Source organism: Flavobacterium sp., assembly GCF_043780635.1.
Classification (GTDB): Bacteria; Bacteroidota; Bacteroidia; order Flavobacteriales; family Flavobacteriaceae; genus Flavobacterium.
This window is the reverse complement of record NZ_JAYWCK010000122.1, coordinates 1-43,348: the sequence shown is the minus strand read 5'-3', so window position 1 is coordinate 43,348 and position 43,348 is coordinate 1. Positions and strand designations below refer to the sequence as shown.

Here is a 43,348-nt window from a genome sequence, read left to right as displayed (position 1 = left end):
TGGTGGAGCTGCTATTTCGATTAAATCGGTTGTAAACAAACCAATAAAATTTGTTGGAACAGGCGAGAAAATGGATGCTATTGATGTTTTCTATCCAACACGTATGGCGGAACGTATTCTTGGTATGGGTGACGTTGTGTCTTTGGTAGAAAGAGCTCAAGAACAATTCGATGAAGAAGAAGCCCGAAAAATTCAAAAGAAAATCGCTAAAAACGAATTTGGTTTTGATGATTTCCTTTCCCAAATTCAGCAAGTTAAGAAAATGGGAAATATGAAAGATTTAGTTGGAATGATTCCCGGTGCCACAAAAGCAATGAAAGATGTCGAAATTGAAGACGATGCTTTCAAATCTATTGAAGCCATTATTTATTCGATGACTCCGAAAGAAAGATCAAAACCTGCCTTAATTGACGTAAAAAGAAAAACTAGAATTGCAAAAGGTTCCGGGACAAAAATTGAGCAAGTCAACCAGTTGATGAAACAGTTTGAACAAATGAGCAAAATGATGAAGATGATGCAAGGACCTGGCGGAAAAAACATGATGAAAATGATGGGGAATATGAAAGGAATGCCAGGAGGAGCCCCTGGAATGAGATAAAAATATTTGTTTAAAGTTTGAGTTTTCAAGTTGTTGAAATCTGAAACTTTAAACCTGAAACTTTAAACAAAAAAAATGCAACTACTAGACGGAAAAAAAACATCGGAAGATATTAAAAACGAAATTGCTGCCGAAGTGCAAAAAATGAAAGCTGATGGGCAGAAAGTTCCTCATTTAGCAGCTGTTATTGTTGGTAGTAATGGAGCAAGTTTAACTTATGTAGGCAGCAAAGTTAGATCGTGTCAACAAATAGGATTCGAATCTACTTTAGTTTCTTTGCCAGAAGATATTTCAGAAGTTGAATTACTCGCGAAAATTAAGGAACTAAATGAAGATGATGATTTAGATGGTTTTATCGTTCAATTGCCTTTACCAAAACATATCGACGAACAAAAAATCCTGATGGCAATTGATCCGGATAAAGATGTAGATGGATTTCATCCTACCAATTTTGGAAAAATGGCTTTGGAAATGGAAACGTTTTTGCCAGCAACTCCGTATGGAATTATGGAATTATTGGAGCGTTATAAAGTAGAAACAGCGGGTAAACATACCGTCGTTATTGGTCGTAGCCATATTGTGGGTCGCCCAATGAGTATTTTGATGAGTCGCAAAGGATATCCCGGAGATTCGACAGTAACGCTTACTCACAGCAGAACCAAAAATATAGAAGAATATACTAAAAATGCCGATATTATTATCACTGCTCTTGGTGTTCCAAATTATCTTAAAGCAGATATGGTAAAAGATGGAGTTGTGGTTATCGATGTTGGTATTACCAGAGTAGAAGACGCTTCGCACCCAAAAGGATATGTAATTACTGGCGATGTAGATTTTGATGAAGTCAGTAAAAAATCCTCTTTTATTACTCCAGTTCCAGGTGGAGTAGGACCAATGACTATTGCCATGCTGTTAAAAAACACGCTTTTGGCAAGAAAAATTAGAAGTAGAAAATAATATTTTTTTTAATAAATTCAATAAACAAAGCCTATTCATTGAATAGGCTTTGTTAGTTTTAGAAAATGTATAAAATATTTTAATAATTTGTTTGTCAATTCAAAATATAATTTAACTTTGCGATACAAAGTACTTTATATTATGAATCAGAAACAACAAGAAGATTTATCGCACATTCGTTCCATGATGGAACGCTCTTCAAGATTTATTTCATTAAGCGGACTATCAGGAGTGTTTGCAGGCTTATCTGCTTTGATTGGTGGATTGTATGCGTATCTATTACTTGAGAAAAATAAACTCAGTTATAATCAGGATTACTCCATTCATCAAAATAATGATTTTGTGAAAGAATTATTTATTACTGCAATTATTGTTTTAGTTGCTGCATTAACTTTTGGAATATTTTTTACAATTCGAAAAAGCAAGAAATACAATTTACCCATTTGGACTTCAGCCACAAAAAATATGCTTTTCAATTTAGCTATTCCATTGTTTGTTGGAGGCGTTTTTTGTTTAGCTCTTTTGCACCAGCAACAATATATATTGATTGCACCAGCGACTTTATTGTTTTATGGCTTAGCGCTAATAAATGCTGAAAAATATACGTTTTCAGATATAAAATATTTAGGGTTTTGTGAAATAATCCTAGGTTGTATTTCCCTTCTTTATGTTGGATATGGTTTGATTTTTTGGATCATTGGATTTGGAATTTTACATATCTTATATGGTTTGCTACTATTCAAAAAATATAAATAAACCATCAAATGGGAATTATTGATAAACTAAATAAAGACTTCGAAAGTCGAGTCAGATTGGGTATTATGTCCATTCTGATGGTCAATGATTGGATTGATTTTACTGAGATGAAAACTCTTTTGAATATCACAGACGGTAATTTAGCGAGTCATTCTTCAGCACTTGAAAGAGGGGAGTATATCGAAATTAAAAAAGAATTTGTGGGCAAGAAACCAAAAACATCTTATAGAGTTACCAATTTAGGAAGAGCTTCTTTTGTGTCACATTTAAACAGTCTTGAAAAATTATTCAAATCAAAATAACCTTTTTTTTAACCATTTACTTTGAAATACAAAGTACTTTTAAATTTTTAATTATGAAAAAACATCATGTAATTTTAGGCTGTACAGCCATTTTCGTTTTCCTTTTTTACAAGGAATCTGTTGGAGTTAATCTAGCTTTATTCGGAATTATATTGGCTATTTTGGTCTTTATTAAATTCAAAAAAAAGAGCATTTTGATTAAGACATTGTTTGTAAGTTCGCTGCTTTCTTGTTTTGCATTTGCTTGGTATGCCGATTTCTTTTCTTTTTTAGCATTATTCTTTTCTTTGATTTTCCTGCAATTTCAAAATGAAAACAGCAAACTAAAAATCCTTCAATCCATTCCTGCAGTTTTCATTACAGGAATCACTTCACTAGGAAGGCCTTTTATCTTCAATCAATGGTTGCCTCAAGCAAAAATTGGTAATAACGGTGCCAAGAAATTAATTGCCTATTTCTTAATTCCATTACTGTTTTTAATTGTATTTTTTATAGCCTATTCTTATGGTAGTGACACCTTTTCAGGAATATTTGACTATGAGTTAGATATTGATTTTTGGCCTTTAGTATTCATTACAATTTTAGGATTTTATTTTTCTTTTAGTTATTGGAATTACTGGGTTCCAGAATATTTTTATGTCAATAGCCATAAATTAAATAATGATTTTTCTACTGAAAGTAAAGAAGATTTTACGCCTAGTTTTTCTTTTTTAGATATTGATTTTGAGCGTAAAAGTGGTGAGATTTCGTTAGTGCTTTTAAACCTAATGCTTTTGGTTTTTATAGGAACCTATAATTATGAGCAATTTTTTAAGGTAGAATCAACAAATGTACTAAGTGCTGCAACTCACGACAGAGTAAATGCAGTGATTATTTCAATTATTATGGCAGTAGGTGTCATATTGTTTTACTTTAAAAAAGGATTTAATTTTGATACTAATGCTAACTTTTTAAAAAGATTGGCGAAGATTTGGGTTGGCCTTAATGCAGTATTGATCATAAGTTCAGCCGTAAAAAATTCCGAATACATCCTTCATTTTGGAATGACATATAAAAGGTTAGGAGTATATGCTTTTTTGGTTTTAACTCTAATTGGATTGGGATTTACCTATTATAAAATTAAAAATCAAAAGACGAATGCTTTTCTTTTTAATCAAATGCTTTGGTGTGTTTATGGTTTGATATTGTTATGTAGTTTTGTTAATTGGGGAAATCTAATTACAAATTATAATGTTTCTATGAATAAAGGGGTAGAGCCCAAATTCTTGAAAAGTTTAAATTATAATGAAGAGTATCGTCAGCAATATTTTCCTAATTCCTCTATCCCTTCAGTAGATTATTTTGACAAAAATAGAGATATTGAATATGAACAAAGTAAAAGCTTTCTTTCCAAAGCTTTATATTATGAGTTTGTGTCTGTGAAGTAGAATAGTTATATAATCAAAAAACCAAGATGAAAATCTTGGTTTTTTTTATCTAATAATCCCCTCTTTTCTTAAATCTCGGATCGTCTCTTTTGATAAATTCTGTTCTGCGTTTTGGGGCTTCTTGTTTTGGTAAACTAGCTTCTTCTGTTTTGCTTGAAGGCTCGATGAGTTGATTGAGTTCCTTGATTTCAGCATCAGTTAAATCGCGATATCTTCCCACGGGAACATCAAGCGAAATATTAATAATTCTGATGCGTTTCAAAGCCGTAACTTCATAACCCAAATACTCGCACATTCTACGAATTTGGCGGTTTAAACCTTGAGTCAAGACGATTTTAAAAGTGGTAGAGCTGATTTTTTCTACTTTGCATTTTCGGGTAATAGTATCCAAAATCGGAACACCATTTCCCATTTTTTCAATAAAACGATCGGTTATTAGTTTATTTACTGTAACTGTATATTCTTTTTCGTGATTGTTTCTGGCGCGAAGAATTTTATTGACAATATCGCCATCATTAGTCATAAAAATGAGACCTTCACTTGCTTTGTCCAATCTTCCAATCGGGAAAATACGTTTTGGATAATTGATGTAATCTACGATATTGTAGCGAACGTCTAAGTTTGTGGTACATTCAATACCAACAGGTTTATTGAAAGCCAAATAAACGGGTTTTTCGTTTTTCTCCCGAATTAGTTTGCCGTCAATGCGCACTTCGTCATTTGGCGAAACTTTTGTTCCTAATTCCGGCACGATTCCGTTGACGGTTACACGACCTTCTTCAATGATTTTGTCGGCCTCACGGCGAGAGCAAAAGCCTGTTTCTCCTATGAATTTGTTGAGGCGTTTTAGATTTTCTTCCATTAGACAAAAGTAATCAATTATTTTGTTTGAGATTTCTAAACGAGTTATTCCGTTTCAAATAAAAACCGGAAAACTTTTTTATACAAACTATCATCGTGCAATTTATGTCCCAACCCAGAAGTTTCAATAAATTCTACATTTTTCCAGGCACCGACGATTTTTTTTGCTTCTTTGAATGAGACTACTTTATCGTCAATATCGTGAGCCACCAAACCTTTTATATCAATTTCTGAAGCAAATTGTTGACCTGAAAATTGGTCGAGGTTTCGATTTAAGATTGCAGTGTATTTTTTTTCTAATGCATTTGAAATTTTGGAATTCAAACTCAATAAAGCAATGAAATTATGGAATATAATTTTAAAATCACTTGGAGCTCCTAAAACTACTATTTTTCGAATTGAAGCACTTTGATATTTGTATTGATAATACAAACAAGTTTGACCTCCCATTGAATGACCAATAAGGTATTTTGGTTTAAATTTCTCAACAATTACGTGAATAAATTCGGCATATTTAGGCACAGTAAATTCTTTACCACTCGATAATCCTTGAGCTGGCCCATCAATTGCAATGATGGTATGACCGGATTTTTTCAAATAAGGCAACATTTTTTTCCATCTTGCGGAGTTACTTTCCCATCCGTGAATTAATAAAATAATGGTTTCATCTCCTTTCCAAGTATAGGTTTGAATGGAATCCCCATTATGCTGAATGGTTTCTGAATGAGCTTCTTTAAGGGTTTTAGGAAGATTATCTTTGGTTAATTTTCCTTTTCTTGGCTCACTAAATAAGGCGTGGGCATACTGAGTAGCTTTTTTTGGAAACACAAAACTCAAAAAGTTGATGTATAATCCAATGGACTTGGCGATAAAAAGACTAATGAATTTTTTCATATTAAAAAAAAGTCCCGATGTTTATCGGGACTTAAATAATTTTAGAATTTAGCAAAAAGCTTTTCCATTTTCTCCTTCTCTTCTTCAGCGAGTACGCTGTCGACTAATATTCTTCCTGAATGTTCATCAGTGATGATTTTCTTTCTGGCAGCAATCTCAACTTGTGTCTGTGGTGGAATCGTAAAAAACGATCCTGCAGATGCTCCTCTTTCAATAGAAACAACAGCTAAACCGTTACGAACGCTAGATCTTATTCGGTTGTAAGCAGCTAATAATCTTTCTTCGATTAATTGTTGGTATTCAGCTGATTTCTCAGATAAAAATGCTTCTTCTTTAGCAGTTTCAGACATAATAGCGTCTAATTCTGATTTTTTATGTTTCAAGTGATTAGATTTAGTTTCTAATCTCTCTTTTGATTGTGCGATTATTTCTTTTTTGTGTTCGATAGAAGCTTTCATTTCTTTGATTTGCTTCTCTGCCAATTGAATTTCTAATTCTTGAAACTCAACTTCTTTAGTCAAAGAGTTGAATTCTCTATTGTTACGAACAGTTTCTTGTTGTTTTGTATATCTTTTAATTGACTCTTTATGTTCGTCAATTGCATTTTTCTTTACCTTGATTAGATCTTCGATAGTTTCAAGATCATTTTTCAATTTTTCTGAACGAGTGCTTAATCCAGCAACTTCATCTTCTAAATCTTCAACTTCAAGAGGAAGTTCACCTCTAACGTTTCTAATTTCGTCAATTCTAGAGTCGATTAATTGTAAATCGTAAATTGCTCTTAACTTGTCTTCAACATTCAATTCTTTTGTAGATGCCATATTCTATAAGTACTTAACGGGATTTGTATTTTCTTCTGATAAAACGATTGCAAAATTAAGGATTTTTTTCCTAAGAAAATCAACAATATAATTTTTTGTATAGCGTTCGCTTTCAAAATGACCAATATCAGCCAAAAGTAGTTGATTTTCAGCCTCATAAAATTGATGATACTTTAAATCTGCTGTCAAAAAAACGTCCGCGCCAGCCTGAATTGCGTTTTTTATGGCGAAACTTCCGGAACCACCAAGAACTGCGACCTTTTTTATAGGCTTGCCTAAAAATGCACTATGCCGAATTCCTTCACTTTGCATTTTGTCTTTTACGAAAATGAGAAAATCTTTTTCGTCCATTGGAGCGCTCAATTCTCCAATCATTCCCAACCCAATGTTTTGGTTTTTGTTTTGTAAATCATAAATTTCATAAGCCACTTCTTCATAAACGTGATTTTTGAAAAGTGCTTTTAGGATTTTGTTTTCCAAATGTTTTTCGAAAGTTACTTCAATTTTGATTTCATCACCTTCCACAAATTCAAATCGCTCACCAAACTCAGGATTGCTATGTTCGTTTCCCATGTAAGTTCCAATTCCTTTCGAGTTGAAACTACAATTTTCATAGTTGCCAATGTTTCCTGCACCAGCATCAAACAAGGAATTACGGACCTTCTCAGCATTTTCAGGAATAGTATAAGTGACTAATTTTCGAATGAAATTTGTTTTTGGAATCAGGATTTTAGTTTTGATTAAACCCAATGCATTACAGAATATTTTATTCACTCCGTCTTGATGGTTGTCTAATGCAGTATGAACGGCATAAATCGCAATATCATTTTTTATAGCTTTTATAATGGCTCTTTCTACATAGTTTTTTCCCGTGATTTTTTTCAATCCCGAAAATAATATGGGATGAAAACAAACAACCAAATTGCATTTTTTAGCAATGGCTTCATCAATCACGTTTTCCAAAGCATCGTGGCAAACCAAAACTCCTGTTCCTTCCGAATTTTGATTTCCAACCAAAAGACCTACATTGTCAAAATCTTCGGCATAGGCGAGTGGTGCCATTTCTTCGAGTACGGAAATTATTTCTTTAATTTTCATTGATTTTATTTTAAAGTTTATGTTTAAAGTTCAAGGCTGAGCAACTTTCAACATTAAACAAATGAAACAAAAAATTATATTTCAAAGATAAAATATTATACTTTCGTATTATGAATTTACTCCGAAAAATACTGTTTCCATTTGCCATTTTGTATGGATTCATTACCAGTATTCGGAATTTTATTTTTGACAAAGGCATTCTGAAATCCTATTCTTTTGATATTCCCATTATTGCGGTCGGGAATCTCAGCGTTGGTGGCACCGGAAAAACACCTCAAATTGAATATTTAATTAGGTGGCTTTCGCCAAAATATAAAGTTGCTACTTTAAGTCGTGGCTATAAAAGGCAGTCCAAAGGATTTGTTTTAGCTGATACCACTTCGAATGCAGAAATTCTTGGAGATGAACCTTTTCAGTTTTATAAAAAATTCAATAACATTCAGGTTGCTGTTGACGCTGACAGAAAAAATGGTATTGAACAATTGCTTTCTCTAACGAATAAACCGGAAGTCATCTTGCTGGACGATGCTTTTCAACATCGGAGAGTAAAAGCAGGTTTGTATATTTTGCTAACTTCTTACGGTGATTTATATTCCGATGATTTTATGTTGCCAACAGGTAATTTACGGGAAAGCAAATCAGGAGCAAAGAGAGCAAATGTTGTAATTGTCACTAAGTGTCCTGATACTCTTTCGCTAGAAGAACAAAATAAAATTAAAACCAATTTAAAACTTACTTCTACTCAAGAATTGTATTTCTCCTATATCGATTATGATGAATTTATTTATTCTGATATCAAAACGATGAATGTAGAAGAAGTCATGAATGTTGATAAATTACTTTTGGCAGGAATCGCAAAACCTGAGCCTTTTTTCGGATATTTACAACAAGAAAATGATGTATGTTTGAGGTACCCTGACCATCACCATTTTACGGAAGTCGATATTATAGAAATAGAAAAAAAATCACAAAATAAATTAATCATCACCACCGAAAAAGATTTCGTAAGATTAAAAGGCAGAATTCCAAACGAACAGCTTTTCTATTTACCCATACGGAGTTCATTCCTTTTCAGAAGTGAAAATTTTGATAAAACCATTACAAATTATGTGGGAACAAGTACAAGAAACCGTTAGTTTTATAAAAGAAAAAACAAATTTTACTCCTGAATATGGCGTGATTTTAGGTTCAGGATTAGGAAGTTTTACGGATGATATTAAAATAGAATTCACATTGCCTTATTCTGAAATTCCAAATTTTCCTGTTTCGACAGTTCAAGGTCATAAAGGAGCTTTGGTGTTTGGAACTATTGGCAACAAAAAAGTGGTTGCTATGCAAGGTCGCTTTCATTTCTATGAAGGTTATTCTATGAAGGAAGTTACTTTTCCGGTTCGAGTAATAAAATATTTAGGCGTCAAAAAACTTATTGTTTCCAATGCTTCCGGAGGTGTAAATCCTAATTATGAAGTAGGTTCGATTGTAATTTTGAAAGATCATATCAATATGATGCCCGAACATCCTTTGCGTGGTAAAAATGACGAACGTTTTGGACCAAGATTTGTGAATATGAGCGAACCCTATTCTAGAAAAATGATTGAGAAAGCCAAAGAATTAGCAATAAATCTAAATATTAAAGTTCAGGATGGTATTTATCTAGGGCTTCAAGGACCAACATTTGAAACTCTTGCCGAATATAAAATGGTAAAAAACATTGGTGCTGATTGTGTTGGAATGTCAACTGTTCCCGAAGTAATTGTGGCACGTCATATGGAAATGGAAACTTTTGGATTGTCCGTGATTACTGATATAGGCGATGAAGATAGTATCGAAACTATTTCTCATAATGAAGTACTGGAAGCGGCCAAAAGTGCAGAACCTAAAGTAAGAATTCTAATAAAGGAATTGATTTTGACATATTAGATTGCTATACATATTTGGCAATAACTGAATAAAAATCTTCTGGAACGAATGGTTTTGTTATAACATCATTCATTCCGTAAGACAAAAGCATATCTCTGTTTTCATTTAATGAAATTGCTGTGAGGGCAATAATAGGTGTTTTTTTGTCAAATTTTCTAATTTCTTGAGTAGCAATAGTTCCATTTATTCCAGGCAAATGAACGTCCATTAAGATCATATCAAATTTTTTGTTTCTGGCTATTTCTATTGCGCGCTCTCCATTATCGATTATCTCGCAAAGAATCCCTTTGTTTTTCAGCATTTTTTTAGAAACCATTTGATTGATTTTATTGTCTTCAACAACTAATATTTTTTTATTTATTAGGGTAGAGTCATTATATGTTTTTGCTTTCTTCTCAATTTTTAACTGCTTTTCTCCTTCATTAAAATGTAATTCGAATGAAAAAGAAGAACCTTTTCCAACAGTGCTTTTAAGTTTTATTTCACCTCCTAAAATTTCAGTTAGTTTTTTTACAATAGTTAATCCTAAACCAGTTCCTCCGTATTTACGGTTTATACCAACGGAACCTTGGGAGAAACTATTAAAAACTGACTCTAATTTGTCTTCTGGAATTCCAATCCCATTGTCTTTTACCTCAAAATAAACGGTTGCATTTTTGTCTTCTAACGAAATAAGATTAGCAATTAATTTTACACTTCCATTGTGTGTAAATTTTAAGGCATTATTGATAAGATTTAGTATAATCTGTGACAATTTAGTGGGATCACCAATTAAATTATCGGGAATTTTTGAATCAATCTCAATCGCAAAATTATTGTTGTTTATTGATGCTAATTCTTTTAAAGAGTTTTGTATATTTTCTAATAATTCTTTGAGATTAAAATCGATATTTTCTATTTCAATTTTGTTAGAATCAATTTTTTGAATTTCCAGAATATCATTAATAAATGTTGTGAGGTAATCTCCTGAAAACTTTAAAGAAGTCAGGTATTTCATTTGAGATTTCTTTGGTTTCTCTTCTAATAGCAAATGAGCAATTCCATTAATTGCGTTCAAAGGTGTTCGCAGTTCGTGACTCACCGTCGAAAGGAATTCAGATCTGGCTTTTGAAGCTTTTTCTGCTCTTTCTTTGGCAATAATCAGTTCCTTATTTTTTTCTTCCAATAGAAGATTTGATTGAGTTCTGATGATATTATTTTTGTACAAAGCTAAACTTAACAAAGATAAAATCGAAATTAATGCGATGGCAAGAATGCTGATAAGTTTTGAGAATTTACTCTCTTTTTCCTTTACTTTGATTTCTTCATTTGTTTGTTGAACCTCTTTTAATCGCTCTGATTCCTTAAAATTTTCGTAATCATCGACTCCAAGTTTTTCGTTGTCCGAAATAGAAATACTTTCTTTTAAATTCGTGTGTTGTTTCAAATAGGAATACGCACTGTTCTTATCCAGCATTTTTTCATAAACAGTACTTAAAGCAAGTAAAATAGCGGATTTCTGTTCTAAGTTTTTATTTTTAGCATTTAATTCCAACGCTTTATTGAAATAATTTAAGGCTAAATTATTTCTATTTTGAGCCATTTCAATAGTCCCTATTTGATATAAAGCCTCGGTTTTACTATCCAAAATCACCTGATTATCTGGTTTACCAATTATTGAACTGAAAATTGTGGAAGCCAAATCATATTTTCCTTTTGATTTATAAATAATTCCTCTTTGTAGGTTTATCAAATCAGCAGTATCAGTAATTTCTAAAATGTCATATAATGATTGAGCTTTGTCAAAGCAAATTTCAGCATTATCAAAACTTCTTTTTTGCATATAGCACATTCCCAGATAGTAATATGTAGATGCTTGAACTATAGTGGATTCTAGGGATTTTGATAATAAAATGCTTTTATTGAAAGCTTTTATTGCATCATCATACTTTTTTACATCATAATAAAGTTTTCCCAAATTAGAGGTTTCGCTAGCCTGAGCTTCAGTTTTATTAGTAACTTTTGAATAGAGGATGGCCTTTTGAGTATAAAGAAGAGCGTCTTTATATTTATTTGCTTTAACATTGGCATTACGCAAATGGCTGTAATAGGCAACACTATCAATTTCCTCAATAGTTGATTTCTTTTGGGAATATGAGAATGTAGTAACTAAAACAAAAAATAGTAGTAATGACTTCATTAGATATTTGGAATTTTCTTATGAACAGCCATAAAGATAGAGAATTAATCTTTAATTTGTTAAAATAATTAAATCAATAATTCGAGAAGAATAGCCAATTTCATTGTCATACCAACCCACAACCTTCACCATTTTATCAATAACTGAAGTAAGTTGTGCATCAAATAAACAAGAATTCCTGTTGCCAATAACATCTACAGAAACAATTGGATCTTCGGTATAATCCAAGATTCCTTTTAAATTAGTTTGGGCACCAAGTTTGAAAGCAGCATTGATTTCCTCAATGGTCACGGCACGTTTTACATTAAAAGTAATGTCCGTCAACGAGCCATCAGGAACGGGAACACGAATGCCGCAACCTCCAATTTTACCTTCAAATTCAGGAAAAATCTTCGTCAATGCTTTGGCAGCACCAGTTGTTGTAGGAACAATAGATTGGCTTGCACCTCGTGCGCGACGCAAATCTTTGTGAGGCTGATCGTGTAAACTTTGGTCTGTTGTATAAGAGTGAATGGTGGTAATGTAAGCTTGTTCGATTCCGCAAAGGTCGTTGATGATTTTTATCATCGGAGCGGCATTGTTTGTGGTGCAACTTGCGTTCGAAATAATGCTTTCGGTTCCGTCAAGTATGTGTTCATTAACGCCAAGAACCACCGTTTTTATCGAATCCACTTCAGAAGGAGCAGAAAGAATTACTTTTTTGGCTCCAGCCAATATATGAGCATTGATTTCATCAAAAGTTCTGTACTTTCCTGTCGATTCAACAACAACATCTATGTTTATAGATTTCCAATCCAGGTTTGAAATGCTTTTCTCGTGAAAAAATAAGAAATGTTTCCCGTCAACTACAATTCCTTTTTCATTGTGAGAAACTTCGAAAGGCAAAACGCCGTGAATGCTGTCGTATTTAATCAAATGCGCCATCGTTTTGGTCTCGGCAATATCATTAATGGCAACAACTTCAATGGAGGGATGGTTCAAAAGCAAGCGAAATAAATTTCGTCCAATTCTTCCAAAACCGTTTATGGCAATTCTTGTTTTCAATTTTTTTTGGTTAATTGCTTAACTGGTTAATCGTTTAACCGTTTAAACGATTAACCAGTTAACCTCTTTTATAAAATATGTTTTTGTGCTTTGTATGAAGAACGCACCAATGGTCCACTTTCAACGTGGCGAAAGCCTAATTCCAAACCAAATTTTTCATATTTGGCGAATTGTTCCGGCGTTATGAATTCTTTTACAGGTAAATGTTTTTTACTAGGTTGCAGGTATTGACCTATTGTTATAATATCTACTTTGGCATTGTATAAATCTTGCATCGTTTGGAGAACTTCTTCTTCGGTTTCGCCAAGACCAAGCATTATTCCGGATTTGGTTCTTTTGATTCCTTTTTCTTTTAAGTATTTCAAAACTTCCAGACTTCGGTCGTACTTGGCTTGAATACGTACTTCACGAGTCAATCTTCGAACAGTTTCCACGTTATGTGAAACTACTTCTGGATTGGCTTCCACGATTCGGTCTATGTTTCTTTCGATTCCTTGAAAATCAGGAATCAGCGTTTCCAAAGTCGTGGTTGGGTTCATTCTGCGAATGGCTTTTATCGTTTCAATCCAAATAATAGAACCGCCATCTTTTAAATCATCTCTGTCCACGCTCGTGATTACGGCGTGTTTGATGTTCATTATTTTTATAGAACGTGCTACTTTCTCCGGTTCATCCCAATCCACGGTTTCTGGTCTTCCGGTTTTTACACCGCAAAATCCACAAGAACGCGTGCAGATATTTCCCAAAATCATAAACGTAGCCGTTCCTTCGCCCCAGCATTCGCCCATATTTGGGCAACTTCCTGAGGTACAAATGGTGTTCAGGTTGTATTTGTCCACCAAACCACGAAGTTCTGTATATTTTTGACCGATTGGGAGTTTTACTCTCAACCATTTTGGCTTTCCTATTGGTAATGCATTTTCTAAAACAGATTCCATAAAGTATTTTTTGAAAGGGCAAAGATAAGTAAAGTAGATTTAGGAATTGGAATTTGTGTATTGGGATTTTTGATGCAGGAATTGGGATTTTATATTAAAATTGGGGAAATAAAAAGTACTTATTTTGCAATTGTTTGAGTGTGAACACTTAGGTGATTTCACTCCAAAATTGTGAATATCTATTTTAGAAATGATGTTATTTTTTGCCTCTAAAATCTATCTTTGGCATCCCTAAAAAAATATATTATGAGCGGAATGTGGTACGAATGCAAAGTAAAATACAGAAAAACAGATGATATTGGAGCGCAAAAAGTAACTACCGAACCTTATTTGGTAGATGCTTTGTCTTATACGGAAGCGGAATCCAGAATCAACGAAGAAATGAAAGCTTACATCAGTGAAGAATTTAAAATCACAAATATAAAAGTAGCGAATTATGCCGAAATTCACCCTTTTGAAAATGCCGATCGTTGGTTTAAATCCCGAGTTTCTTTAATGGCTTATGACGAAGAAAGCGGGAAAGAGCGCAAGACGAATATGTATTTATTAGTTCAGGCCAACGATGTAAAAGAAGCTTTTGAAAACACAATAAGTGTGATGAAAGGCACGATGGGTGATTATACCATTCCTGCCATTTCAGAATCTCCTATTATGGATGTTTTTCCTTATTTCTCTGGCGAAGAAGACGAATTGGAACAAATGGAAAAGTTCAACGCGCTCAAAGCTTCGAAACCTGAAAATGATGCTGTAGAAATGGAAGACGCAATGGAATTTGATGCTGAAGTTGTAGCGGAGAGTTATTGATTGTAAACGATATTAAATATGAAAGAGGCTTTTTAGGCCTCTTTTTTTGTTCTATAATTGTTAGGCTAAATTTTATCTCTATTGCTTTAGGGCGAATGTATTAATTTAGGTTTTACAAAATAAAAAATTGCTATTCCTATTGTAATTTGAAAAAATAATACAATCACTATTTGACCAAATTTATTCATCCATTCGCTAAAGCTTATTATACGGTTAGTTGGATTAATTGTATTTAAAATTATGATCATAAGATATTTGGTTAAAATAAGTGTTACTATCAATTTAATTCTACTTGAATATATCTTCATGTTTTCATTTTTTGAATATTTAGTAATAAAAAAAGCTATTATATAAGAATCAATCCATTCCCAAAAAACATATAGCTTACGAGTTAAAATTTGTGTATCGCTATTTTCGTATTTTGGATTCCAGTTTATGTAAATTGCACCAATGAAATGTCTAATTATTTCATAAATAACTACTGCAATTATGATATGATAAATGTTTTTTATTGAGAACATAAGTGTTTATTAATGGCACATATTGAATATACAAATAAAAACTGCACATTGGTGATACACTGTTTTGTTTTGTACTTTCAAATATATAAAAATATTCTTAAAAATATTTAAACTTAATAGTTTTAAATCACAAAAAAGCGGTGCTTAAAAAACTTTAAACGCCTCCTTAATTTTAATGTAAATTTTATTTTTCTTATCGTATCGCTTTCACAAACTCTCCAATACTTCCAACTCCATTCTCTGTCAAGTTTTTGATAAAAGCACTTCCTATAATCGCACCTTTGGCAAATTGGGTGGCTTGATTGAAAGTTTCCTTGTTGCTAATTCCAAAACCGATGATTTGAGGGTTTTTCAAGTTCATATCTGCAATGCGTTTGAAATACTCTTCTTGAACGCTTCCAAAACCAGATTGCGAACCGGTAACACTTGCAGAGCTTACCATATAAATAAATCCGTCCGAAACGCTGTCGATAAAACGAATGCGCGCGTCCGAAGTTTGTGGCGTAACCAGGAACACGTTTTTGAGTCCGTATTTCTCGAAAGTAGCTTTGTATTCTTCGGCATAAACATCAACAGGAAGGTCGGGAATGATTAATCCATCGATGCCAATTTCAGCACATTTCTTGCAGAAATTTTCTATACCATATTGCAACATTGGATTGAAATAACCCATTATCACTAATGGAATAGCAACCGTTTTTCTAATGTCTTTTAGTTGGTCAAACAAAACCTGAGTCGTCATTCCGTTATGCAAAGCTTGAGTTGAACTCTCTTGAATCGTTGGTCCATCGGCCAAGGGATCGCTGAACGGCAATCCAATTTCAATCATATCGACACCACTTTTTTCTAAATCCTGAATGATTTGAACGATATCATTCAGACTTGGATATCCAGCTGAAAAATAGATAGAAAGTATCTTTTTGTTTTCTTGTAATTTTTGATTTATTCTGTTCATTTTTTATGTTTTTGTTTAAACCTGTCAGGTTTAAATTAATTTAATAGTGTCTCTTTGTTGTAACACTATAAGCCCAGGCTTTTTGGTTCGATTGCAACTGTACTTCCACGCGTTTGTAATGCAATCCTTCGTACAGATCCGCCTGATGAAGTTCTTTGGTTGTAATTTCGTAAACAATTCCGTTGATAGTATCTTCTGGTTGATGCGTTTCCACAATGATAGGGTAGTGTACAATTCCAAATTCTTCTTCGATTTTAATTTCTTTTAATGCATATCCTATTAATGTTTCAGGAGTTCCTGTTAGAATTCGTCCAAAAAGGTTTTCCTGAACGTCATCGTGTTGTAAAGAGCCGTAGGTAAATAATTTTATCAAAGTATTCATTTTTGTCAGTCTTAATTATAATTTAAAATAATCTATATAAGTTTCCAAATCTTTGTCACCACGGCCAGATAAATTAATCACGACAATATCTGTAGGTTTGAATTGTTTTTCGTCTAAAACAGCAAAGGCATGTGCACTTTCGATAGCCGGAATTAAACCTTCCATTTGGGATAATTTTAAACCCCATTGCATTGCCTGTTCATCAGTAATCGAAATGAATTCCGCTCTTCCGGTAGCGAATAAATTGGCGTGCATTGGGCCAACACCGGGATAATCCAATCCAGCAGAAATAGAATACGGTTCGGTAATCTGTCCGTCAAGTGATTGCATCAACAGGGTTTTACTTCCGTGAATAACACCAATTTTTCCTAAAGCTGAAGTTGCGGCACTTTCACCAGAATCAACTCCTAGACCTGCGGCTTCGACAGCAATAATATTCACGCTTTCGTCATCCAAAAAATGATAGTAAGCACCAGCTGCATTGCTTCCGCCACCCACACAAGCAATAACGTAATCAGGGTTTTCACGACCTTCTTTTTGTAATAATTGTTCCTTGATTTCTTTAGAAATAACACTTTGAAAACGTGCTACCATATCCGGATAAGGATGTGGTCCAACAACGGAACCGATGATATAATAAGTGTCAACAGGATTATTAATCCAGTCGCGAATGGCTTCGTTTGTGGCATCTTTTAAGGTTTTGGAACCAGAAAGTGCGGGACGAACTTCGGCGCCTAGCATTTTCATTCGGGCAACATTTGGTGCTTGACGTTTGATATCAATCTCGCCCATATAAACGATGCATTGCAATCCCATCAAGGCACAAACAGTAGCCGTGGCAACACCGTGTTGACCTGCGCCAGTTTCAGCAATGATTCTGGTTTTGCCCAATCGTTTGGCCAATAAAATTTGTCCAATCGTATTGTTGACTTTATGTGCGCCAGTATGACATAAATCTTCTCTTTTGAGGTAGATTTTGGTATTGTATTCAGCAGATAATCTGGCTGCAAAATAAAGTGGTGTAGGACGACCTGCATAGTCTTTTAATAATGCGTCAAATTCTTTTTGAAATTCAGGTTCTGCGGTAATTTTTAAATATTGTTGGCGTAGTTCCTCAACATTTGGATATAACATTTCTGGAATGTAAGCTCCTCCAAATTCTCCGTAATAGCCTTTTTCGTTAACGTGATAAGTCATTTTTTTAGGTTTTGGGTTCTGGGTTTTAGGTCGTTGATTTACACTACAACTAAAAACTTTCAACCATTAAATTTAATAATTCTATGTTTTTTAATCCTGGTTCGATTTCAAATTTACTGTTTACATCAATAGCATAAATGGGTAAACCGGTTTTTAATACTTGTTTAACGTTTTCTAATTCTTCGATTCCGATTCCTCCGCTCAAGAAAAAAGGTTTAGTTGATGGATATTTTTTTAATACTTCCCAATTGAAAGAAGTTCCATTTCCACCGGGTAATTTTCCTTTAGTGTCAAAAAGGAAATAATCGCAAACCCTTTCAAAAGGTTTCAAAACTTCAAAATCAAAATCATCATTTACAGAAAACACTTTGATTATTTCGACTGAATTATCAATTTTATTCTTCAAATCCATACAAAATTCAGGCGATTCGTTTCCGTGTAATTGAACTGCTTGTAAATCGTTTTTTTTAATTTTTTCCACAATTCCATCAACAGTTTCATTTACAAAAACACCTACTTTTTTGATCGATTTTGGTAATTCGGGAATGATTCCGTTAAAATAGCGTCCTGATTTCTCCCAAAAGATAAAGCCCATATAATCGGGTAGGAGCGCACCTACTTCGAGCATATTTTCGGGGTATTTCATTCCGCAGATTTTGATTTTCATCTTTATAATTTTGAAATAAATTCTTTCGCCGCTTCTCCAGCATTATTGGTTTTCATAAAATTTTCACCGATTAAAAATCCTTTGTAGCCATAAGGTTTTAATTCGTTGATGGCTTCGATTGATGAAATGCCGCTTTCGGAAACTTTTACAAATTCGTTTGGGATTTGGTCTGCCAATTGCTTGCTGAAATCCAAACTGACTTCAAATGTTTTCAAGTTTCTATTGTTCACGCCAATCATATCTAATGTTGGCATTATTGATTTTTCTAATTCTTCTAAATTATGAACTTCCAACAACACTTCTAATCCTAAACTTTTCGCAAATTCAGATAAATTTTTGATTTCATCTCTTGTCAAAACGGCTGCAATAAGCAAAATTAAGTCGGCTCCGTGTGCTTTAGCTTCTAATATTTGGTATTCATCAACTATAAATTCTTTTCGCAATAACGGAATATTTACCGAAGCTCTTGCCAAAAGTAAATCGTCTAATGAACCACCAAAATATTTGCCATCCGTTAAAACCGAAATACCACAAGCGCCTGCATTTTCATAGCCTTTGACTACTTCTTCGACCGTAAAGCTGTAATTTATTTCGGCTTTCGAAGGAGAACGACGTTTGTGTTCGGCAATGATTCCTGAATTGCTATTTTTTAAATTACGGCTTAAGGAAATCGTTTTTCTTCCGAAAAACACCGAAGCTTCCAGTTGAGATACAGGGATAATTGATTTCTTGAGAATGACTTCTCTTCTTTTGTCGATTATGATTCTGTCTAAAATATTCATTTTTTATTTGCTTAATTCTTGTAATTTATTCAATGCTGCCAATCCTTTTCCTGAAAGCAGACTTTCTTTTGCCAATTCGAAACCTTCGAGCGGAGTACATTTTGTAACCGTTGCAATCGCCATTCCCGCATTGGCACAAACCACATTGTTTTGAGCTTCGGTTCCCTTTCCAGATATGATATTCATAAACATTTCTGCCGATTCCTCGATGGTTTTTCCGCCTTCGATTTCGCTTTGTAACAATTGTCGAACGCCAAAATCTTCGGGTTTTAAAACCCCTTCAATTCGGTCAGAAATAGTTTTCGTCGGGCAAGTTAAAGAAACTTCATCATAACCATCCAAAGAATGGAGAATGGTGAAATTGATGTCGGTGTTTTGATATAAATAAGCATATTTTCTGGCCAATTCGAGATTGTAAACACCAACCATTTGGTTTTTTGGAAACGAAGGATTTATCATTGGTCCCAACATATTGAAGAAGGTTCTCACACCCAATTCTTTTCGAATAGGTCCCACGTTTTTCATTGCAGGGTGAAACAATGGAGCGTGTAATATGCAAATTCCGGCTTGGTCGATGCATTTGTTCAGGAAATCATTGTCGTTACTAAATTTTACTCCAAGTTTTTCCATTACATTGCTTGAACCCGAAATGGAAGAAACGCCATAATTTCCGTGTTTTGCCACTTTGATTCCTGCTCCAGCAGCCACAAATGACGCCAAAGTTGATATATTAAATGTGTCTTTTCCGTCGCCACCCGTTCCGCATAAATCAATGGTATTGTAAGCGGATAAATCGACCCGAATGCACAATTCTAACAAAGCTTCGCGGAAACCGGCTAACTCTTCAATACTAATGCTGCGCATCATATATACAGTTAGAAACGAAGCGATTTGGCTTGGATTATAATTTCCGTTTGAAATATTGACCAAAACGGCTTTAGCTTCTTCTTTCGAAAGCATTTCGTGATTGATGAGTCTATTTAATATAATTTTCATTTTATAATTTCTTTTTATTTTCAGACATATATTTTAAATAATCAACAATTTCTTGAGATTGCTGTTTTGAAATTCCGAGCGTTGGCATTTTTACTTTGTTTCTAAAAGAAGCCGGATTCACGATATAATCTACGAGTTCGTTTTCTTTCCAATATTCGGTGACACTTTTTGGATAATTTAATTCCGGTCCCATTGTTCCTCCAATTCCGTTGATTGAATGGCAGGTTAAACACTGAGTTTTGAATAAAGTATACCCTGATTCCAATTTTCTGTTTTTTAATGGATATAATTCTAATGTTGATTTATTCAGCGGTTCCAGGTATATTTTTACCAAATTATAAGGATATTTATAACGCGTATCTTTTTCGGAAACCGAAGTGTAAACGATATAAAACGGTTCTGCATTCATTTCATTTCCATTCTTGATAATCGCCTCCCAATTCGACCCTTTTGGAGCATCAACATCTTTGAATGCCAAGTATGGATTTGCGTTTAAAAATAATTCCAAAGGCATTTCCGGTTTGTAACCATCGATACATTCGAACACTATTTTCGTATTTTTTGGATCTATTTTCGTCAAATCAATTTCATTTTTAATAAGAACTGATGCACTCACAGCATTGTATTTCTTCTCTTTATGATAAACAGGATCGTTTGTGATTGTTACCACAGTATCTTTTCCGAGTTTGTTTGTTTTCTGTAAATCCAATAAATCTAATTTAATTTCAGTTTGAGCAATAGTTGTTGCTTCTACTTTTTGTTCCTTTTTTTGGTTGCAAGAAAGGAAGCTAAAAATAAAAAAGCTAAAAATTAAAATACGGATAATCGTTTTTTTCAAAATGTTTTATTTCTAATTTTTAACCCAGTTTTCTAAAATCTTCTTCCCGTTTGGTGTCAAAACACTTTCTGGATGAAATTGAACGCCACGAACATCAAACGTTTTGTGTCGCAATGACATTACTTGTCCGTTTTCATCGAAAGAAGTTGCTTCCAAAACTTCGGGTAAATCAGCATCGACAACCCAAGAATGGTAGCGTCCCACTTCGAATTCATTTCCTAAACCTTCAAATAAAAGCTCATCATCAACCGATGTTTTTACCATTGTGGCCACACCATGATAGACTTTATCCAAATTAGAAAGTGTCCCTCCAAAGACTTCTCCAATGGCTTGTTGTCCAAGGCAAACTCCCAGAATACTTTTTGTTGGCGCATATTTAGCGATAACTGCTTTCAACAAACCCGCTTCATCAGGAATGCCAGGTCCAGGAGAAAGTAATATTTTATCGAAATGTGCGATTTCATCAATATTGAATTCATCGTTTCTATAAACGGTAACTTCGCAATCTAAATCTTCGAGATAATGCACCAAATTATAAGTGAAACTATCGTAATTGTCTATGACTAGTATTTTTTTCATTTTGTTTTTTATCTTGTCTCTTTTATCTTTTTCTAAATTGTTTCTGCTAAATCCAAAGCTGCATTCAGTGCTCTCAATTTATTATATACTTCTTGCATTTCGCTTTCCTCATCTGAATCGGCAACAATTCCGGCACCAGCTTGACAGTGCAATTGATGATTTTTGCTCAGGAAAGTCCGAATCATAATCGCGTGATTAAAATTCCCTTCGAAATCCATAAATCCAATGGCTCCTCCGTAAAAATTACGATTTGTTTTTTCGTATTCTTCTATGAGTTGCATTGCTCTGTGTTTTGGAGCTCCGCTTAATGTTCCAGCTGGAAAAGTATCGGCAACGACTTGCATCGTTGTTGCCTTCTCGTGTAAATGGCCTGTTACTTTTGAAACCAAATGAATCACGTGGGAGAAAAATTGCACTTCGCGGTATTTTTCAACATTGACATTGTGACCGTTTCGACTTAAATCATTTCTGGCCAAATCGACCAACATCACGTGTTCACTATTTTCTTTTTTGTCTATGGATAATTCTTTGGCTAGAATTGCGTCTTTTTCATCATCTCCAGTTCGTTTGAATGTTCCTGCGATAGGATGAATTTCGGCTTTTCTGTTTTTGACGATAATTTGAGCTTCGGGTGAAGAACCAAATATTTTGAAATCTCCGTAATCAAAAAAGAACAAATAGGGTGAAGGATTGATGCTTCGCAAAGCTCTGTAAACGTTGAATTCATCGCCTTTGAATCCTTGGGTAAATCTTCGGGACAAAACCAATTGGAATACATCGCCACGATAACAATGCTTTTTGGCCAAAGCCACATAATGTTTGAATTCTTCGTCAGTAAGATTTGAAACTCCTTCTCCTTCTTTCGAAAATTTATAAGAAGCAATGTTTCTGGATTGTAACAATTGTTCAATTTCTGAGATGTTGTTTTTTCCATCTAAACTGTGACAGAAAATATAGGCTTCGTTTTTGAAGTGGTTGATGGCAATTATATTTTGGTAAACCGCATAATATATATCGGGAATGGTATTGCTATTTTCTTTTTTAGCAATAGTTACCTTTTCAAAATAGCGAACTGCATCATAAGAAATATAACCAAACAATCCGTTATTGATGAATTTGAAATCACTTTTCTCAGATTTGAATTGATGTGAAAACTCTTGAATTACTTGAGGAATATCGGTATTTTCGCCAATGGAAATAGTTTTAATGCTTCCGTCAGGATAAGTTTTATAAATCGTTTCGTTTTCTATTTTTATGGAAGCAATCGGATTGCAACAGATGTATGAAAAACTGTTGTCGTTACCATGATAATCGCTACTTTCCAAAAGCAAACTATTTGGAAATTGATCCCGAATTTTTAGGTAAACACTCACAGGAGTAATCGTGTCGGCTAGGATTTGCTTATAATTTGTATTGAGTTTAAATGATTCCAATTTGTTGAATTTTATTGTTGAATGATGTTTTGAAATAACTTTGAAATAAAAAAAAGGCCTGTCGTGATGACAAGCCTTTTATATTTATAGTTTTATACTATAGGAGCTTAGTTCACGACGTCTGACGTAAATTGTTCCACCACCAAGTACTGTTTGTAATTGTTTTCATATTTAATTCTTACCACAAATATATAAATGAAATTTGATTATCCAAACAGAATGAACAAAAAACACTATTTTTTATGATTTTGTTAAAAAAACAAAGCCCAACGATTTCTCATTGGGCTTTATAAAACTATTTTTCTAAAATTAGAAAGTTAAATTTACAGTTAATTCAAATTCATCATAGATAGCTTTGTCTCCAATGCTTTCAAAGAATGATTTAGAACCATATTTAATGTCATATTTTGTTCTGTTTACCATAAATTTTGTAGTTGCAGAATTATCGGTAACTGTAATATCAAAAGTAACTGGGTTTGTAATTCCTTTTATGGTTAAATCAGCTGTTACTGTGTAAACGTCTTTACCTTTTGCACCAATAGTTTTGAAAACTAAAGTTGAAGTTGCAAATTTTGCAGTGCTGAAAAAATCTTCAGATTTCAAGTGACCTTCAAGTTTTCCTTTGTAATCTCCTGTTAAATCAAGGTCATTTATAGTTGTCATATCAGCAGTAAAAGTTCCGCCTACTAATTTTTTTCCTTTAAAAACTAATGCTCCATCTTTAATGTTTATGATTCCGTTATGTTGTCCTGTTACTTTTTTTGCCAACCATTTAATAGAACTTTTTGAAGTATCTACTTTTTTAGTTTGTGCTGTTACTGATAAAGTAGATAAAACTACTACTAATGCTAATGCAATTGATTTTAAATTTTTCATTGATTTTAAATTTGTTTTGAATTAATAATTAAAGTGTGATAAATAATTCTTCGTTAGATTTTCTAACTTTTTTCAAATGCTGTGTTGCATCTTCTTTGTGTCTGTATCCAATAGTTGCCATTAAAGAAGCATTTAGACCTAGTTTGTCTAGACCAAGTATATCATTTACTTGAGCAGGATTAAATCCTTCCATTGGAGTAACATCAATTTTTAATTCGGCGGCAGCATTTAGAAGGTTTCCAAGAGCTAAATAGGTTTGTTTTGATGCCCAAATGTTTTTTGCGTCTTCTGCTAAATGATTAATTGTGCCTTTCATATAGTCGCCAAAACCAGCTAAAGATTCGACCGGAATGTTTCTGGTATCACCAATTCTACTGATGTATTTCTCTATAGCATCGTCACCAACATTAATCTCGTTTGCGAAAACGATTAAATGTGAAGCGTCTACAACTTGCGATTGTCCATAAGCAGCAGCTAAAAGTTCTGCTCTTAACTCAGGATTTTCAACGATAATAACTTGGTAAGGTTGAAGGCCGTAAGATGATGAACTTAAACGAATGGATTCTTTTAAGGTGTTTAAATCTTCGGTTGAGACTTTTTTTGTTGCATCAAATTTTTTTGTTGCGTATCTCCAGTTTTGAGTTTCTAAAAAGTGATTCATAATTTGTTGTTTGTGTTTATTGATTTCTATATTTTTCTAATAATTGATTTAATTGTATTAATTCTTCTGTATTTAAATTTTTTGAAAAGAAATTTTCGTGTTCGATTACTTTTGGATCCAATTCGGTTAAAACATCAAGCCCTTTTTGAGTGATTAACACTTCTATTTTTCTTCTATTTTCAGGGCAAACGTTTCGTGTAACAAGATTTTTTAATAATAATTTATCTACTAATCGAGTGGTATTGCTCGTTTTGGCCAACATTCGTTCCTGAATTACACACATGTTTGCTGAATTCCCTTTTTGACCTCTCAGTATTCTCAGTACATTGTATTGTTCACCGGATAAATCATAAGGTTTTAAAATTTCATTTAATTTATCTGAAATTACGTTCTGAGTGTACAAGACATTCAGGATAATTTTTTTAGAATTATCCAATGCAACGGTGCTTTTTATTTCGTCTTCAATTTTCATATTTGTATATATGTAATTTGTAGGTACAAATGTAATACAATTTTATTTGTATATACAAATGTTTTAACGTTTTATTATTAAAATAGTTTTTGAGTTGGGGGAATTGTTGATTTTTAGAAAAATAATCCGATGAGTATAAGTAGTGTAAAATAGAGTAATATGTAATATTTACATATTATGACTGATTTTTTTTACTATTTTTATGAATTATTTTATGAATTTGTTAATCCTCCTGTTTTACGTTTATACGAAATCGTTTTCTTCAAAATATTATCTAATTCACATTTTTACCAATTTTTATTATGTAAAAACTTCGTATTTTTACAAAAAACTATATTATGAATTTAACACAAGAAGATTGGGTTTCTCAGCTTGAAGTTGATGAAAACTCTGTAATATTAGACGTTAGGACAGAAGATGAATGCAATAATGGAATTATTCCTAACTCTATAAATATTGATATATACGAAGGTCAGGAATTTATAGAAAAATTAGAAGCGTTAGATAAAACAAAAAACTATTATGTTTATTGTCGCTCTGGAGCTAGAAGTGCAAAAGCATGTGAAGCAATGAACAATCTGGGTTTTGAAAACACTTATAATTTGCAGGGAGGAATCTTAGAATGGGATGGCGAAATAGTTTCGCCATAAAGTAATGCAGAGGCCGTTACCTCTTTTTATTTACACTTTTAAATTTAACATAATAAACATATAATGAATATAATACCTCAAGAATTCCAAATTAGCTCATTGCTTATTCAAGATACTTATTTAGTTAATGGTGAATTAAAGAAATGGACAGGTACAACAACTCAGGTTTATTCTACCATTTCTTCTACCGAAAATTACGAACCGACTTTGTTAGGAACGATTCCTTTTATGGGAGAAAAAGAAGCTATGGAAACTGTAGATGCTGCTGATGCAGCATTCAATAACGGGCAAGGTTTGTGGCCGACAATGAAAGTGGTTGATCGTATCAAATGTATGGAAAATTTTGTTTCGCAAATGAAAGCAACCCGATTTGAAGTTGTTAAGCTTTTGATGTGGGAAATTGGAAAATCATTGGGTGATTCTGAAAAAGAATTTGATAGAACCGTAGAATATATTTATGATACTATTGAAAGTTACAAAGAATTAAACAGCCGCAGTGCTCGATTTAGTAAGGTGCAGGGAATAAATGCTATGGTTAGAAGAGGACCGTTAGGAGTTGTTCTATGTCTTGGACCTTATAATTACCCTTTGAACGAAACTTTTACTTTGTTGATCCCTGCGTTGATAATGGGGAATCCTGTTATTTTTAAACCAGCTAAACACGGTGTTTTATTAATTTCTCCTTTATTGGAAGCTTTTAGAAGTAGTTTTCCAAAAGGTGTAATTAATATATTATATGGTCGAGGTCGTGAAGTTGCTTCTCCAATTATGAAATCAGGAAGAGTTTCTATTTTGGCTTTAATTGGAAATAGTAAATCAGCAATTGCATTGCAGGATTTACATCCCAATAAAAATAGATTAAGATTAGTTTTGGGATTGGAAGCAAAAAACCCTGCTATAATTTTACCAGATGCGAATTTAGATTTGGCCATTCAGGAATGTGTTGCTGGATCTTTATCTTTTAACGGACAGCGTTGTACAGCCTTGAAGATTTTATATGTTCATGAAACAATTGTTGATGAATTTAATAAACGTTTTGCTGCAAAAGTGGATGCGTTAACTTATGGAAATCCTTGGGATAAATCAGTATTTCTTACTCCATTGCCAGAAAAAGATAAACCTGACTATATTCAGGAATTGATTGATGATGCGACAAATAAAGGAGCAAAAGTGATGAATGCTAAAGGTGGAGAACGTTCTGAAAATTTTATTTTTCCGGCTGTCTTGTACCCAATAAATAAAGAGATGAGAGTGTATCACGAAGAACAATTTGGCCCAGTTGTGCCAATTATTTCTTTCAAAAACATTCAAGAACCATTGAATGATATGGCCGAATCCCATTATGGTCAGCAAGTAAGTTTGTTTGGTCAAGACATAAAAACTATTGCACCGCTTATTGATACTTTGGTAAATTTAGTTTGTAGAGTAAACCTAAACAGTTCTTGTCAGAGAGGACCAGACGTTTTTCCGTTTACTGGAAGAAAAGATTCAGCAGTGGGAACCTTAAGTATACACGATGCTTTGCGATCTTTCTCTATCAGAACTTTTGTGGCTTCAAAAGACAATGACTATAACAACAAAATTTTGCAGGAATTATTGAATAGTAAAGAGTCAAATTTCATCAATACAGATTATATTTTGTAGTTGAAATTCCTTTAAAATTTGTGATAGATTCCAAGTTAGACAAGGGCAATATTAATAAACGCAACAAAACAAGGATTTAGTAAGAAAAATAAATTACTTTAAATTAATTTTGTTATATTTTTTAAAATTTATTTAAAAATTGTGATAAATATCATTGTTTTTGAATCAAAACTAGAGTAAATTTACTGAATAGAATTTAAACTTTAATTCAATGAAAAATAAGTATTCGTTTTTAGTAGTGATAGCACTAGTATTTATCGTGAGTAATAGCAGTATAGCTCAAAACAGTAGTTGGGCTGTTCCAGAATACACGAAGGGGATAAAAAACCCATTTGCTGGAAACAGTAGTGCCACCAAAGAAGGAAAGGAAATTTATGAACAGATGTGTGTTTTGTGTCATGGATTAACTGGAAAAGGAAATGGTGAAGCTGGCTTAAGTCTTGATCAAAAACCTGCAAATTTTCTTTACATTAAAGATATTCCCTATGAAACAGATGGTGAAATATTTTGGAAACTAACTGTGGGGAAACCTCCGATGTCGTCTTATGATGAATTATTAACTGAAGACCAGAGATGGAAATTGGTAAATTACATCAGAGAACTCAACAAGAAAAAATAATTTAATTTTCAGCTTTAAAACTAAACCCTGTGATTATATTAATGTCAGGGTTTTTTATGTAAATCCATTTTGTCAATTCTTTTAAATTTGGAAGTTTTTACTTGTATTTTGGTCTTATGTTTTTATTTATTTGGTATATAAAAATGTATCTTTACAAGGAAAAATCTTAAATTCATTTAGTTTTCATCATTAATACTATTTTAAATTATGGTTCAGAAAAAACTACTTATTCTATTATTATTTCTTAGTGTCAGTTATGGGTATTCACAAACTGATACAATTACAAAAAAGAATGTAGCATCGGAAGTGATGCCCAAATGAGGGGTTATTATAAAGGAGCCTATAGGGATAATGTACTTGTGGATTCTCAACTACCCTGATTTTAATAATGATAATCTATTATATATACTATTTAGCCGATAAGTTGACTTTGAAAGATTTTAAGCCTGCTAACTGAGCCCCATCTAATCCATGATTCAAACTATAATTACCAGCAGGAAAATCTTTTAATATATAGTAATTACACACTCTTGCAACATCTACGTATTTTGTTCCTGCGGTGTTTAAAGCCGATAAAGTCAAGTCGGCAACCAAACCTCCAAGTCCTCCAAGTCCTGAAGACACTGAAGTGTTGTATCGAATCTCTCCTCTTCTGGTGTATAGTATTTCATTGGTTTTTGCAGATTTAATGATAAACTCTATGTCCACATTAACGTTTGAAGCAAGAGACGACTTATCCCATTTGTGGATAATAGTAAACACGACCATATCCGCACCAAATACCTCGGCAAATTTATTTAAAGGAGTATCTAAAAATAATTCCGAATCAAAGGCACTTTCTTTTTTTAAAATTTCCATCGAAAGAAATGGAGGGATAACATAATATCCGGCATCCGCCAATGGAGTATACAAAGTGGAGTGAAAAAATTCCTTTGCTTCAACATTAGTACTTCTGTTTATGGGAGGCATAATTAAAGCTACAGATGGTTTCTCCTCATACATTCCTTTATACGCTACTGATTTAGCTAAGGGAGCTGTTGTAGTGCAACTTGTAATCGCTAGTGTAGCAATCAACAATAATATATAAACTTTTCTCATAATTCAGTCATTTTTAAAATTCGGTCCATAAATATTTTTGATTCCGGATATAAATCCATTTCTTTTTGTAGCATTGATCTTCCTTCCTCAATTTTGTTTGATTGAAGTAATAAAAAACCATAATCAGCATAAACACCGGGAGGTACTACTCCACGAATTCCTTTTTGCTTATTAATTATTTTTTTATATTCCTCTTCTAGATTAGCATTAGTCTTATCATTCCTGTTTTTTAGAAAGTTATAACTACTTGTTTCATATTTACTCCAGGTATAGAGTTTTGTTGGAGCTGAACAGGATGCCAAAACTAGGGCTGCAATAGATGTTAAAATTAGTTTTCTCATGGTAATATTATTTTTTTGGATTCTTGTGCTGATATAAATATTTGTTTGTTGAAAATCATTTTGTTTTCATAGTATACTTTAAGGATGTGATTACCGGTAGAAATCGAATAAACCTCACCTAGCATTCTTCCAGTTTTGTCCTTATATACTTTAGCTTGAAAAGGGGCTTTATCATCAATAACCACTTCAACACCTTTGGAATAGTCGTTTGGATTACCTAAAAATTCTAGATAGGATTCGTTTGCAAGACCTTGAAAGGATGTTTTTGTGCCTCCACAACTTGCTAAAGCAAGAAACAATAGCGCGATTAGATAATGTATATTTTTCATTACTTTATTTGTTTTATATAATAATTATTCAAATTTTGAGGATCCATATCTCCTTCAGTAAACACAACCATAGAAAATTCATTCTGAGGCGAATCTCCTCCAGTAAACTCAACTTTAACCTTACCACTTACCTTACCCGGCAATTCAATATTCATTCCTGTTTGAGGGTTCTTTACAGTTCTTCCTTTTATCACCACCTCATATATGTCACCTATTTTAATTCCTTGACTCTTCCCTCCAGATATTAAAATACCATTACTGTCATTTGATAATATATAAGATTTCCATGGTCTATCCATACAGTTACTAATAATATTTTCTACCAATTTAGAAATAGCAGCAGAAATCGCTTTATCACTCAAGGTGGCATCATAATCAGTTCTTTTCCCTAATCCCATAACCGTTTTATCTGTTGTTTCAGCTTCACCTTTGGACTCTTCAGAATAAATAATTTGTCCTGTTGAAACATCAACAAGTCGAATACTAACTCCTGCTTGAACTACTTGGGTTTTAGTTCTTGAAAAGGCATTAACCCCTCCTACGTTTTTTCTGCCAAATTCTGTAATGGATCCAATAATCAAGTAATCTGCTCCCACTTTTTGATAATCAGAACTATTAGACAAATTAATCTCTGCTAAAATCTTATCAAGATCTTCTCTTTCTAATAAAATAAATTTATTTGATGCCGCTAACTTAGTAGATAATATATCAACAGTTTGCTTACCTAAGGGATCATTATTCTTATCGTAAAACAATCCTTTTGCATATTGTGTTTCGTTTGAGAAACGAGCAATGGCAACTTTACGTTTTAATACTTGGACTTCTTTAGTGATATTTTGACTTACAGGCTCCGTATTAATTACTTTTTTTTGGGCATTACTAGTTATTGTGAAAAATAGCAATACAATAAGTAAATAGGTGTTTTTCATATTTATTTTTATTTTTACTGCTTACTCTATACAGTTTTCAGCTTACCTGCTAAATTATTAATATCAAACTTACAAATGTTTTCTTAAAGCACAAACTTAAAACGTTAATTTTTAATAAGTTTACGGTTTTCCGTAAAGGGATGGTTTATTTTAAAAAAAACTGACCTACTAAAAAACATATAGTTATTCAGATTAGAATATTTCATTTTAATTTGTCAGCAAGATTCTTTAGGTGGGTTCTAAAAATTGATTTTTTTTGATTTTTCTATAAAACAAACCCCATTCGTTTAATCATTGCCCATTTTTTAGTAAATGAGCCATATTTTTGATTACATTTTCGTGTTTTTTTACAAAAGGATTGTTTTCATCCCAAACATAGCCTGCAAGAACAGCACATATTTTTTGTTTGACATCTGGGTCTTCCGGTTGGTGGAAAAATAAGGTTTGAAGATTTCCGGTATACCATTCCTTTACATAAGTGGTAAACACAGCAATACCTCGCTTCATATATCCAGTAAATTCGTCTTCCCAATCTACAGTAATTCCTTGAGATTCTTTTAAACACAATTTTGCGGCAAGCATACCAGATTCAGTAGCAAAAGCAACTCCAGAGGAGAAAACTGGATCTAAAAACTCTGAACTGTTTCCTGTTAAAGCAAAACCATCGCCATACATTTTTTTTACAGATCGGGAGTAATTTTCTAATTTCACAGGCTCAAATAAGAAGTCAACTCCAGCAAATCGTTTAATGTAAAAATCAGATAATTTAATAGCATTATTTAATGCTTCTCTGTTATCTTTATTTTTAGAGAGTGAATTAATAAAATCAGTTGGACCAACGACGCCCAGACTTGTATTTCCGTTTGAAAAAGGTATTACCCACAACCAAACTTGAGTTTCTAAAATATCAAAAGAAATTTGTGTTCCTTCAAGTCCTTCTGGTCTATTGTTGTCTTTTACATGTGTGAAAATAGAGGAATGTGGGTCTAGTTTTGAAGGCGTATCTAAATCTAAAAGTCTTGGCAAAACTCTACCGTAACCACTGGAATCAATGATGAACTTAGCGTGAATTTCTTTAAGATTTCCGTTTATATCTTTGACAACAGTTGAGGAATTTTTTCCTTCGAAAGAAACTGATATTACTTCTGATTCAAATTCTAAATCAATTCCTTTCCTGATTATTTCTTGTGCCATTGTGTTGTCAAAATCAGCTCTTGGCACTTGCCAAGTCCAATCCCAACCTTCACCAAATTTATTGCTAAAATCGAAAATGCAAATTTCTTCGCCTCGAATGAAACGGGCTCCTAATTTCTTTTCAAAATTCATTGCATCTAAACATTCAAATAGTTCCGCTTCTGCAAAATGATCCATAACTCTTGGAATCAAGCTTTCGCCAACGACCAATCTAGGAAATTTTGTTTTTTCGACTACTTTTATTTTGACTCCATTTTTATGCAGATATGATGCGGAAACACATCCAGACGGACCAGCTCCAATTATTAAAACATCTACGTATTCCTGTAACATAATTTTAATTTTAAATTATTTTTTCTTGCATTTAATCAAAGTATGGCTCATTCCTATGATTTCATGCAGTTCATCAACCACAAAACCAGTTTTTTCAATTAAATTCAAAATATCTTTTGAATGATACATCTGGCTGTTTCCATTGGCAACGGCTGTAAAATATAAAGATGTTGCGTGTAAACTGTATGTTGATGCTTGAAATTTTTGTAAATCCCAAAAGGTTTCCAAAATATAAAAACTAGCATCAGTTGTCATCGATTCATATGCTCTTTTAAAAAGACCTGAAATTTCCTCTAATGAAAAACAGTCAATAAATTGACTCATCCAGATAACATCAAAACCTTTTGGAAAATGAATAGAATTGTCTAATAAATTAATATCAGTTGCTGATATTCTATCTTCAAATCCAGCTTTAATAATATTTTTTCGGGCAACATTAGTTTGTCCTGGTAAATCTAAAATAGTGATTTTTACATTTGGGTTATATTTTGCACACTGCAATGAAAAATTACCTGTATTACCGCCGACATCTAATAAATATTTTGGATTATCCTTAAATAAAATAGGCATTATTTCTGGAAAAGTATAATCTGAATAAAAATGGTCAAAATCGAACCAGCTTTTCTTGCTTTTTCCAGGTAATTCTGATAAGCCTATATATACAGTATCCCAATCCCCCAGTTCTTTTAATCCTTCTGGTTTTCCATTTACAATTGATTCTTCAAGATGATTGATTGCTTGGTAATTAACATCTTGGGTAAAATCCATATTGATATTGGTCATTTTATCTCTCAAAATAAAATAGCCCGTTTTTGTCAAAATGAATTCATTGTCTTTCAAATAAACCATTTCTAGACTTAAACCCGCTTCGAGTAAAACTTTCACACCATATAGCGAGAGAGATAGAGCTTCGGCAATGGTTTTTATACTTGCTTTATTATTTTGAAAAAGATATTCTAATATGCCAAGATTTCGAAGTGACTTTGCCGCTTGAAACATTATTGGGGCAAAAGCAATCTTTTGTGCATCTAAATTGGCCTGAACTACATTTTTCTTGTCATTCCCGAAATCATTCATTATTAATTTGTTTATTTGTAAGAGGTTGTTTATGAAACAGTTATAATTATATATAGGCGGTTGGTTAAAAAGAAGTTTTGCCTTTCATTTCTAAGCGAGATTGTCTTACATTTGCTCATCCAAATTAACCACAATAAATTCTAAATACAAATTAATTTTTAAGTTATTTAGTTAAAATTAATACGCCAGTTGAATGAATACTATAAATGAATATCTAAGTTTAAAGGAGTTTGAGTCCATAATCTTTGAGAATAATAAAATAGCTATAAGCGAGGTTGTTTTAAATAGGGTAAATGAAAGCTTTATTTTTTTAAAGGAGTTCTCTAAAAACAAAGTTATTTATGGAGTGAATACTGGTTTTGGTCCAATGGCTCAATACCGTATCAAAGATGAAGACAGACTTCAACTACAATACAATTTAATTAGAAGTCATTCCTCAGGAACAGGAAAACCTTTAAATGCCCTTTGTGTGAAAGCGGCAATTTTGGCCAGATTAAATACGCTTTCTTTAGGGAATTCTGGTGTTCATCCTTCAGTAATTCATTTGATGAAGGAATTAATCAATAAAGATATTACTCCTTTGATTTTCGAACACGGAGGCGTTGGTGCAAGCGGTGATTTAGTTCAATTATCTCATCTCGCTTTAGTATTGATAGGTGAAGGAGAAGTTTTTTACAAAGGAGAAAGAAGTCCAACTCAAGAAGTTTTCGAATTAGAAAATCTTAAACCTATTCAGGTTGAAATCAGAGAAGGTTTAGCATTGATTAACGGAACATCTGTAATGACCGGAATTGGTGTTGTAAATGTTCATTATGCCAATAAATTACTTGATTGGTCACTGAAATTTTCTTGTGCTATCAATGAAATTGTCCAAGCTTTTGATGATCATTTCTCAGAAGAATTGAATAACACAAAACGTCATAAAGGACAAAGAGAAGTAGCAGCAAGAATGAGAGAAAACCTTGCAGACAGCACTTTGATCCGAAAAAGAGAGGACCATTTATACTCTGGTGAAAATACCGAAGATATATTCAAAGATAAAGTACAGGAATACTATTCCTTACGTTGTGTTCCTCAAATTTTAGGCCCCGTTCTAGAAACTATAAATAATGTAGCCTCTATTCTTGAAGACGAATTTAATTCAGCAAATGACAATCCAATAATTGATGTAAAAACCCAACACGTGTATCACGGCGGAAATTTCCACGGCGATTATATTTCATTAGAAATGGATAAGTTAAAAATTGTAATTACCAAATTGACAATGCTTTCCGAACGTCAATTGAATTTTTTGTTGAATTCAAAAATCAACGAAATTCTGCCTCCATTTGTAAATCTTGGAACACTAGGATTTAACTTTGGAATGCAGGGAGTTCAGTTTACGGCAACCTCAACTACCGCCGAAAATCAAATGTTGTCAAACCCAATGTATATTCACAGTATTCCTAATAATAATGACAATCAGGACATTGTGAGTATGGGTACAAATGCAGCTGTAATTACCGCAAAAGTAATTGAGAATGCCTTCGAAGTATTGGCGATTGAACTGATTACAATTGTTCAGGCAATTGATTATTTAGAACAAAATGACAAAATATCATCAGTTACTAAAAAAATATTTGAAGATGTTCGTGCAATAATTCCAATATTCAAAGAAGATCAGGTGATGTATCCATTTGTTCAGCAAATCAAGGATTATTTGATAAATAATTAGTACTTTGGTATGTTTTTAATTAAAATCAAAAAAATGAAACTAAAAATTACTTTAATTGCATTTACATTCATTTCTTATTTAGGCTTTTCACAAGATATTATTATTCGTAAAAATGGAAGTGAAATTAAATCAAAAGTTACTGAAATAAGTGAGTCAGCAATCAAATATAAAAAATGGGATAATATAGAAGGTCCTGTTTATAGTATTCAAATTTCATTAGTTTCAATGATTAAATATGTTAATGGACAACAAGAGGTATTTGATGATAGTATCAAATCTTTAGGAACCAACAACCAAAATGACAATATTGTTGAACCTGCTAGAAATGTTGATGAAGCAGTTAAAAAATACCCAAAACTTCCTCTTAAAGAAATTCCTTATTATTTAAATGATGAGAATAATAGTTTGACAGAACTTGAATCTACAAGTTCCAAAACAGAAAGACTACATTCTGGAGCTTGGGGTCATGTTACTATTATATCTATTTCAGGAATTACCTCCAATATACGCATCTCTAAAAGAGATAACCTCCAATTTCTTATTCAATTTGATGATTCAAAAGAAAATCCTAATACTCTCTGTGAGTTAGTACCATGTGTAATAAAAGGACAAAGACAGTTTGTTGATTATAAGGAAGGAGCTCATGGTAAAATAAAACAGAATGGAATACCTATTCAATTCAAAAAAATAAATAACAATGGACTTTATCTAATTACTCTTTCTAAAAACTTGTCTAAAGGAGAATATTTTTTTAGTATGATTAATCAAAACGAAGTATATGCTTTTGGATTAGACAAATGAATGGATTAAGAACTAATTAAGATATTCTTGTTGGAAAACATGATTCTCAACCAGAATGTTTAATAGTTGAAAAATTTCTATAGAAGTTAATCCTGAAATGCATAATTTTAAAGCTGCTGGTAGAGAGGGTCGATTAATTATTGAGGTGATTTAGAAGTTAAAGAGAATCTTTGTTTAAGTTATTTACTAAATGAAAATAATATAAAAAAGTAATTTGATTGTCAGTTATGCAAGGTTTATACTTTGTAGTAATCAATTGATTTTAACTTTTGGTTTTAATTAAAATATACTGTTATGAAAAAAGTAGTGTTTTTTTTATTAATTTTATTTCAATTTACAAATGCTCAAGAGCTAGCATTGGTAAGGAAAGACGAAAAATTTGGATATATATCTAAAAATGGAGAATTTGCTATTCAGCCCAGATATAAAATAGCAAAAAATTTTTCTGAAGGATTGGCTGCCGCTGAAGAAAGCGGTAAATGGGGCTTTATTGACACCAAAGGAGAATGGATTATTCCGGCTACTTTTGACTATGTAAAATATTTCAAAAATGGGGTTTGTGTGGTGTCAAAAAATAAAAAATGGGTTTATATTAATACAAAAGGAGAAATTCTCACAGCGCCTTCATCTGATAAGGTTTATGATTTTGAAGATGGTGTTGCTCTTATAAGACAAGGAGATAAAATAGGTTTGATTAACAATATAATGGAAGTTATTTTAAAACCACAATATGATGTGATAAAATCATTCCAAAACGGATATGCCAGAGTACGAAATAATGATCTTTGGGGAATTATAGACAATACCGGTAAAGTTATAGTTGAAATAAAATATGAAGAAATTGGTGATTTCTATAAAAACACTGCCTGGGCAAAATCAGGAAAATCTTTCGGATTGGTGAGTAATGGAATTTTTATTGTCGTTGATGGTGCTGATAAAATCTGGGATTTTAATGTTCAGGATGTAACTTATGCCAGGAAAAATGATAAAATTGGTTTTATTAATTTAGAAGGTAAATGGATTATTGAACCAAAGTTTGAAAAAGCTAAAGCGTTTATGAAGAATTTAGCACCAGCGGCTTCTGGCGGAAAATGGGGTTTTGTTAATTTAAAAGGAGACTTTGTTGTAGAACCAAAATATAAAGATGCAGACATTTTCAGTGAGGATGGATTAGCACCGGTAAAAGATTCAAAATGGGGCTTTATTAATGAAAGTGGAGAATTGGTAATTCCTACACAATATGAAATTTCTTCTATAGGTTTTTCTATGTTTAGCAATGAAGATAAAGGATTTATTAATGGTTTAGCCAGAGTAAAAAGCGATAAAGGATGGGGTTTTATCAAACTAGACGGACAAGTGTTAGGAAATCAATGGTATGAAAACGCAGAGCCTTTCCAAAAATAAAATTATATATGAAGTGTGCATTAGTAACAGGTGGTTCAAGAGGAATAGGTAGTGCAATTTGTCAAAAGTTAGCAATTGATACCGATTATCATATTCTGATCAATTATCAATCTAACAAAGAAGCTGCCGAGAAAACTTTGGAAGCAGTAATCAAAAATGGAGCAACAGCTGAGATTATTTGCTTTGATGTTGCTAATTTTGAAGAAGTAAAAACAGTTTTAACACAGTGGCAGGATGCAAATCCGGAAGCGATTGTTGAGGTAATTGTCAATAATGCCGGAATTGCAAAAGACGGATTGTTTATGTGGTTGACTCCACAAGATTGGACCAGCGTTGTGAACACAAGTTTGAATGGTTTTTTTAATGTAACCAACTTCTTTATTCAAAAAATGTTGCGTAATAAATACGGTCGAATTGTGAACATCGTTTCCCTTTCGGGAGTAAAAGGAACCGCTGGACAAACTAATTATTCTGCTGCAAAAGGAGGTGTTGTTGCTGCTACAAAAGCATTGGCACAAGAAATTGCAAAGCGAAATATCACTGTAAACGCAGTTGCTCCCGGTTTTATTAGAACTGATATGACCAGCCAATTAGATGAAAAAGAATTAATAAAAATAGTTCCCGTGAATCGTTTTGGTGAAGCCGAAGAAGTGGCTGATTTAGTGAGCTTTCTCGTTTCAAAAAAAGCCAGTTATATCACTGGCGAAATTATTAATATAAATGGAGGAATTTATTCTTAAAAATTTACTTTAACGATAATGAATAAAAGAGTTGTCATAACAGGAATGGGTATTTACTCGTGTATTGGAACGTCATTAGACGAAGTAAAAGAATCTCTTTTTTTAGGAAAATCAGGAATTGTTATAGATCCTGAACGCAAGGAATTTGGATTTCAATCTGCCTTAACCGGAATGGTTCCAAAACCTGATTTAAAAAATTTACTAACCAGAAGACAAAGAATAAGTCTTGGTGAAGAAACTGAATATGCCTATATGGCAACAATTGAAGCATTGAAAAATGCCAATATTGATGATGCTTTTTTCGACGAAAATGAGGTCGGAATTATGTACGGCAATGATAGTGTTTCAAAAGCTATTATAGAAGCCACTGACATCATTCGCGAGAAAAAAGACACTGCTTTAATAGGCTCTGGAGCTATTTTTAAATCGATGAATTCGACGGTGACAATGAATCTTTCTACGATTTTTAAATTAAGAGGAATCAATCTTACCATTAGTGCTGCTTGTGCCAGTGGATCTCATTCAATAGGATTGGCTTATTTTTTAATTAAAAGCGGTTTCCAGCAAATGATAATTTGTGGTGGAGCACAAGAAATCAACAAATATGCGATGAGTAGTTTTGATGGTTTGGGCGTTTTTTCTCCCAGAGAAGATGAGCCAACAAAGGCTTCCAGACCTTTTGACGCCAGTCGAGACGGATTAATTCCGAGTGGAGGTGGAGCTACATTAATTTTAGAAAGTTACGAATCAGCTATAAAACGAGGTGCAACTATTATCGCCGAAGTTGTGGGTTATGGATTTTCATCCAATGGCGGACATATTTCAACTCCAAATGTTGAAGGACCATCAATCGCAATGAAAAGAGCCCTTGATGAGGCAAATTTAAAACCAAGTGATATTGATTATATCAATGCACATGCAACCTCAACACCAGTTGGTGATGGCAATGAAGCCAAAGCTATTTTTGAAGTTTTTGGCGAAAATAATCCCTATGTGAGTTCCACAAAATCTATGACAGGACACGAATGTTGGATGGCTGGTGCAAGCGAAGTCATCTACTCTGTCTTAATGATGCAAAATGATTTTATCGCACCAAACATTAATTTGGAAAACCCAGATGAAGACGCAGCAAAATTAAATTTGGTTAAAACCACATTAAATAAAAAAATTGATATATTTTTGTCGAATTCCTTCGGATTTGGAGGGACAAATTCAGCATTAGTAGTTAAAAAGTTTAAATTAAACAATGAATAAAGAAGAAATAATTCACAAGATAAACGGATTCCTAATTGAGGAATTCGAAGTAGATGGAGATGACATTCAACCAGAAGCTAATTTAAAAGAGACTTTAGGCTTAGATAGCTTGGACTATGTTGATTTGGTAGTTTCAATTGAATCTAATTTTGGCGTGAAATTAGTTGAAGTAGATTTTATAGAAATTGCTTCTTTCCAAAGTTTTTATGACTTAATTGAAAACAAACTAAAGCTTAAAGCTTAAAATTGAATGCTTAATTTTTTGAACCGAAACTTCGGAACAAAATTCTGCTCCTGAAAACTTTCAGGACTAAAATCTAAAATCTGAAATGAGTCAATGGGACGGAAAATCTAAAGGAACAGTTTTAGGATACAAAATATTTGTTTTTTTTATTAAAAAAGCAGGAATCAAATCAGCTTATTTTATTCTTTATTTCGTAGCCTTATACTATTTTATTTTTCTCAAAAAAAGCAATAAAGCCATCTTTTATTACTTCAAAGAAAGACTTGGCTATTCCTATTTTAAATCAAAAAGAATGATATTCAATAGTTATTATACTTTTGGACAAATAATTCTTGATAAAATTTCTATCGCAGCAGGAATGCGAAATGAATTCACTTATGAATTTGATGGTGAAGAGATTCTAAAGAAACTCTTAGTTGAAAAAAAAGGAGGAATTCTTATCAGTGCTCATATTGGTAACTTTGAAATAGCGGAACATTTTTTTGGTGAAATCGATATAAATTTTCAAATAAACCTTGTTACTACTGACTTAGAACATACGGCTATAAAAAAATACCTTGATAGAATTACCCAAAAACCGAGCGTTAAATTCATTCTCATAAACGATGATATGTCTCACGTTTTTGAAATAAGTGCTGCTTTGGGAAGAAACGAATTGATTTGTTTCACTGGTGACAGGTATTTTGAAGGTGTCAAATCTTTACCCGAAAAATTATTAGGGCAAGAAGCCCAATTTCCTGCAGGTCCATTTCTTATCGCCTCCCGGTTAAAAGTTCCGGTTGTTTTTGTTTATGTAATGAAAGAGCATAATTTGCATTATCATCTTTATACAAGAGAAGCTCAAGTGAAAAACCGTGATGAAAAAGGGTTGTTAAAAGCATATTCAGAAAGTGTTGAATCGATGCTCAAAAAATATCCACTACAATGGTTTAATTATTTTGATTTTTGGGATCAATTAGAAAAGCAGAGTGAAAAATAAATATTAATACTGCAAATTGAGTTATTCTATTCATTTTGTATTTTGGGAAAACCACTAATTAAAATGGAAGAATTCGACACAATTATTATAGGTTCTGGCGTTGGTGGTCTGTCAACTGCGATTTGTTTGGCAAGAGCCGGGCAAAAGGTGTTGGTTTTAGAACAACATTATGTTCCTGGAGGTTGGGCTCATAGTTTTACCTTAAACGGTCAAAGATTTAGTCCGGGAGTACATTATGTTGGGCTTATTGACGAAGGACAAACTACTAACGAAATGTACCGTGGATTAGGAATAGCAAATGACCTCGTGTTTTTTCGAATGAACAAAAACGCCTATGAACATTGTTTGATAAATGGTGAGAATTTTGACATTCCAGCCGGAATTGAAAACTGGAAAAAAGCATTGACAACTCGTTTTCCCAAAGAAGCAAAAAACATCAATGAATACTTAACTTTAATTCAAAGAGTTAATTTTGAATTGCAATTGATTCCAAAACTGGAAGGCTTTTGGCAAAAAATTACCGTTCCATTCAGAACCAAACATTTTGGAAAATTTGCTTTGTTTCCCTTAAAAAAAGTCATCGGCTGGCACATCAAAGATCCATTGCTGAAATCCGTTTTGAATATTCAATGTGGCGATCACGGGCTTTCGCCAAAACGAGCCTGTTTTCCGGTTCATTGTTCAGTAATGAGCCATTATTTTGAAGGCGGATTTTATCCAATGGGCGGCGGCGGTGGCATTGTAAAAGCAATGACGAATGGAGTTAAAAACCACGGTGGTGAAGTGCGAGTGAAGCAAGATGTGGCAAAAATTTTAATTGAAAATAAAAAAGCTATCGGAATTGAACTCAAAAACGGGCAGCAAATTTTTGCCAAGACGATTGTTTCTAATGCTGATCCATCCATAACGTATTTGGATTTAATTGGTAAAGAACATTTGAGCAAAGGTTTGATTAAGAAATTAGAAAACACAAAATATTCGGTTACTTCCCTGATTTTATTCCTGACTTTAGATATGGATGTGACCCAATTTGGCATTGATTCCGGCAATATTTGGATGATGAAAGACGAGAACGACGATGCCAATTTTGAGAATTTAATGAATGGCAACATCGCTGAAGGAGATTCTTTTCCTGCCGTTTTCATTAGTTGTACCACAACAAAAGATCCTGTAAGTTTCAACGGGAGATACCATAATTTTGAGGTGGTAACTTATATCAATTACGATAATTTACCCAATTTTAACGGATTAGAGGATCATCATTCTGAGAACTATAAAATTTTCAAAGAAAAAGTCATTACTAAATTGATGAATAACATCGAAAAAATTATTCCCGGAGCCAAACAAAAAATTGTTCAAGCCGAATTAGGAACTCCAAAAACCAATGAATTTTATATCAATTCCACCAAAGGAAATGTGTATGGAACCGAGAAAACCTTAAATCAGGTTGGACCATTTTCGTATAAAAATAAAGCTGAAATCGAGAATCTTTATCTTTGTGGAGCAAGCACACTTTCGCACGGAGTTGCAGGAGCGACTCAATCTGGAATAGTGGCTGCAGCAGGAATTTTGAATTGCAAACCCGACGATTTAATGATAGAAGATGCCAATCAAAAAATCCAAATTTATGATGCCGAAGATGCAGCAACTTGGCCGGAATGGGTTCTTGCTAAGAGATTAGACAAAATCAGAACTTTCAAGGAAGCCAAAATCTGATAACCTGAGTTTAATTATCAAAATTTTCATAAAACTCAACAATTAGACAAAAAACATCAATTATTTGTCAAAATTAATCCTAAGAGAAATAATTGTTTAAATATATGGATTTCAATAACTTAAAAGTATGCCTGTTTACTTTTTTAATGCGATTTTTTTTACTTTAAAATTTTAGCCGAATTCAGTAATTAGGATAAATTATTTTTTTTAATTAGATTCGTATTTATAAATTGCAAAAAATGAAAAACGTCCTTGTTGTCTATTATTCTCAAAGCGGACAATTGGAATCCATAGCAAGAAACATTGCCAAACCACTTCTGGATTCAGGTGAAATTAATGTTACATTTCATGAAATTCAATTGGAAAAACCATTTCCTTTTCCTTGGAATACTGAAGCTTTTTTTGATGCTTTTCCAGAATCTTTTTTGCAAATCCCAACCCCTTTAAAACCCATTTCTTCTGAAATTTTAAATACAAAATTTGATTTAATTCTATTGAATTATCAGGTTTGGTATTTGTCGCCTTCCATTCCTATAAACTCATTTTTAAAAAGTCAGGATGGACAAAAACTTTTAAATAACACACCGGTCGTAACTATCAGTGGGTCTAGAAATATGTGGATATTGGCTCAGGAAAAAGTGAAACAATTATTAAAACAAAACAATGCTCAACTCAAAGGAAATATAGCTTTGGTTGACCGAGCTGGAAATTTAATTAGCGTTGTTACCATATTTGACTGGATGCTTTCAGGAATTAAAAGAAAGTATTTGGGTATTTTTCCATTACCGGGGGTTTCGGATAAAGACGTTAAAGAATCTTCAAAATTTGGAAAAGTTATTCTGTCTTGTTTAATTGTTAATAATTTAGAAAATTTACAACCTAAATTGCTTGAACTTGATGCTGTAAGAGTTAAACCATTTCTAATTACTGTAGACAGAACAGGAAATAAGATTTTTAATATATGGTCTAATTTTATCATTAAAAAAGGAGAATCAAGAAAAACTTGGCTCAAATTTTTTAAAATCTATTTGTTTGTTGCAATATGGATAATCTCGCCAATAGTGTATGTATTTTACCTTATTTTTTACCCGTTAATGATGAATAAAATAAAGAATGAAAAATTGTATTATAAAGGAATAGTAATTTAAATTTAAGAATATGTTTGATGTTTATATAACAAAGGCAAGTAAATTTTTGCCCAATAAAGTAATTTCTAATGATGAAATGGAATCTTATTTGGGCTTAATCAACAATACAGTATCGAAAGTAAAAAACTTAATTCTAAGAAATAATAAGATTACTTCTCGCTATTATGCCTTGGATA

General features: G+C 32.8%; 44 protein-coding genes and 1 pseudogene. 20 read left to right on the top strand and 25 right to left on the bottom strand.

Annotated elements, in window-relative coordinates:
* The 5 genes and pseudogenes from ACH2BV_RS11120 to ACH2BV_RS11100 all read left to right on the top strand — a co-directional run.
* Positions 1-598, top strand: a pseudogene (locus tag ACH2BV_RS11120) (signal recognition particle protein); the annotation flags it as partial.
* A 75-nt stretch (positions 599-673) separates the two neighbouring features.
* Positions 674-1,555: a bifunctional 5,10-methylenetetrahydrofolate dehydrogenase/5,10-methenyltetrahydrofolate cyclohydrolase gene (locus ACH2BV_RS11115; RefSeq protein WP_395050799.1), complete on the top strand. Its 882-nt coding sequence runs from the start codon at positions 674-676 to the stop codon at positions 1,553-1,555.
* A gap of 141 nt (positions 1,556-1,696) precedes the next feature.
* Entirely contained in the window at positions 1,697-2,311 is a 615-nt protein-coding gene (locus ACH2BV_RS11110) for a hypothetical protein (RefSeq protein ID WP_395050798.1), read from the top strand.
* Between the two features lie 8 nt (positions 2,312-2,319).
* A complete protein-coding gene (locus tag ACH2BV_RS11105) occupies positions 2,320-2,613 on the top strand; it encodes a winged helix-turn-helix domain-containing protein (RefSeq protein ID WP_395050797.1) in 294 nt (97 codons plus the stop codon).
* Positions 2,614-2,666: 53 nt separating this feature from the next.
* The gene (locus ACH2BV_RS11100) at positions 2,667-4,040 is read left to right on the top strand and encodes a DUF4173 domain-containing protein (RefSeq protein ID WP_395050796.1); all 1,374 of its coding nucleotides are present in this window, start codon (positions 2,667-2,669) and stop codon (positions 4,038-4,040) included.
* Between the two features lie 49 nt (positions 4,041-4,089).
* Here the strand turns inward: ACH2BV_RS11100 and rluF are convergent, their stop codons facing one another.
* From rluF to ACH2BV_RS11080, 4 genes are read right to left on the bottom strand one after another with little or no spacing between them, the layout of a single operon-like run.
* Entirely contained in the window at positions 4,090-4,902 is an 813-nt protein-coding gene (gene rluF, locus ACH2BV_RS11095; RefSeq protein WP_395050795.1) for a 23S rRNA pseudouridine(2604) synthase RluF, read from the bottom strand.
* Between the two features lie 44 nt (positions 4,903-4,946).
* Positions 4,947-5,795 carry an alpha/beta hydrolase gene (locus tag ACH2BV_RS11090; protein ID WP_395050794.1) on the bottom strand — a complete coding sequence of 283 codons (849 nt, stop codon included), beginning with the start codon at positions 5,793-5,795 and terminating at the stop codon, positions 4,947-4,949.
* A gap of 41 nt (positions 5,796-5,836) precedes the next feature.
* Positions 5,837-6,616 (bottom strand): zinc ribbon domain-containing protein, encoded by a 780-nt coding sequence (locus ACH2BV_RS11085; protein WP_395050793.1) that lies wholly within the window; start codon positions 6,614-6,616, stop codon positions 5,837-5,839.
* A gap of 3 nt (positions 6,617-6,619) precedes the next feature.
* Positions 6,620-7,714 carry a Nif3-like dinuclear metal center hexameric protein gene (locus ACH2BV_RS11080; protein ID WP_395050792.1) on the bottom strand — a complete coding sequence of 365 codons (1,095 nt, stop codon included), beginning with the start codon at positions 7,712-7,714 and terminating at the stop codon, positions 6,620-6,622.
* Positions 7,715-7,824: 110 nt separating this feature from the next.
* Between ACH2BV_RS11080 and lpxK the strand changes: the two genes are divergently transcribed.
* The gene (lpxK, locus tag ACH2BV_RS11075; RefSeq protein ID WP_395050791.1) at positions 7,825-8,850 is read left to right on the top strand and encodes a tetraacyldisaccharide 4'-kinase; all 1,026 of its coding nucleotides are present in this window, start codon (positions 7,825-7,827) and stop codon (positions 8,848-8,850) included.
* Positions 8,822-9,634, top strand: coding sequence for a purine-nucleoside phosphorylase (locus ACH2BV_RS11070; protein ID WP_395050790.1), 813 nt, complete (start codon positions 8,822-8,824; stop codon positions 9,632-9,634). Before lpxK ends, ACH2BV_RS11070 begins: the two co-directional genes overlap by 29 nt.
* Positions 9,635-9,638: 4 nt before the next feature.
* Here the strand turns inward: ACH2BV_RS11070 and ACH2BV_RS11065 are convergent, their stop codons facing one another.
* The 3 genes from ACH2BV_RS11065 to lipA all read right to left on the bottom strand — a co-directional run bounded on the left by ACH2BV_RS11065 (position 9,639) and on the right by lipA (position 13,795).
* Positions 9,639-11,813, bottom strand: coding sequence for an ATP-binding protein (locus tag ACH2BV_RS11065; RefSeq protein ID WP_395050789.1), 2,175 nt, complete (start codon positions 11,811-11,813; stop codon positions 9,639-9,641).
* A 51-nt stretch (positions 11,814-11,864) separates the two neighbouring features.
* Entirely contained in the window at positions 11,865-12,857 is a 993-nt protein-coding gene (gene gap / locus ACH2BV_RS11060; protein WP_395050788.1) for a type I glyceraldehyde-3-phosphate dehydrogenase, read from the bottom strand.
* 68 nt (positions 12,858-12,925) lie between these two features.
* Positions 12,926-13,795 carry a lipoyl synthase gene (gene lipA / locus ACH2BV_RS11055; protein WP_395050787.1) on the bottom strand — a complete coding sequence of 290 codons (870 nt, stop codon included), beginning with the start codon at positions 13,793-13,795 and terminating at the stop codon, positions 12,926-12,928.
* A gap of 246 nt (positions 13,796-14,041) precedes the next feature.
* On the opposite strand from lipA, the gene ACH2BV_RS11050 reads away from it, so the two are divergent.
* Positions 14,042-14,599 carry a DUF4494 domain-containing protein gene (locus ACH2BV_RS11050; RefSeq protein ID WP_395050800.1) on the top strand — a complete coding sequence of 186 codons (558 nt, stop codon included), beginning with the start codon at positions 14,042-14,044 and terminating at the stop codon, positions 14,597-14,599.
* A gap of 714 nt (positions 14,600-15,313) precedes the next feature.
* Here the strand turns inward: ACH2BV_RS11050 and trpA are convergent.
* From trpA to ACH2BV_RS10990, 12 genes are all read right to left on the bottom strand, one after another.
* Positions 15,314-16,075 carry a tryptophan synthase subunit alpha gene (trpA, locus tag ACH2BV_RS11045; RefSeq protein ID WP_395050786.1) on the bottom strand — a complete coding sequence of 254 codons (762 nt, stop codon included), beginning with the start codon at positions 16,073-16,075 and terminating at the stop codon, positions 15,314-15,316.
* A gap of 40 nt (positions 16,076-16,115) precedes the next feature.
* A complete protein-coding gene (locus ACH2BV_RS11040; protein WP_395050785.1) occupies positions 16,116-16,457 on the bottom strand; it encodes a gamma-glutamylcyclotransferase family protein in 342 nt (113 codons plus the stop codon).
* A 15-nt stretch (positions 16,458-16,472) separates the two neighbouring features.
* Complete coding sequence (gene trpB / locus ACH2BV_RS11035; protein WP_395050784.1) at positions 16,473-17,654, bottom strand: tryptophan synthase subunit beta; 1,182 nt, start codon at positions 17,652-17,654, stop codon at positions 16,473-16,475.
* Positions 17,655-17,703: 49 nt separating this feature from the next.
* Positions 17,704-18,321 carry a phosphoribosylanthranilate isomerase gene (locus tag ACH2BV_RS11030; RefSeq protein ID WP_395050783.1) on the bottom strand — a complete coding sequence of 206 codons (618 nt, stop codon included), beginning with the start codon at positions 18,319-18,321 and terminating at the stop codon, positions 17,704-17,706.
* A gap of 2 nt (positions 18,322-18,323) precedes the next feature.
* Positions 18,324-19,103, bottom strand: a complete 780-nt coding sequence (gene trpC, locus ACH2BV_RS11025) for an indole-3-glycerol phosphate synthase TrpC (RefSeq protein WP_395050782.1) — start codon at positions 19,101-19,103, stop codon at positions 18,324-18,326.
* 3 nt (positions 19,104-19,106) lie between these two features.
* Positions 19,107-20,099, bottom strand: coding sequence for an anthranilate phosphoribosyltransferase (gene trpD / locus ACH2BV_RS11020; RefSeq protein ID WP_395050781.1), 993 nt, complete (start codon positions 20,097-20,099; stop codon positions 19,107-19,109).
* Between the two features lies 1 nt (position 20,100).
* A complete protein-coding gene (locus ACH2BV_RS11015; RefSeq protein ID WP_395050780.1) occupies positions 20,101-20,937 on the bottom strand; it encodes a c-type cytochrome in 837 nt (278 codons plus the stop codon).
* Between the two features lie 12 nt (positions 20,938-20,949).
* On the bottom strand, positions 20,950-21,516 hold the full coding sequence (locus tag ACH2BV_RS11010; protein ID WP_395050779.1) for an anthranilate synthase component II: 567 nt from the start codon (positions 21,514-21,516) through the stop codon (positions 20,950-20,952).
* A gap of 32 nt (positions 21,517-21,548) precedes the next feature.
* Positions 21,549-22,949 carry an anthranilate synthase component I family protein gene (locus tag ACH2BV_RS11005; RefSeq protein WP_395050778.1) on the bottom strand — a complete coding sequence of 467 codons (1,401 nt, stop codon included), beginning with the start codon at positions 22,947-22,949 and terminating at the stop codon, positions 21,549-21,551.
* Positions 22,950-23,258: 309 nt separating this feature from the next.
* On the bottom strand, positions 23,259-23,825 hold the full coding sequence (locus ACH2BV_RS11000; RefSeq protein WP_395050777.1) for a YceI family protein: 567 nt from the start codon (positions 23,823-23,825) through the stop codon (positions 23,259-23,261).
* A gap of 28 nt (positions 23,826-23,853) precedes the next feature.
* On the bottom strand, positions 23,854-24,486 hold the full coding sequence (locus ACH2BV_RS10995; protein ID WP_395050776.1) for an NAD(P)H-dependent oxidoreductase: 633 nt from the start codon (positions 24,484-24,486) through the stop codon (positions 23,854-23,856).
* A gap of 16 nt (positions 24,487-24,502) precedes the next feature.
* Positions 24,503-24,958: a MarR family winged helix-turn-helix transcriptional regulator gene (locus tag ACH2BV_RS10990; RefSeq protein ID WP_395050775.1), complete on the bottom strand. Its 456-nt coding sequence runs from the start codon at positions 24,956-24,958 to the stop codon at positions 24,503-24,505.
* A 338-nt stretch (positions 24,959-25,296) separates the two neighbouring features.
* Between ACH2BV_RS10990 and ACH2BV_RS10985 the strand changes: the two genes are divergently transcribed.
* From ACH2BV_RS10985 to ACH2BV_RS10975, 3 genes are all read left to right on the top strand, one after another.
* The gene (locus ACH2BV_RS10985; protein WP_395050774.1) at positions 25,297-25,608 is read left to right on the top strand and encodes a rhodanese-like domain-containing protein; all 312 of its coding nucleotides are present in this window, start codon (positions 25,297-25,299) and stop codon (positions 25,606-25,608) included.
* Positions 25,609-25,671: 63 nt separating this feature from the next.
* Positions 25,672-27,252 carry an NADP-dependent glyceraldehyde-3-phosphate dehydrogenase gene (locus tag ACH2BV_RS10980; RefSeq protein WP_395050773.1) on the top strand — a complete coding sequence of 527 codons (1,581 nt, stop codon included), beginning with the start codon at positions 25,672-25,674 and terminating at the stop codon, positions 27,250-27,252.
* 211 nt (positions 27,253-27,463) lie between these two features.
* The gene (locus ACH2BV_RS10975) at positions 27,464-27,871 is read left to right on the top strand and encodes a c-type cytochrome (protein WP_395050772.1); all 408 of its coding nucleotides are present in this window, start codon (positions 27,464-27,466) and stop codon (positions 27,869-27,871) included.
* 408 nt (positions 27,872-28,279) lie between these two features.
* Here the strand turns inward: ACH2BV_RS10975 and ACH2BV_RS10970 are convergent, their stop codons facing one another.
* From ACH2BV_RS10970 to ACH2BV_RS10945, 6 genes are all read right to left on the bottom strand, one after another.
* Positions 28,280-28,969, bottom strand: coding sequence for a GNA1162 family protein (locus ACH2BV_RS10970; protein ID WP_395050771.1), 690 nt, complete (start codon positions 28,967-28,969; stop codon positions 28,280-28,282).
* Positions 28,966-29,310 (bottom strand): DUF4810 domain-containing protein, encoded by a 345-nt coding sequence (locus ACH2BV_RS10965; RefSeq protein ID WP_395050770.1) that lies wholly within the window; start codon positions 29,308-29,310, stop codon positions 28,966-28,968. Before ACH2BV_RS10965 ends, ACH2BV_RS10970 begins: the two co-directional genes overlap by 4 nt.
* Entirely contained in the window at positions 29,307-29,639 is a 333-nt protein-coding gene (locus ACH2BV_RS10960; protein ID WP_395050769.1) for a hypothetical protein, read from the bottom strand. Before ACH2BV_RS10960 ends, ACH2BV_RS10965 begins: the two co-directional genes overlap by 4 nt.
* Positions 29,639-30,568, bottom strand: a complete 930-nt coding sequence (locus tag ACH2BV_RS10955; RefSeq protein WP_395050768.1) for a CsgG/HfaB family protein — start codon at positions 30,566-30,568, stop codon at positions 29,639-29,641. Before ACH2BV_RS10955 ends, ACH2BV_RS10960 begins: the two co-directional genes overlap by 1 nt.
* Before the next feature lie 291 nt (positions 30,569-30,859).
* A complete protein-coding gene (locus ACH2BV_RS10950; RefSeq protein ID WP_395050767.1) occupies positions 30,860-32,095 on the bottom strand; it encodes an NAD(P)/FAD-dependent oxidoreductase in 1,236 nt (411 codons plus the stop codon).
* 15 nt (positions 32,096-32,110) lie between these two features.
* The gene (locus ACH2BV_RS10945; protein ID WP_395050766.1) at positions 32,111-33,172 is read right to left on the bottom strand and encodes a class I SAM-dependent methyltransferase; all 1,062 of its coding nucleotides are present in this window, start codon (positions 33,170-33,172) and stop codon (positions 32,111-32,113) included.
* Between the two features lie 193 nt (positions 33,173-33,365).
* Here ACH2BV_RS10945 and hutH point away from each other — a divergent pair, with 193 nt between their 5' ends.
* From hutH to ACH2BV_RS10900, 9 genes are all read left to right on the top strand, one after another.
* The gene (hutH, locus tag ACH2BV_RS10940) at positions 33,366-34,886 is read left to right on the top strand and encodes a histidine ammonia-lyase (RefSeq protein WP_395050765.1); all 1,521 of its coding nucleotides are present in this window, start codon (positions 33,366-33,368) and stop codon (positions 34,884-34,886) included.
* 33 nt (positions 34,887-34,919) lie between these two features.
* Entirely contained in the window at positions 34,920-35,687 is a 768-nt protein-coding gene (locus ACH2BV_RS10935; protein WP_395050764.1) for a hypothetical protein, read from the top strand.
* A gap of 294 nt (positions 35,688-35,981) precedes the next feature.
* Entirely contained in the window at positions 35,982-37,091 is a 1,110-nt protein-coding gene (locus ACH2BV_RS10930; protein ID WP_395050763.1) for a WG repeat-containing protein, read from the top strand.
* An 8-nt stretch (positions 37,092-37,099) separates the two neighbouring features.
* Positions 37,100-37,831: a 3-oxoacyl-ACP reductase FabG gene (gene fabG / locus ACH2BV_RS10925; protein WP_395050762.1), complete on the top strand. Its 732-nt coding sequence runs from the start codon at positions 37,100-37,102 to the stop codon at positions 37,829-37,831.
* A gap of 18 nt (positions 37,832-37,849) precedes the next feature.
* Positions 37,850-39,085, top strand: coding sequence for a beta-ketoacyl-[acyl-carrier-protein] synthase family protein (locus tag ACH2BV_RS10920; protein ID WP_395050761.1), 1,236 nt, complete (start codon positions 37,850-37,852; stop codon positions 39,083-39,085).
* On the top strand, positions 39,078-39,329 hold the full coding sequence (locus ACH2BV_RS10915) for an acyl carrier protein (protein WP_395050760.1): 252 nt from the start codon (positions 39,078-39,080) through the stop codon (positions 39,327-39,329). Before ACH2BV_RS10920 ends, ACH2BV_RS10915 begins: the two co-directional genes overlap by 8 nt.
* An 85-nt stretch (positions 39,330-39,414) precedes the next feature.
* Entirely contained in the window at positions 39,415-40,308 is an 894-nt protein-coding gene (locus ACH2BV_RS10910) for a lipid A biosynthesis acyltransferase (protein WP_395050759.1), read from the top strand.
* Positions 40,309-40,371: 63 nt separating this feature from the next.
* Entirely contained in the window at positions 40,372-42,024 is a 1,653-nt protein-coding gene (locus ACH2BV_RS10905) for a phytoene desaturase family protein (RefSeq protein ID WP_395050758.1), read from the top strand.
* Between the two features lie 239 nt (positions 42,025-42,263).
* Complete coding sequence (locus ACH2BV_RS10900; protein WP_395050757.1) at positions 42,264-43,172, top strand: dialkylrecorsinol condensing enzyme DarA; 909 nt, start codon at positions 42,264-42,266, stop codon at positions 43,170-43,172.
* Positions 43,173-43,348: the final 176 nt, after the last annotated feature.

Excerpts from the sequence above, each read along its gene's own strand:
- ACH2BV_RS10920 (WP_395050761.1), top strand. The coding sequence starts at position 37,850 with ATGAATAAAAGAGTTGTCATAACAGGAATGGGTATTTACTCGTGTATT.
- ACH2BV_RS11080 (WP_395050792.1), bottom strand. The coding sequence starts at position 7,714 with ATGAAAATTAAAGAAATAATTTCCGTACTCGAAGAAATGGCACCACTC.
- ACH2BV_RS11010 (WP_395050779.1), bottom strand. The coding sequence starts at position 21,516 with ATGAAAAAAATACTAGTCATAGACAATTACGATAGTTTCACTTATAAT.
- trpD (WP_395050781.1), bottom strand. The coding sequence starts at position 20,099 with ATGAAAATTATATTAAATAGACTCATCAATCACGAAATGCTTTCGAAA.
- ACH2BV_RS11105 (WP_395050797.1), top strand. The coding sequence starts at position 2,320 with ATGGGAATTATTGATAAACTAAATAAAGACTTCGAAAGTCGAGTCAGA.
- ACH2BV_RS11110 (WP_395050798.1), top strand. The coding sequence starts at position 1,697 with ATGAATCAGAAACAACAAGAAGATTTATCGCACATTCGTTCCATGATG.
- ACH2BV_RS10980 (WP_395050773.1), top strand. The coding sequence starts at position 25,672 with ATGAATATAATACCTCAAGAATTCCAAATTAGCTCATTGCTTATTCAA.
- ACH2BV_RS11115 (WP_395050799.1), top strand. The coding sequence starts at position 674 with ATGCAACTACTAGACGGAAAAAAAACATCGGAAGATATTAAAAACGAA.
- ACH2BV_RS10935 (WP_395050764.1), top strand. The coding sequence starts at position 34,920 with ATGAAACTAAAAATTACTTTAATTGCATTTACATTCATTTCTTATTTA.
- fabG (WP_395050762.1), top strand. The coding sequence starts at position 37,100 with ATGAAGTGTGCATTAGTAACAGGTGGTTCAAGAGGAATAGGTAGTGCA.
- ACH2BV_RS10900 (WP_395050757.1), top strand. The coding sequence starts at position 42,264 with ATGAAAAACGTCCTTGTTGTCTATTATTCTCAAAGCGGACAATTGGAA.
- ACH2BV_RS10990 (WP_395050775.1), bottom strand. The coding sequence starts at position 24,958 with ATGAAAATTGAAGACGAAATAAAAAGCACCGTTGCATTGGATAATTCT.
- ACH2BV_RS10950 (WP_395050767.1), bottom strand. The coding sequence starts at position 32,095 with ATGTTACAGGAATACGTAGATGTTTTAATAATTGGAGCTGGTCCGTCT.
- ACH2BV_RS11100 (WP_395050796.1), top strand. The coding sequence starts at position 2,667 with ATGAAAAAACATCATGTAATTTTAGGCTGTACAGCCATTTTCGTTTTC.
- ACH2BV_RS10985 (WP_395050774.1), top strand. The coding sequence starts at position 25,297 with ATGAATTTAACACAAGAAGATTGGGTTTCTCAGCTTGAAGTTGATGAA.
- ACH2BV_RS10930 (WP_395050763.1), top strand. The coding sequence starts at position 35,982 with ATGAAAAAAGTAGTGTTTTTTTTATTAATTTTATTTCAATTTACAAAT.
- ACH2BV_RS11070 (WP_395050790.1), top strand. The coding sequence starts at position 8,822 with ATGTGGGAACAAGTACAAGAAACCGTTAGTTTTATAAAAGAAAAAACA.
- rluF (WP_395050795.1), bottom strand. The coding sequence starts at position 4,902 with ATGGAAGAAAATCTAAAACGCCTCAACAAATTCATAGGAGAAACAGGC.
- lipA (WP_395050787.1), bottom strand. The coding sequence starts at position 13,795 with ATGGAATCTGTTTTAGAAAATGCATTACCAATAGGAAAGCCAAAATGG.
- ACH2BV_RS11000 (WP_395050777.1), bottom strand. The coding sequence starts at position 23,825 with ATGAAAAATTTAAAATCAATTGCATTAGCATTAGTAGTAGTTTTATCT.
- ACH2BV_RS11030 (WP_395050783.1), bottom strand. The coding sequence starts at position 18,321 with ATGAAAATCAAAATCTGCGGAATGAAATACCCCGAAAATATGCTCGAA.
- ACH2BV_RS11050 (WP_395050800.1), top strand. The coding sequence starts at position 14,042 with ATGAGCGGAATGTGGTACGAATGCAAAGTAAAATACAGAAAAACAGAT.
- ACH2BV_RS10945 (WP_395050766.1), bottom strand. The coding sequence starts at position 33,172 with ATGAATGATTTCGGGAATGACAAGAAAAATGTAGTTCAGGCCAATTTA.
- ACH2BV_RS11090 (WP_395050794.1), bottom strand. The coding sequence starts at position 5,795 with ATGAAAAAATTCATTAGTCTTTTTATCGCCAAGTCCATTGGATTATAC.
- ACH2BV_RS11065 (WP_395050789.1), bottom strand. The coding sequence starts at position 11,813 with ATGAAGTCATTACTACTATTTTTTGTTTTAGTTACTACATTCTCATAT.
- ACH2BV_RS11040 (WP_395050785.1), bottom strand. The coding sequence starts at position 16,457 with ATGAATACTTTGATAAAATTATTTACCTACGGCTCTTTACAACACGAT.
- ACH2BV_RS10915 (WP_395050760.1), top strand. The coding sequence starts at position 39,078 with ATGAATAAAGAAGAAATAATTCACAAGATAAACGGATTCCTAATTGAG.
- trpA (WP_395050786.1), bottom strand. The coding sequence starts at position 16,075 with ATGAACAGAATAAATCAAAAATTACAAGAAAACAAAAAGATACTTTCT.
- ACH2BV_RS10995 (WP_395050776.1), bottom strand. The coding sequence starts at position 24,486 with ATGAATCACTTTTTAGAAACTCAAAACTGGAGATACGCAACAAAAAAA.
- ACH2BV_RS10905 (WP_395050758.1), top strand. The coding sequence starts at position 40,372 with ATGGAAGAATTCGACACAATTATTATAGGTTCTGGCGTTGGTGGTCTG.
- ACH2BV_RS11085 (WP_395050793.1), bottom strand. The coding sequence starts at position 6,616 with ATGGCATCTACAAAAGAATTGAATGTTGAAGACAAGTTAAGAGCAATT.
- ACH2BV_RS10965 (WP_395050770.1), bottom strand. The coding sequence starts at position 29,310 with ATGAGAAAACTAATTTTAACATCTATTGCAGCCCTAGTTTTGGCATCC.
- ACH2BV_RS10910 (WP_395050759.1), top strand. The coding sequence starts at position 39,415 with ATGAGTCAATGGGACGGAAAATCTAAAGGAACAGTTTTAGGATACAAA.
- trpB (WP_395050784.1), bottom strand. The coding sequence starts at position 17,654 with ATGACTTATCACGTTAACGAAAAAGGCTATTACGGAGAATTTGGAGGA.
- ACH2BV_RS10960 (WP_395050769.1), bottom strand. The coding sequence starts at position 29,639 with ATGAAAAATATACATTATCTAATCGCGCTATTGTTTCTTGCTTTAGCA.
- ACH2BV_RS10970 (WP_395050771.1), bottom strand. The coding sequence starts at position 28,969 with ATGAGAAAAGTTTATATATTATTGTTGATTGCTACACTAGCGATTACA.
- hutH (WP_395050765.1), top strand. The coding sequence starts at position 33,366 with ATGAATACTATAAATGAATATCTAAGTTTAAAGGAGTTTGAGTCCATA.
- trpC (WP_395050782.1), bottom strand. The coding sequence starts at position 19,103 with ATGAATATTTTAGACAGAATCATAATCGACAAAAGAAGAGAAGTCATT.
- ACH2BV_RS10955 (WP_395050768.1), bottom strand. The coding sequence starts at position 30,568 with ATGAAAAACACCTATTTACTTATTGTATTGCTATTTTTCACAATAACT.
- lpxK (WP_395050791.1), top strand. The coding sequence starts at position 7,825 with ATGAATTTACTCCGAAAAATACTGTTTCCATTTGCCATTTTGTATGGA.
- ACH2BV_RS10975 (WP_395050772.1), top strand. The coding sequence starts at position 27,464 with ATGAAAAATAAGTATTCGTTTTTAGTAGTGATAGCACTAGTATTTATC.